The sequence below is a fragment of the Mesorhizobium sp. L-8-10 genome (assembly GCF_016756635.1).
Taxonomy (GTDB): domain Bacteria; phylum Pseudomonadota; class Alphaproteobacteria; order Rhizobiales; family Rhizobiaceae.
This window is the reverse complement of sequence record NZ_AP023263.1, coordinates 7,837,296-7,894,966: the sequence shown is the minus strand read 5'-3', so window position 1 is coordinate 7,894,966 and position 57,671 is coordinate 7,837,296. Positions and strand designations below refer to the sequence as shown.

Sequence of the window (57,671 nt, the reverse complement as noted above, 5' to 3'; positions counted from 1 at the left end):
GAAATCAGGCGAGAAGACGAATTGCGCCGCCGCCTCGACCTGACCGCAGGCATGGATCATGCGGATGGCGACGTCGGCCTCATCAGCCGAAAAACGCGAGAGATCGGCTTCGGCCCGGATGATGGCGAAGGACCGCTCGTAGATCGCCGTGCCGTCCTTGATATAGTCATATGCGGACATCATGCTTCCCGATTGTGGTGGCGCAGCAGCCGACCGGCGGTCAGGGCCGGGTAGCGGCTCCTTTGCCGTTTTTCTTCTCGTTCCGATAGAGCCTTGCCGCGCGTCCGAATGCGGCGGCTGCGTCGCCAATGGCGACGCTTGCGATAGGCTGGCCTTCCCGGCCGTCGCCGTGATGGATTTCGCAAGCGTCGGAGGTGCCGATCAGGGTGAAAGCGGCACGCGCCGGCTTGGCGCATTGCTTGGCGCAGCCCGAGACGTGGACGACGCCGTCGAGGCCGGACGGCAGCAGCGCGGCGATCTCAGCGGCAATGGCGCGCGCCCGCAGATGGCCTGACGCGCAGGCCGGCGCGCCTGCACAGGCGACGACGCTGCGCCTTGGGTCGGCGGCGTCGGTCAGGAAGCCGAGCGCGGCCGCTGCCTCTCGCAGCGTCTCGGCCGCTTCCGCAGTAGGGCACAGCGCAAGGAGGCTCCGCCCTTGCGCCATGAGGATTTCGTCGGCACCGGCACGCATTGCGGCATCGGCAAAAGAGACGATCTGCGCAGCGGTCGCCTGACCGAAAGGCAAGCCGATGCCGAGCGCCGTGCGCCCGTCTGAAAGGGAGAGGGTGGTGATTGGGGAGGCAGGTCCGACGAAATGTGCTCCGCCTATGCGCGTCTCACCCCCCTCTGTCCTGCCGGACATCTCCCCCTCAAGGGGGGAGATTGGCTGGCCGCAGCCGCTCATCCTATCCTGCAGCGGTGGCGATTGCGCAGGACGACCGTGAAGGCCGATCTCCCCCCTTGAGGGGGAGATGTCCGGCAGGACAGAGGGGGGTGGGGGCGCAGCCTGCGACGATTGATTGTCGCTGCGTGTGGCTCGATCCGGTTGCGGCAAATACCGCAACGCAGCCTCCAACTCGCCGTCCGTCAGCTCTTTCGCACGCCCCGTCTTTCCTTTCGAAGCGATCGCTTCGAGGAGCGCCATCACCACCGAACCCGCCGCTTCAATCTCGACAAATCCCAACCCCCGCGCCGTCTCGCGCGTGCCGCCGATCGCCACATGCCAGACAACGGCACCGCCGCGCCGGCCCGCCTCCAGCCGCACATCCGCCAGCACCTCGTCAAGCGGCAGCCGCCCGCCGCCGTCCACGACCACCGAGACCTTCGGCCCGAGGCGGGCCGACAGGCCGCCGGCGGCGATTGCATGGCGAATGCGTTCGGCAAGCGGCGAGGGATCGGCGATCTCGTCCGGATCGAGCCCGGCAAGGGGTCCCGTTTCCAAGGGCACGCCCGTGCGCACATTCATGTCGAGCCCGTCGATCGCCTCGGCCAGCCGCGGTGCCGTGAACTGAGTCAGACCGCGTATCTGAAGGCTGCCGCGCGCCGTCACCTCGATCTGCCCGTTGCCGAAGCGCGCTGCCGCTTCAGCGATCGCGGCCAGCGTCGACGGCGCTATGCCGCCCGATACGGGGTTCAGCCGCGCAAGCAGCCCGTCTCCCGTCTCCATCGGTTCGGCGAGCGTCGGGCAGGCGCCCCTCACAAGGTGCCGCGCGTTCTCTTGGACGCGCAAGACACGCTCTGTCGCTTTGGTGGGCGCCGCGCTCATGCCGCGATTTCCTGCGCGCGGGCCTCTTCGATCAACGCTGCGAGGTCGTCGTCGATGGAATTGCGCAGCGGATGCCAGAGGCCGCGCCGCCGCGCCGCCGCGAAACGTTCGGCGATAGCACGGGCCGCCGCCGGGTTCTCCCGCAGCAGGAAGGTCCGCACCTTCTCGTCGCCGAGATAGGCGTCGTGCACGGCTTCGATCAGTGCGCCCGGAATGGCTGCGGTCGTCTCGGCAAAGCCGATCAGCCGGTCGACCGTCTCGGCGAATTCGGAGGCGCCGCGCGGTCCGTGCCGAAGCTGGCCGTCGATGAAGCGCGGGTTGATCGCACGGGCGCGCACCACGCGCGTTACCGCCTCGGCGACCGAGCGTGCCCGCGGCCGGACCGGGTCGGTCGTGTCCAGCGTGATGACGTCGGCATTGCTGCCGAGTGCCGCCAGTGCGGCGGCAAAGCCGCCGATGAAGGCGACGTCTGCCGAGCCTTCCAATATGTCGCGGCCGGGGTCGTCACCGGTGTGGATCAGCAGCTCTGCTTCCGCGACCCGGGCGGCAAAGGCGCCCGGCAAGGCGCGGCCTTGGCCCTCGGCACCGCCGAAGGCATGCGAGGTCGCTTCGAGATAGGCACGGCCGATCTCATCGCGCGTCTGCCATCGCCCGGAGGCGAGGAGCTCCTCGACGCCGGCGCCGTAGCTGCCCGGCGAGGAGCCGAAGATGCGGGCGGGCGCGGATCGCGCCTTGCGGGCTGCCTCGGCGAGTGGATTGTCGCCGGCCGCTTCGTCGCGTGCGGCGACGGCGAGGGTCGCCGCATCCATCAGGGCGATCTGCGTCGGAAACATGTCGCGGAAGAGCCCCGATATCCGCCAGGTGACGTCGACGCGCGGACGGCCGAGCACCGCCGGCGGCAGCACCTCGATGGCGGTGATACGGCCCGTCGCGGGGTCCCATTGCGGGCGGCAGCCCATCAGCGCCAGCCCCTGCGCGATCTCCTCGCCGCCGGTGCGCAGGCTGGCGCTGCCCCAGAGATCGATGACCAGCGCGCGCGGCCAGTCGCCATGATCCTGCAGGTGTCGCCGCAGCACCTCTTCAGCCGCGGCCTTTCCGAGGTCATAGGCTGTCGGCGTCGGCATGGTGCGCGGATCGCTGGCGAAGAGGTTGCGTCCTGTCGGCAGCACGTCGGTCCGCCCGCGCGCCGGCGCGCCGGATGGGCCCGCCGAGATATGGCGGCCGTCGAGGGCGGCGACGAGAGCCAGCCGCTCGGCCTCGGCACTTTCCCGTCGTTGCGGGTCCGCCTCGTTTTCCGGGGACCTGCCATAGACATGCAGGCCTTCCTTGATCGAAAGGTCCTTGAGATCGCACAGCCAGGCATCGATGCGCATCAGCGCGGCGTCCGGATCGTCGGCGTCGTTGACTCCGGCTTCGCGGGCGAGGCCGGACTGCGTTGCCGTCTCGACGATGAGCTTTGCCAACCGGTCGCGGCGGCGGCGGTCGAGCCCGTCGGCTTGCGCATATTCGTCGACGAGGCGTTCCAATCTCTGCTGGTTTTCGTCGAGCCCGGCACCGACGAGCGGCGGCGGCAGGTGGCCGATCGTGACCGCCGCGATGCGGCGCTTGGCTTGGGCCGCCTCGCCCGGATTGCTGACGATGAATGGGTAGATCACCGGCAGCGGGCCGGTGACGATTTCGGGAAAGCAGTCGCGTGACAGCGCCACGGTCTTGCCCGGCAGCCATTCCAGCGTGCCATGGGCACCGACATGGACGAGTGCGTGACAGCCGAGGTTCTCCCGCAGCCAGAAGCCGAAGGCCAGAAGCGCGTGGGTCGGCGGCAAGGACGGGTCGTGATAGTCTGCCCGGCGATCCTCCGATCGTCCGCGGTCCGGCGCCAGCGCGACGGTGACGTTGCCGAACCGCGCGGCGCGGAAGGTGAAGTGAGCTGGGGAGTACCCCTCATCCGACCTCGCTTCGCGAGGCCACCTTCTCCCACAAGGGGAGAAGGAAGGAGCCTGGCTTGGCCGGCTCTGCAAATCACCAGCGTTGAAGATTGGCTGAGACCTCGCGGCGGGTCTTCCCTTCTCCCCTTGTGGGAGAAGGTGGCCGCGCGAAGCGCGGTCGGATGAGGGGTGCCGACCGGACTCAGTTTTTTCCGACAAAAGGCCAATTTCGTCTATCCGCCCCCAGGCCTCCTCGATCTTGCCCCGCGCCTGCTCGGACAGGCCGCCAAACCGCCGCCGATAGTCCGAAATCGAAATCCCTTCGCCTTCTCGCTCGAGCAACTTCAGCAGATCGCGCGGCGTCTCCGGAATGTTCTCGACCTCATAACCCTCGGCCCTGAGGTCGTGCAGCATGGCGAGCACGCTCTGGGGCACGTCGAGGCCTACCGCATAGCCGGTCCGGCCTCCCGCCGCCGGATAATCCGGGATGAGGATCGCGATCCGCCTCTCGCCCCGCGGCGTCTCGCGCAGGCGCACGAGGTTCGCCACACGCTCGGCGAACTGTTCGATACGATCGGCTTCGGGCCGGTTCACCTGGCCCTGGAAGGCGAGCGCGTCGTCGGAGGCGGTGTCGGCCTTGAAGGCTATGGCGCCGGCCAGGATACGTCCGTCAAGCTCCGGCAACACCACATGCATGGCGAGGTCGGCCGGCGCCAATCCGCGCTGGCCGCTCTCCCAGGCGTCGCGCCGTGTCGTCGCGACCACCGCCTGCAGGACCGGCAAGCCGATCCGGTCGAACAGCGTCTCGCCGCCCTCTGTGCCGCTGGCGAAGGCCGTGGTCGTTATGATCAAGGATGGCTGGACGTCCCGCACTGCCTTCTCGACGAAGGCGATCACCGCGGGGTCCTTCAGGCTCGACACGAAGATCGGCAGCGGAAAGATGCCGCGCGAAACCAGTGCCGCGCAGAGCGCGTCGACCGGCGCGACATCGGCGGCGAGCAGCATGGAGCGGTAGAACAGGATGGGCGCGACTGGCGCCCCCTGCGGCCTCGCAGCATTCAACATTTCGAGCGACACCACGCCGCGCTGCGGATCGTAGAAGCCCACCTTGGCAAGCGGCTCCGCCGGCTCTGATTCGACGTCGCTGCCGGCGTGGCGGGCGAGGCGGCGCAGAAGGCCGCGCATGTTCTGCGGCCCGCCTTCGCGGAAATAGGCGAGGAGTCCGTCGAGTTCGGCCGTCGGCAAAGTGGACAGCCCCGCCAGCGTCTCATCCGTTTCGCGGCATTCGCCGGGCAGGAGCACGAGCCGGATGCCATGCTCGCGCGCCACGGCGGCGAGCCGGTCGCAGCCATATCGCCACCAGTCATAGCCGCCGAGCAGCCGCACCAGGATCACCTTGGCGTGGCGTGCGACGCCGTCGATCCAAAGATCCACCGACATCGGGTGCCTGAGATCGCGCAGCCGGGCAAGCCGCATGGAGGGCAGGGCGGTCTCTTCCGCCTTCCATGCGGTCGCGAGGGCCGCGAGGTCGCTGTCGGTGAAGGACAATGCGACCATCTCCGCCGGCGTCTGCCTGAGATCGACGGGCTCGATCAGGTCATCGAGCGATGCGGTGGTGGTCGCGAGGATATGCATCAGGGATGGGCCTGTGTTCCCCTCCCCCTTGAGGGAAGGGTGGCCGCGCAGCGGCCGGGTGGGGTCAGTCCGGCAGCGCGCGAGGTCAATCTTTGCTGTTGTGAAAGCACGACGTCGCGCACGGCCGCAACAACCCCCTCTGGCTGCTGCGCAGCCATCTCCCCCTCAAGGGGGGAGAGAGGCTCGCGAAGCGGAGGTTTCATCAAAAGCTCGTCCTCACCCCGCAAGAATACCCTCGATCGCCGGGCGGTCGAGCCCTTTCAGCCCGATCACCACCAGCCGGCTCCGGCGTTCCTCGGACGGCGCCCAGGGGCGGTCGTAATAATGCGAGACGCGCGGGCCGACGGCCTGCACCAGGAGCCGCATCGGCTTGCCGGCGACGTCGACGAAACCCTTCACTCGCAACACGTTTTCCGCCTCGGAGACCGCGGTAACGCGCCTGGCGAGTGCTTCCGGGTCGGCGATGACAGGCAGGTCGACGATGAAGCTGTCGAAGTCGTCATGGTCGTGATCGAGTTCGTCGTCGTGATGCGTCCTGCGATTCTCGATGTCGTCCTCCACCGCGAGGCCGAGGCCAAGCAGGATCGAGGGATCGACCTTGCCGTTCGTCGACGGCACGATCTTCACCGCCCGCGACAGATGCCCTTCGACCAGGGCGCTGGCGCGCGCGGCGGCGTCGCGGTCGAGCAGGTCGCTCTTCGACAGGATCACGAGGTCGGCGCAGGCGACCTGGTCCTCGAACACCTCTTCGACGGGATCGTCATGGTCGAGCGTACTGTCGGCCTGCCGCTGCTCTTGCAGCGCATCCATGTCGGCGGCCACGCGGCCTTCCGCGAGCGCCGGCCCGTCGACGACGGCCACCACGCCGTCGACTGTCACGCGCCCCTTGATGGCCGGCCACTGGAAGGCCTGGACGAGCGGCTTCGGCAGCGCCAGCCCTGACGTCTCGATGAGGATGTGGTCGACCTTCGGCGAGCGCGAGAGGATCTGGTCGAGCGCCGGCACGAAATCGTCGGCCACGGTGCAGCAGATGCAGCCATTGGCGAGTTCGACGACGTTCTCCTCCTGGCAGCTCTCGATCCCGCAACCCTTGAGGATCTCGCCGTCGATGCCGACGTCGCCGAATTCGTTGACGATGATGGCGAGCCGCTTGCCGTTGGCGTTTTCGAGCATATGGCGGATAAGCGTCGTCTTGCCGGCGCCGAGGAAGCCGGTGACGACAGTGCAGGGGACCCGATCGGCGGAAGCGGTCATGTCTTGTCCTTGAACAATGCGAGAGGCGGTATACGGGCGACGAGCCCGCGCTTGAGGGAATCGGGCCGGCCGCGCCAGGGCAGCAGCCCGTCGGTGGAGGTGTGGAAGAGCTGCGCGCCCGCGACCAGGTCGCCGGCCGCCTCCGGCCTCAGGTCGCCGAACACATAGCTCCAGGCGCCCGGCTTGGTCAGGGCGGCGCTCAGCCGCCGCTTGCAGTTGCCGAGGCACTCGACCTCTTCGACACGGACGTCGGAAGCGGAGTTCTGCGCTCGCGTCGCACTTGCGAGCACCTCGCCCGGCCGGGGTCGCGCGTCGGTACCGGTCGCGTCGCGGCACGAACTGCAGACGATGATGGTGACGATGTCCTGAGGCGCCGCCGAGGCCGATGCCTCGACGCACGGATCACCGGCGGCAATCGCTTCGTCGAATTCCAAACCGTGCTCCTTGCCCGGGACACCCGCCAGGCTTGCAGGATTGATCCTTGACGGCAGGTCTCCTGGCTCGCGGCTCGGCGCTCCGTTCCGCCTTCCCGGGGTCGCGCCCCAGTGGCATCGGGCAAGGAGCTCGCCGCTCACAGTTGCGGGGACAGCTGCGGATTCCGGACCAACGGCCCGTCGCCGCATTCCCTCTTAGCTCCTCTCATTGCTCAGAGGAGACCGTCGAGCGCATTTAGGCTGCGTCGCATCCGGCTGTCAACGCGTCGGAAATAAGGTTTGCCGGGCCTCCGTTTTGGGTTATGAGTCCAGTGTCGACGGTTCCCGCAAGGGAACAAGAGGGAATGCGGTACGGAATTTTTCCAAGGCCGCGGCTGCCCCCGCAACTGTATGCGGCAAGCTCTTGCCCGATGCCACTGGGATTCGTCCCGGGAAGGCGGACCGGAGCGCAGAGCCGCAAGCCAGGAGACCTGCCGGCGACGCGCATTTGGTTCGATGCCCTCGGGTGGAGGGCGAAAGGATTTTGGAATGAACACGGCTTCCACGACACTTGGCGCCTCCGCTTCCACGCAGTCGCGCCTCATGCAGCTGGCGCTGGCCGGCCTTCTTGGCATCTTCGTCATCGGCTTTCTCGGCTTTTCTCCCATGGAGGCCGTCCACAATGCCGCGCACGACTATCGCCATTCGATGGCGTTTCCCTGCCACTAAAGGCGTCCCGTCATGACCGTTTTGCGCAACGTCGTGTTCATCGCGGCGTTGGCCGGGCTCGTTGCGGGCGTCGTGCTCGCGGCGTTGCAGGCCTACGCCACCGTGCCGCTGATCCTGAAGGCGGAGACTTTCGAGAATGCCGAGCCCGCGCATGATCATGGCGCGGCGGCTCCGGCCGATGCCGGCGCGGCCGCCCAGGCGCCGGCTGAGGCCGCCCCGCATGTGCATGAACATGGCGAGGACGCCTGGGCGCCGGCCGACGGCTTCGAGCGCTTTGCCTATACCACCGTCGCCAACGTCGTGAGCGGCATCGGCTTCGCTCTGATCCTTTTGGCGGCTTCCGAACTCGCCGGCGGTATCGCGGGTTGGCGCCAGGGGCTCATCTGGGGCTTCGCCGGCTTTGCCGTCTTCACGCTCGCGCCAGGTCTCGGGCTGCCTCCGGAGTTGCCCGCCATGCCGGCCGCCGACCTGTTCGATCGTCAGGTCTGGTGGATCGGAACGGTCGCCGCGACGGCAGCCGGGCTGGCCATGATCGCGTTCCGGCGCTCTGCGGTCCTCGCGCTGGTCGGCGTCGCCCTGATCGTGGCGCCGCACGTCATCGGTGCGCCGCAGCCGACAAGCCACGAAACGCCTGTTCCGACCGACCTGCACCACGAATTCGTCGTGGCGACCACCATCACCAATCTCCTGTTCTGGCTGGTGCTGGGTGCAGTGGCGGGCGCGGTCCGGTCGCGCTTCATGGGCGGCGAGGCCGGGCTGCGCGGCAGCTTTGCCTGAGTTGCGCGGCAGCCTGACCTTTGTCCTGGGCGGCGCGCGCTCCGGCAAGAGCACGCATGCCGAGGCTCTCCTCTCGGCGCTGCCGTCGCCCTGGATCTATATCGCAACCGCCCAGCCTTTCGACGACGAGATGGTGGAGCGCATCGCGCTCCACCGGCAACGACGCGATGATCGCTGGTCGACGGTCGACGCGCCGCTCGATCTGGTCGGCGCCATCGCGGCGGTGCCCGACGGACGGCCGGTGCTGATCGACTGCCTGACCTTGTGGCTGAGCAATCATCTGCTGGCCGGCCACGATGTTGACGCCGAATCCCGCAGGCTCGCCGACATGCTCTCCGCGCCGCGTGGTCCCTGGTTCGCCGTGTCGAACGAGGTCGGGCTCGGGATCGTCCCGGACAATCCGCTCGGCCGCCGGTTCCGGGATGCCCAGGGCCGGCTCAACCAGATGGTCGCATCGGGGGCCGACAGCGTGTTGTTCATGGTGGCCGGCCTGCCCATGCGGGTGAAATGAGATGAAGACGATCGACGAGAAGAGCGCAGAGCGCCATCGCGCGAAAATGGTCAAGCGCAAGGCTGTCCAGGATGCCGAGGTCGCCGGCAAGACGATCGAGAAGGGGCTGCTGATCGTCAATACCGGTCCGGGCAAGGGCAAGTCGACCGCCGCCTTCGGCCTGGCCCTGCGCATGCTGGGCTATGGCCGCCGCGTCGGCGTGGTCCAGTTCGTCAAGGGTGCCTGGCATACGGGCGAGAAGGACGCCTTCGCCGCTTTCGGCGACCGCGTCGTCTGGTACACGATGGGCGAGGGTTTCACCTGGGAGACGCAGGACCTGAAGCGCGACGTGGCGGCAGCCGAGCGCGCCTGGCAGAAGGCGCTTGAGCTCATCGCCGATCCCTCGATCAGCCTGGTGATCCTCGACGAGTTGAACATCGCGCTTCGCTACGACTATCTGGACCTCGCGGCGGTTGTCGCGGCGCTCAAAGGGAGGCGGGAGGGCCTCCATGTCATCGTCACCGGCAGGAACGCCAAGCCGGAACTGGTCGAAGCCGCCGACCTCGTCACGGAGATGGGCCAAGTGAAGCACCATTTCGCTGCCGGAGTGAAGGCCCAGCAGGGTATCGAGTTCTGAAGCGGGAGAGTCCGCGACCATCGGCATGTTTCCTTCGCCGAATGCCCCCTCTGGCCTGCCGGCCATCTCCCGCCTCAAGGGCTAGGATATGCGCACGCTACGGAAGTACCCCTCATCCGACCGCGCTCCGCGCGGCCACCTTCTCCCACAGGGGGAGAAGGCCGGAGCCTGGCTTGGTCGGCTCAGCAAATCGCCGACATCGACGACTGGCGGAAGCGCGGCAGCAGCGCGTTCCCTTCTCCCCTTGTGGGAGAAGGTGGCCTCGCGAAGCGAGGTCGGATGAGCAACCATGATTCAGGCGCTGGCATTTTGAGGGTTCCACGGCGTTCCTCTGGCGAGGACAGCGTTGGCCATGTGGACCAGCTTTCTGGCGCAAGCGACGATCGCCTGTTTGTAGGTCTTGCCCGCGTCGACCAGGCGTTTCCTGAAGGCCACGAGGATCGGGTTCCAGTGGTTGGCGGCCGAGAAGGCCGCCATGTAGACGGCCTTGCGCAGCCGCCGGCGTCCACCCGCGATGCGGCGCTGTCCGGCATGGGTTCCACTGTCGTGGTCGAAGGGGGCCACGCCGACGAGCGCCGCCGCCTCGGCTCGGCTCAAGCGGCCGAGTTCAGGCATGCGCACGACGAAGACCAGGGCGGTGATCTCGCCCAGGCCGGGGATGCTCAGCAGCAGGGCGAACCGCTTGGCCAGATCGGCATGGGCCTTCACCTTTGCAATGAGCTTGGCGAGCTCCTTGGACTTGCGCTTGCTCAACCGCCGGATCTCGGCCTCGAGGTAGCGCCGATGCGCCGGATCGCTGAAGCGGTCACGCCGGGTCTCGTGCCGGGCAATGTCGTCGGTGAGGGCGTCGATCAGCGTCATGTGCTCCTGAAAGGCCGCCAGCCGCGGATCGGCCGCCGCGCCGCCGCTGCCCAGCGCCGCCGTGGCGGCGAGGATCAGATGGGCATCGATCGCATCATTCTTGGCACGGCGACCGCGAAAGATGCGATAGCCGTGGACCTGACGCGGATCGAAGACCTTGACCGCGAAGCCCACCACTTCGAGCGCCGCTCTGACGGCGGCTTCGTAGTTGCCGCTCGCCTCCATGCCGACCCGTTCGACCCCGGCCGCCGTCAGCCGCGCCGCCAGCCGGCGGTGGCCGGCGGCGTCGTTGGTCTCCACAAAACGCTGCCCGTCGAAAACGGCAACGTCGAGCTTGGCCTTGGAGACATCCACACCGGCGCATTTCATGCTAGTATCGTTCATCTTCGTCGACCCAACCTTGCGTTAATGCGAACCAGGGTGTTCAAGCAACCATCCGGGTCCGATGAAGAAAGTCGACTGCGATCACGCTCATCCTCAGCCAGCAACGGCTCAGGGGTTTCCGATCCGACAATCGACCGGCTCTGCAGGGGTGGCCACCCCTGCAGAGCCAACTCCTCATCCATAGCAGGATTTCCTCATACAAGGGGTACTTCGGACGCTGCGACCCGCCTACGCCACTGTGTACCAAATCACCGCGACCGCGCCCATCAGCCCGATCAGCAATCCATCCGCCCACCAGTAGAGCTGCAGCGCGCGCCTGATATCAGCCGATGTCGCCTCGCAGCGCCCGCCCGCGCCCATGGTGGCGTCGTCGACCAGCACGCCGCCATAGTGCCGCGGGCCGGCAAGCGCGAGACCGAGCGCGCCGGCCATCGCCGCCTCCGGCCAGCCGGCATTCGGCGAGCGGTGCTTTCCGGCATCCTCGCGGACGGCGCGCCATGCGGCCTCCGGCGACGCGCCGGGCACGAACCGGGCGGCGGCCACGATGAGCAGCGCCGACAGGCGCGACGCCGGCAGGTTGATCAGGTCGTCGAAGCGCGCCGAGGCCCAGCCGAAGGCGTCGTGACGAGGCGAGCGGTGGCCGATCATGCTGTCCGCCGTATTGACCGCCTTGTAGACGGCGGCACCCGGCAGACCGCCGACGGCCAGCCAGAAGGCCGGAGCGACGATGCCGTCGGAGAAATTCTCGGACAGGCTCTCGATTGCCGCGCGCGCCACGCCGGCCTCGTCAAGGCGTTCGGGGTCGCGGCCGACGATGCGCGCCACGGCCCGCCGTCCGCCGGCGATCCCCTCCAGTTCGAGCGCCCGCGCCACCGCGGTCACATGCTCGCCGAGGCTGCGCTGGGCGATCAGGCTGCTCGCCAGCAGCGCCACGATCACCAAGCCGACGAGCGGCATAGCCAGCAGCAGCGCCTCGACGACCCATGCGACCGCGCCGGTCGAGACGATGATGGCGACAAGAGCCGCCACGCCCGCGGCACGGCGCGTCGGAGCCGGGTCATCCGCGCGGTTGAGCGACCTGTCCAGCAGCGAGATGAGGCTCCCGATCCACATCACCGGATGGCCGATCGCCTTGAGCACACGGTCGGGATAGCCGGTGGCGCGCTCGATCATCAGCGACAGGAATGCGATAAGGACTGACATGGCGCGTTCGGAACTCTTTGCCGCTTCGGTGGTCGATCACGGCGGAAGTCTTGTCCGCGCCCGCGCATTGTTTCCGCAAGCGCGCGAGCCTTGGATCGACCTCTCGACGGGGATCAACCCGCACTCCTATCCATTTTTCGACGTGCCCGCCACCGCCTTCACGCGGCTTCCAGAGGCATCACGTGCTGCGGAACTCGCGGCGGTCGCGGCGCGGGCCTACGGTGTGCCGGCGGGCGCGAACGTCGTCCCCGCTCCGGGGACCCAGATACTGCTGCCCCGCGTGGCCGCGCTGGTTCCGGCCGGCCGCGCGCGCGTCCTGTCGCCCACCTACGCCGAGCATTGCCGGGCTGCAGCACTCGCCGGCCATGATGTGAGCGAAGTGACGGATTTCGACGATCTCTTCGAAGCCGACCTCGCCGTCCTGGTCAACCCAAACAATCCCGACGGACGCGTCGTCGATCGCGCCCGCCTGCTGGCGCTTGCCGAGGCGATGCGACGCAAAGGCGGACTGCTGGTGGTCGACGAGGCCTTCATGGATGTCGGGCCGACTGCGGAAAGCGTGGCCGGCGATGTCGAGCAGGGCGGTCCCGTCGTGCTGCGTTCCTTCGGCAAGTTTTTCGGACTGGCGGGGCTGCGGCTCGGCTTCGCCGTCGCCGCCGAAGCCGTGGCCCGGCAGCTCGCAGCAGCACTGGGGCCCTGGGCAGTGGCCGGCCCGGCGCTCGAATACGGGATCGCCGCACTGGCCGATACGGACTGGCAGAACGACATGCGCGCGCGTCTTGAACGCGAGGCGACCGCGCTGGACGGCGTCTTGGCACGTCATGGCCTGCCGGTCTCGGGCGGTACGAGCCTCTTCCGTTTCCTGCGCACGACGGCTGCTGCAGAGATCTTCGATCTTTTCGGCAGGCACGGGATTCTCATCCGCAACTTCGCCGAACGCCCTCATGAATTGCGCATAGGCCTGCCTGGGAGTGTGCAGGAGACGAACCGGATAGAGCAGGCATTGCGCACTTGGAGTGGTATAGAACCTCACTCTTGACCGTCGCGCCGCACTATCATCTTGATATCGGCACCTTCTCCAGTGCGTCCTTCGAGGCTCGCCCTCGCCAGGGACGCACTTTCTACGGCGACGCCCTGCGGGCTCGCACCTCAGGATAAGGGCCGTGGGTGCCGGTATCTTCGCGGAGGTTCGGTACTTCTCGACCGCCCGGCCTCGGCGCCACCGGTCCTCATCCTGAGGCGTGAGCCCGCAGAAGGCTGGATTGTCGGCGCCCCACCTTCGCGGGCGAGCCTCGAAGGACGCACTTTTCACGGCAACCGCTTGCGGGCTTGTACGTCAGGATAAGGGCCGTGGGTGCCGGTATCTTCGCGGAGGTTCGGTACTTCTCGACCGCCCGGCCTCGGCGCCACCGGTCCTCGTCCTGAGGCGTGAGCCCGCAGAAGGCTGGATTGTCGGCGCCCCACCTTCGCGGGCGAGCCTCGAAGGACGCACTTTTCACGGCGACCGCTTGCAGGCTCGCACTTCAGGATAAGTGCCGTGGGTGCCGGTATCTTCGCCTGGCCTCGGCGCCACCGGTCCTCATCCTGAGGCGTGAGCCCGCAGAAGGCTGGATTGTCGGCGCCCCACCTTCGCGGGCGAGCCTCGAAGGACGCACCCGACAACGTGGCGACAGGCGGACTAGGGTGGCACCGACCGCCGAAGGCTACCGCAACTACTCGCCCAGAACGGTGTCGATGATGAGCGCGTCGGCGCGTTTCGCATCGAAGCGGGCTTCCGCGATGCGCCGGCTGGCCTGCCCCATGGGAGGGATCAGATCCGGCCTCTCGACGAAGCGCAGCATGGCTGCCGCCAGCGCCTCGGTGTCCCGTGCGGGAACGAGGAAGCCGTTCTCACCGTCCTGCACCGTCTCGCGGCAGCCGGGCACGTCGGTGGTGATGACGGGTCTGGCCATCGCCATCGCCTCCTGTGTGCTGCGGGGCACGCCTTCACGATAGGAAGGCAGCACATAGACGCTGGCCTGAGCGAGCCAGGGCTCGACCGGGACATGGCCAGGCCATTCGAGGATGCCTTGCTGGACCCAGGCCTCGGCCTCGGCGCGGGGGATGACGCCGGGGTTGGAATCGAGCCCGCCGAGCAGGATGAAACGCGTGCGTGGATGTCTCGCCTTCACCATGCGCGCGGCGCCCGCATATTCGACCACCCCTTTCTCCCGCAGCAGCCTGGCCGTCATGACGAAAGTCACGGGATCGAGCACCGGCGGCGCCGGCAGCCAGCGGTCGAGATCGACGCCGATGGCGCCGAGCTTGACCGCCTTGTCCGCTTCCACCAGGCCGGCGCGCTTGAATTCGGCGATGTCGTCGTCGTTGAGGAAAAGGACCTTGCGGGCGCGGGCGAGCGCGAACCGATAGAGCCTCTTGACCAGGCCCCGCAGGGCGCGGCGGGCGAGGCCTTGCTGCTCGTCCGCGCCGATGAAGACATAACCGAGGCCCTCGATCATGGCGAAGCGCCGAGGCACACCGGCGAGCCAGGCGGCGATCGTCCCGAAGGTCACGGGCTTGATGAAATAGCCGAGCGAGACATCGACACGCAGCCGGCGCAACAGCAGCGCGAGGCGCAAGGTATCGAGGAGGTCGCGCACGGGATTGAGGCCGGTGCGTGAGCCAGGATAGTCGATCGGCTTCGCGCCGAGCGCAGCGACCGCCGAGCGGGTCGTGTCGTCATAGTCCGGCGCGAGCGCGAAGACCTCGATGCCCCGCGCCACGAGCGACGAGATCAGCGTCCCCCGGAAATTGGCGAGGGAGAAGGCCTGGCTCGATATGAGGGCGAGCCGCTGCGGCGGCGTCGGAGGCGTTGACATTCAGGACGTCTCGCAGGGCCTGGAGCGCATTTCAAATCCGGTAGAAGCGGGCCGCCGTTCCACCGAATATGGCGGCGCGTCCGGCTTCGGAGAGGCCGGACGTCAGCTCATGCGCTGCGCTCCACCACGCTTCATAGCCGGCGGTGAGATCGAGCACCGGCCAGTCGCTGCCGAACATCAGGCGCTCGGCGCCGAACACCTTGACCAGATGGTCGGCATAGGGCTTCAGCATCGCTACCGACCATTCCGCTCCGGCTTCCGTGATCAGACCGGAGAGTTTGCACGACACGTTGGGGCGTCTGGCGAGCGCGGCAATGTCGCTCGCCCAGGGCTCGATGATGCCGTCTGCGATGAAGGGTTTGGCGCCGTGGTCGACGACGATGGCGAGATCGGGCAGGCGATCGGCGAGTGCCGCGGCGACCGGCAAATGGCGCGGCTGCAGGAGCGCGTCGAAGGATAGTCCGAGCGCCGGCATCCGCTCCAGCGCGGCGATACAGGCGGGAGCAAGAATGTCGAACGTGTCTTCGATATCCTGCAGCATGGGCCTGATGCCGCGGAATTTCGGATGCCGGGCGAGGCGCTCCAGCGTGGCGACCGCGTCTGCCGCATGCAGGTCGACCCAGCCGACCACCGCGGCGATCGTGTTGTCCTCGTCGGCGAGGCCGAGCATGAATTCAGTCTCCGCCACCGTCGGAGCCGCCTGCACGACGACGGTGCGCGTCACGCCGGCGGCATCGAGGTGCGGCTTCATGTCGGCGGGAAAATAGTCGCGGCGGATCGGCTCGACCTGCGGTCCCATCCAGCCATAGTCGCCGCGTGCGATCTGCCAGTAATGCTGGTGCGCATCGATCAGTGTCGTCGGCATGTCTTTCCTCCCCTCGGTCGCGTCAGAGTTCCTGCACGACCGTGTGTTCTCGATATTTGTCGAATTCGCCATCCGGGATTTCCGCGGAAAAGAGGTCGATGTTGCGCGAAAGGCTCGCCGGCTTTGCCGTGCCGATCAGCACGGTGGCGACGGCCGGCTCATGCAGTGGAAACTGAAGGGCGGCGGCAGCAAGCGGATAGCCGCCTGTCCGCGCGATCTCCTCCATCGCGCCCACGCGCGACAGGATGTCCCCCGACGCCGGTCCATAGTCGAAATTCGCGCCGGGCACCGGGCCCGTGGCGAGGATGCCTGAGTTGAACACGCCGCCGATCACCAGCGAGGTGTTGCGGCTTCTGCACAGCGGCAGCAGTTCGGCTTCGGCGGAGCGGTCGAGCAACGAATAGCGGCCGGCAAGCAGGATGCAGTCGAGCGGCGCGCGGGACAGGACGTCCAGGCAGATCCGCACCTCGTTGACGCCGAGCCCGTAGGCCAAGATGGCGCCGGACGATTTGAGTTCCTCCAACGCCCTGAGCCCGGTGTCCATGAAGTGCCGCAGATGCACGCGTGCGGCCTCGGCGCCGTGGGTGTAGGTACCGATGTCGTGGACATAGAGTATGTCGATATGGTTCAGCCCGAGCCGGGCATGACTGAACTCGAACGACCGCATGATGCCGTCATAGGAATAATCATAGTCGACGGCGAAGGGCAGGGGGTCGACATAGCCATGGTCCGGCACCTGGCCGTCGGGCACCGGCCGCAGCAGCCGGCCGACCTTGGTCGAGAGCACATAGGAGCCGTGCGGCTTGTCGCGCAGGAAGTCGCCCGTCCGGCGCTCCGACAGGCCGAAGCCGTAGAAGGGCGCGGTGTCGAAATAGCGCAGCCCGGCATCCCATGCGCGCTCCAGCGTTTCCATCGCCGCCTCGCGCGGGCAGGCGCGGTAGAGGCCGCCGATCGCCGTTCCGCCGAAGCCGATCTCGGTGACCTCGAGTGCCGTATCGCCGACGCGGCGCGTCCTCATGTGCTTCCTCCTCCGGAGCGTGGCGTGTCCTTCAGGCTGCGGCAGCCCGCCGGTGTTTTCCTGAACCATTCGTGCGGTCTCGGCAAGGTGCTCCTGCCACGGCCTGCCGGATGATGCCGACCCGGCCGTTCTGCCGGATGTCGGACGGGCGCATTCGATCGAAACGCGACATGAGCAAATGTCAACACACGAAGCAATTGCTCTTTCCGGAGAACCTTGCGAGAATGGGATTGGGCACCGGCTCGCGTGCGCGGCGCTGCATCTGGCGGTCGTTGCGCGGTGCTGCCGGACCGTGCTTTACAACGACACGGAGGCGTTTGGGGTGAGGCAGTCGGGCATGAACACCAGGCAGGAGGCGGGCAGGCCGCGGCTCGACGATGCGGCCCGGGCCGGCTGGCTCTATTATGTCGCCGGCAACACCCAGGACCAGATCGCCGCCAAGCTGGGGGTCTCGCGCCAGAGCGCGCAGCGTCTCGTCTCGCTCGCCGTATCGGAGGGGCTGGTCAAGGTTCGCCTCGACCACCCGATCGCCAATTGCCTCGACCTTGCGGCCAGGCTGACATCGCGTTTTGCGCTCGATCTCGCCGAAGTGGTGCCGAGCGACCCTGAGTCGGAATCGATGACGCTGGGCATCGCCGAAGCCACCGCGGCGGAGATCGAGCGTCGTCTGCGCGCGGCCGAGCCTCTTGTTCTGGCGCTAGGCACCGGGCGCACGCTGAAAGCGGCGGTCGAGCAGCTTTCGCCGATCGACTGCTCCCAGCACAAGGTGGTGTCGCTCACCGGCAATATCTCGCCGGACGGGTCGGCCGCCTATTACAACGTCATCTTTTCCATGGCGGACAAGACCAAGGCGCGCAGCTTCCCGATGCCGCTTCCCGTCATCGTCACCTCCGCGGCCGAGCGGGAAATGCTGCACGCCCAGGCGATGATCCGGCCGACGATGGAACTTGCAGCGCGGGCTGATATCACTTTCGTGGGCATAGGCGATCTCGGCCCGCGCGCGCCCCTCTATGAGGACGGATTCATATCCGAAGCCGAGTTGAAGGCGCTGCAGAAGGCCGGCGCGGTCGGCGAAATCGTCGGCTGGGCTTTCGACCGCGAGGGCCGGCTGATCGACGGCCTCACCAACGATCGCGTGGCGTCCGCGCCGCTCCCCTCGCGCGAGCGCTCGCTGGTCATCGCCGCAGCGATGGGCGAGCGCAAGCTTCCGGGCATTCTGGCGGCGCTGACCCGCCGCCTCGTCAACGGGCTGATCACCGACGAACGCACCGCGACGGCGCTGCTCGCGGCGGGTTAAAGACATCATTGCCCTTTCACATTCGGGCCGTTGCCGTCGAGAAAGCCCATGTCGCGCTTGAGGTGATCCGGCAGCGAGCGCGGATCGAGCAGCGCGCGGCGGGGGCGGAGGAATCTCGCGGCGAGCCGCCCGAGCCAGCCTGTTTCATGATGCGCGCAAGCTCTTGCCCTGCTGATCCTGGTCGGCATGACGGGTTCTCCGTCTGTCATTCGATTGTTGCGATGGGCGGAATCTGGGTCGAAAAACCCTTGTTTTCCAATCGAATCTATGACCCAGTGCATAAGGAGATTTTATGCATGGCTCTTCCGTTGCCGCCCCTCGCCGCGATTCGCGCCTTTGAGGCCGCCGCTCGGCACGGCAGCTTCACCAAGGCCGCCGATGAGCTCGGCATGACCCAGGCGGCGATCAGCTATCAGATCAAGCTCCTGGAGGATCGCGTCGGCGCGCCGCTGTTCCTGCGCCGGCCGCGACAGGTGATGCTGACGGAGACGGGGCGGCGGCTCGCGCCTGCCGTGAGCGAGGCCTTCGAGCTCTTGAGCGCCGCCTACCAGGCGGCCAGGCACGGCGCACAGGGCACCCTCGTCATCAATGCCGTGCAGACCTTCGCGGCGCAGTGGCTGGCCCAGCATATCGGGGCTTTCCAGATGGCGCATCCCGCACTGGCGGTGCGCCTCGAGGTTTCCAGCGGCATGGTCGACTTCAGCCGGGACGATGTCGACGTCGTCATCCGCGCCGGCGGCGGCAAATGGCCGGGCCTCGCGGCGCATCTTCTTCTGCGCGCCGTCTTCACGCCGATGTTGAGCCCGGCGCTTGCCGAGACGATCGGCGGCGTCAGGGAGCCTGCCGATCTGAGGCGGCTGCCGATCATCGATCCCGGCGATCCCTGGTGGCCGAAATGGCTCGACGCTGCCGGCTTGCCGAGCGACTGGCTTTCGCAGAAGCCGCGGACCCAACTCGGCGCCCAGGCCTTCGAGGCCGCCGCCGCCATGGCCGGGCGAGGCGTCGCCATGCTGACGCCCGCCTTCTATCGCGCCGAAGTCGAGAGCGGCCGGCTCGTGCAGCCTTTCGACCTGGTTGGCGACGACGGCCATGGCTATTGGCTCGCTTATCCCGAGGCGAGGCGCAACGCCCCCAAGATCCGCGCCTTCCGCGACTGGATCCTCGCTGCGGTTCCCGCGTCGCTCGACGTCTGATCGTCTCCATGCCTGTCCGCAATGCACCGTCGCGGTCGCGTGGTGCTGCGCTGCAGCAACGAATCCGCCTTGACTTAAATCATCAGGAATGAGTAATTGCCCATGAACAAAGCAATTGCTCAGTCAGGGAGGACGTCGCATGAAACTCTGTTCCCTCATTCTCGGCCTGTGCTCCGCCAGCGCACTCGCCTTCGCCGCGCATGCGGAAACCTTGACCATCGCAACGGTCAACAATGGCGACATGATCCGGATGCAGAAGCTGACGGACGATTTCGCTTCCAAGAACCCGGATATCGAGCTGCAGTGGGTAACGCTGGAGGAGAACGTGCTGCGCGAGCGCGTCACCACCGACATCGCGACCAAGGGCGGCCAGTACGACGTGATGACCATCGGCACCTACGAGGTTCCGATCTGGGCCAAGCAGCAATGGCTGCTGCCGCTCGAAAATCTCGGCGCCGACTACGACGTCAAGGACATCATTCCCGCGATCGCCGGCGGCTTGTCGGCCGACGGGAAGCTCTATGCCGCGCCCTTCTACGGCGAGAGCTCCTTCATCATGTACCGCACCGACCTGTTCGAGAAGGCCGGGCTGGAGATGCCCGAGGCGCCGACCTGGGAGTTCATCGGGGAAGCCGCCCGCAAGATCACCGACCGCTCGGCTGATATCAACGGCATCTGCCTGCGCGGCAAGGCGGGCTGGGGCGAGAACATGGCCTTCCTCACCGCCATGTCGAATTCCTTCGGCGCCCGCTGGTTCGACGAGACCTGGCAGCCGCAGTTCGACCAGCCGGAATGGAAGAACACGCTCGATTTCTATGTGAAGCTGATGAACGACGCCGGCCCGCAAGGGGCATCCTCCAACGGTTTCAACGAAAATCTGGCGCTGTTCCAGCAGGGCAAATGCGGCATGTGGATCGACGCCACCGTGGCGGCATCCTTCGTGTCCAATCCGAAGGATTCGACGGTCGCTGACAAGGTCGGTTACGCGCTGGCGCCCGACAACGGGCTCGGCAAGCGCGGCAACTGGCTCTGGGCCTGGTCGCTCGCCATTCCCGCGGGAACGCAGAAGGCCGCGGCGGCCGAGAAGTTCGTCGCCTGGGCGACCAGCAAGGACTATCTGGCACTGGTCGCCTCCAAGGAAGGCTGGGCCAATGTTCCGCCTGGAACCCGCGTGTCGCTCTACGAGAACCCGGAATATCAGAAGGCAGCGCCATTCGCGAAGATGACGCTGGATTCCATCAACTCCGCCGATCCGACCAAGCCGACCGTGAAGCCGGTGCCCTATGTCGGCGTGCAGTTCGTCGCCATTCCGGAGTTCCAAGGGCTCGGCACAACGGTGGGGCAGCTGTTTTCGGCCGCACTTGCCGGTCAGATGACGGTCGACGACGCGCTGGCCCAGGCCCAGTCGGCTTCCGTTCGCGAGATGACGCGCGCCGGCTACATCAAATAGCCATCCTCCCGGCAACTGGCTGCCCGGTTCTCCCGGTCCGGGCAGCCCCTTTTCAAGGCCCTGTCTTCGAGGCCTGTGATCCGAGGACGTGACGCGAAGGGCTGAGTCGCTCCATGGCAACCCGACAGACACGCACGCTTGCCCGGCTGATGATGGCGCCGTCGGTCATCCTGCTCCTGATCTGGATGATCGTGCCGCTGGCGATGACGCTGTGGTTCTCCTTCCTGAACTACAACCTGCTCAATCCCGCCAATGTCAGCTTCGCAGGCTTCTTCAACTACCAGTACTTCTATACCGACCCTGCCTTCTTCCAGTCGATCTGGAACACGCTGGTCATCGTCGTCGGCGTGCTCCTGATCACGGTGATCGGCGGCATCGCGCTCGCGCTGCTGCTCGACCAGCCGATCCTCGGGCAGGGCATCGTGCGCATCCTGGTCATCTCGCCCTTCTTCGTCATGCCGCCCGTGGCGGCCCTGGTGTGGAAGAACATGATCATGCATCCGGGCTACGGTGTCTTCGCCGACATCGCCAAGTCCCTCGGCCTGCAGCCCGTCGACTGGTTCGCGCAGTACCCTCTGTTCTCCATCATCATGATCGTCGCATGGCAATGGCTGCCCTTCGCGACACTCATCCTGCTGACGTCACTGCAGTCGCTCGACAGCGAGCAGAAGGAGGCGGCCGAGATGGACGGCGCCGGCTTCGTCAGCCGTTTCTGGTATCTGACCCTGCCGCATATGGCGCGCGCCATCACCGTGGTGATCCTGATCCAGACCATCTTCCTGCTGGCCGTCTATGCCGAGATCCTGGTCACCACCAATGGCGGGCCGGGCTATGCGACCACGAACCTGCCGTTCCTGATCTATCGCACCGCGCTGCTCGGCTACGACGTGGGTGGGGCCTCGGCGGGCGGCGTGATCGCCGTGGTGCTGGCCAACATCGTCGCCATCTTCCTGATGCGCGCCGTCGGCAGAAACCTCGATCGATAGGAGGAGAGGCAACATGGCCCGCCGTGTCTCGACCAGAAGCAAAGCCGGTTTCACTGTGGCCGCCTGGGTGATCGCGCTGATCATCTTCTTTCCGATCCTCTACACGATCCTGACCTCCTTCAAGACGGAACCGGAGGCGATCGCAGGCTTCAGCCTGTTCCCCTCCGGGACCTTCGAAAATTACGTCGAGGTGCAGTCGCAGCGCGACTATTTCCGGCCCTTCATGAACTCCGTCTTCATCGCCGTGGGTTCGACGCTGCTGGCCCTGCTGGTCGCCATTCCGGCCGCCTGGTCCATGGCCTTCTCGCCGACCAAGAGGACCAAGGACATCCTGATGTGGATGCTCTCCACCAAGATGATGCCGGCCGTCGCGGTGCTTGTCCCCATCTACCTGATCTTCCGCGACTGGGGGCTGCTCGACACAAGGTTCGGGCTCACGGTCATGCTGATGCTGATCAATCTGCCGATCGTGGTGTGGATGCTCTACACCTATTTCCGCGAGATTCCGGGCGAGATCCTGGAGGCGGCGCGCATGGACGGCGCCTCGCTCCTGAACGAGATCGTCTATGTGCTGACGCCGATGGCCGTGCCGGGCATCGCCTCGACGATGCTGCTCAACATCATCCTCGCCTGGAACGAGGCATTCTGGACCATTCGCCTCACGACGACGAACGCCGCGCCGCTGACGGCATTCATCGCCTCGTTCTCCAGCCCGCAGGGCCTGTTCTGGGCGAAGCTGTCGGCGGCTTCGACGCTCGCCATCGCACCGATCCTGATCATGGGCTGGTTCTCGCAACGCCAGCTCGTACGCGGCCTGACTTTTGGCGCGGTCAAGTAGAGGCGGCGGGGAGGAAACCATGGGAAACATCAAGCTCGAAAGCGTGTCCAAGGCCTTTGGCGCCACGATCATCATCCCCAAGATCGATCTCGACATCGCCGACGGCGAGTTCGTGGTCTTCGTCGGCCCGTCGGGCTGCGGCAAGTCCACGCTGCTGCGGCTCATCGCGGGCCTCGAGGACACGACCGAGGGCAGGATCCTCATCGACGGCGCCGACGTCACCAACGCCGCGCCGGCCCGCCGCGGCCTCGCCATGGTGTTCCAGTCCTACGCGCTCTATCCGCATATGAGCGTCTACAACAACATCGCATTCCCCCTGAAGATGGCGGGCGAAGACAAGACCGCGATCGACAAGAAGGTCAGGGACGCGGCGCGGGTCCTCAACCTTGCCGACTATCTCGACCGCCGGCCCGGCCAGCTATCCGGCGGCCAGCGCCAGCGCGTCGCGATCGGCCGCGCCATCGTGCGCCAGCCCAAGGCCTTCCTCTTCGACGAGCCGCTGTCGAACCTCGATGCCGCCCTGCGCGGCACCATGCGGCTGGAGATCAGCGAGCTGCACCAGCAACTCGGGACGACCATGATCTATGTCACGCACGACCAGGTCGAGGCGATGACCATGGCCGACAAGATTGTGGTGCTCAACGCCGGCAATATCGAGCAGGTCGGCTCTCCGCTCGAGCTCTACCGCAGCCCGAAGAACCTCTTCGTCGCCGGCTTCATCGGTTCGCCGAAGATGAATTTCCTCAAAGGGCAGCCTGCGGCATCGCATGGCGCCGAAACCATCGGCATCCGGCCTGAGCATCTCGCGATCTCCACCAGCGCCGGCGAGTGGAAAGGCAAGGTCGGCGTGGCCGAGCATCTCGGCGCCGACACCTTCGTCCATGTCCATACCGACGGGCTCGGGACCCTCAATGTGAGGGCGCCAGGCGAAATCGGCATCGAGCATGGCCAGGACGTCTGGCTGACGCCCGATCCGGCGAAGATCCACCGCTTCGGAGCCGACGGGAGGGCCATGTGAGGCGCCTCGAAGGCAAATCGGCGCTGATATCAGGGGCGGCGCGCGGCATCGGTCGCGCTTTCGCGCAAGCCTATGTGCGTGAAGGCGCAACCGTTGCGATATCGGATATCGATCCGGAGGCGGCCGAGAGGACCGCGAAGGAGATCGGTACGGGCGCCTACGCCGTGCAACTCGACGTCACCGATCTCGGCTCGATCGATCGCGCCGTGAAGACCGCGGAGGAAAGGACAGGCGGGCTCGACATCCTCGTCAACAATGCCGCGCTCTTCGATCTCGCGCCGATCGTCGAGATATCCAGGGAAAGCTACGACCGGTTGTTCGCCGTCAATGTCGCCGGCACGCTGTTCATGCTGCAGGCCGCGGCCCGCTCCATGATCGCGCGGGGCAAGGGCGGCAGGATCATCAACATGGCGAGCCAGGCCGGACGCCGCGGCGAAGCGCTGGTCGCGGTCTATTGCGCCACCAAGGCGGCCGTCATCAGTCTCACCCAGTCGGCGGGGCTCGACCTCATCAAGCACGGCATCAACGTCAATGCGATCGCGCCCGGCGTCGTCGACGGCGAGCACTGGGACCATGTCGATTCCCTGTTCGCCAGATATGAGAACCGCGCGCCGGGCGAGAAGAAGAAGCTCGTGGGGGCAGCCGTCCCCTACGGGCGGATGGGCACGGCGCAGGATCTTGTCGGCATGGCGATTTTCCTGGCGAGCGCCGAAGCCGACTACATCGTCGCCCAGACCTACAATGTCGACGGCGGCAACTGGATGAGCTGAGGCATTGGCGACGATCGGTCTTCGCCCCGCTTGCGGGGAAGATGCCGGCAGGCAGATGAGCCGCGCCGTTTGGCGCGGGTCATAGAGGATGAAAGTGTGGATCCGTTGTCTGACTGAAACAAAACGGATTTCAGCGCCACTTTCGTGGCAAGGCGGAGAAGAAGCCGTGATATCGAGGCCTGATTTTTCGACCATCGCGAAATGCCCCTCATCCGGCTGCCCGTCCTCCGCAGCAGCTGCGGAGGGTGGACCGCCAGCTTCTCCCCGCAAGCGGGGAGAAGACGAAAGCCCGGGCTTGGCGGCGCTGTCAATCGCCTCGGTCGGTGATTGCGGAGGCGTACCCCTCATCCGACCGCGCTTCGCGCGGCCACCTTCTCCCACAAGGGGAGAAGGCGGGCGCCTGGCTTCGGCGGCACTGCCAATCACAAAGGTTGACGATTGGCCGAGGCGTTGTTGCAAGGTCTTGCCTTCTCCCCTTGTGGGAGAAGGTGGCCTCGCCCGTGAGGGCGAGGTCGGATGAGGGGCACGCCTCCGCAACCCACTCCCACCGTCGTCTCGCCGCAACGCCCGCCAAAGGCATCCGGGCCAATAGGACAAGGGACGTGACCAGATGGCCATCAAACTCTCATCCGCAGCCCTGAACCGGCTGTCCCCGAAGGTCGCCGTCCCGCGCTACGATCGTGCCGGGCTTACGGCCGGAATCCTGCATTTTGGCGTCGGCAATTTCCATCGCTCGCACCAGGCCGTCTATCTCGACGACCTCTTCAATGCCGGCATCGACCATGACTGGGCGATCGTCGGCGCCGGCGTGTTCGACGCCGAGAAGCCGGGGCGAGAGAAACTGGCCGAGCAGGACTGGCTGACCACCGTGGTCGAGCAGGACGGCGATCGGGTCGAGGCGCGCGTCACCGGGGCGATGGTCGACTATCTGATCCCGGGCGACACGGACACGATCATCGCGCGGCTGGCCGATCCCGCCATCCGTATCGCCTCGCTGACGATCACCGAAGGCGGTTACTTCATCGACCCGGCATCCGGGAGGTTCAACCCGTCACACCCCGATATCGTGCGCGATGCCGGAGATCCCGACCGGCCGAAGACGGTGTTCGGCCTGATCCTTGCCGGGCTGAAACGCCGGCGCGCCGAAGGTGTTGCGCCCTTCACCGTGATGTCCTGCGACAACATTCCCCATAACGGCCGCGTCACCTCGGATGCGGTATGCGGGCTGGCAGCCCTTGTCGATCCGGTCCTGGCGCGCTGGGTCGGCGATCACGTCTCGTTCCCGAACGGGATGGTCGATCGCATCACGCCTGCGACGAGCGCTCGCGAATGGGCGCAACTCGCATCCGACTTCGGCGTCGAGGACAACTGGCCCGTGTTTTGCGAGCCCTTCAGGCAATGGGTGCTGGAGGATCGGTTCGGCACAGGCCGCCCCGCGCTGGAAAGGGTCGGGGTGCAGTTCGTCGACGACGTCTCGCCTTTCGAACTGATGAAGATCCGCATCCTCAATGGCGGCCACGCGACGATCGCTTATCCGGCCGGCCTGATGGACATTGTCTTCGTCCATGAGGCGATGCAGGAGCCGCTGGTCAGGGGCTTCCTGGAGAAGCTGGAGCGTGACGAGATCATCCCGACGGTGCCGCCTGTTCCCGGTGTCGTGCTGGACGACTACTACCGGCTCATCGAACACCGCTTTGCAAATCCGAAGATCGGCGATACCGTTCGGCGGCTTTGCCTCGACGGGTCCAACCGTCAGCCGAAATTCATCATCCCCACGATAGCGGACAGGCTCCGCGCCGGAAAAAGCGTCGAGGGACTGGCGCTGGAGTCGGCGCTCTGGTGCCGCTACTGCTTTGGCTCCTCCGACAGCGGCGCCGAGATCGCCCCCAACGATCCCAACTGGACGCGTCTCCAGGATCGGGCGATGGCCGCGAAGGCCGACCCGGCGGCATGGCTCGCAATGGACGACATCTACGGCGAGGTCGGCAAGTCGCCGGTCTTCGCCTCGGCCTTTGCAAAACACCTCCGTGCTCTGTGGGCGCGGGGAACCCGCGAGACCCTGTTCGGCTATCTTGCCGGAACATCGTGAGGTGAGGGGACGGAGGCTGGACTTGGTGAACGGCTTCCGATACCCCGCTCCGGTGCCGCCGGCGGCACGGCACAACAGTTGAGCGCTATCCCGTGTCCGATCCCGAACTGATCATCTTCGACTGCGACGGGGTGCTCGTCGACAGCGAACCCATCTCAATCGGCGTTCTCCTCGAATATGTCGCTGGCCTGGGCGTGGCGATCGGCGAGGAGGCCGCCTACGACAAGTTCCTCGGCAAGAGCATGGCCACGATCACCGGGCTGCTACGGACGGAGTTCGGTCTCGGCATCACCGACGCCGATCTCGACCGGATCCGGGCGGCCGTCTATGCCCGCTTCGAGCGCGAGCTGCAGCCGATCCCGGGCATTCGCGATGCGCTTCTGGAGCTGGACGGCGCGCGCTGCGTCGCGTCGTCGAGCCAGCTGGAACGCATCCGGCTGTCGCTGGGCGTCACGGGACTGCTGGAATTGTTCGAGCCGCACATCTACAGTTCGACCATGGTGACGAAGGGCAAGCCGGCGCCGGATCTGTTCCTCCATGCCGCGAAGGAGATGGGCGTGGCCCCTTCGGGCTGCGTTGTCATCGAAGACAGTGCGGCCGGCGTCGAGGCAGCCAAGCGCGCGGGCATGCAGGTGCTTGCCTTCGCGGGCGGGTCGCATGCGGCGACGCCGGGCCTGCGGGCCGCCATCGCCGCGCTCCAGCCCGATGCGGTATTCCACGACATGAGCCTCTTGCCGGACATTCTGGCCGGCCGGCGGATGCGGCCGTCTTGAGCGAAGCCTTGCTCTGCGCGGTCGATGTCGGCACCGGCAGCGCCCGCGCGGGCATCTTCGACAGGAGCGGGCGGCTGCATGGCCGCGCTGAACGGCCCATTGCCATGAACCGGCCCGAGCCGGGCCATGCCGAGCATGATTCCGAGGACATCTGGTCGGCTGTCTGCGCCGCGGTCCGCGCTGCGCGGGACGATGCCGATGCGGCAGCCTCCGACATCGCCGGTATCGGGTTCGACGCCACCTGCTCGCTGGTCGTGCGGGGGCGACAAGGCGAGCAACTCGGGGTCTCGACGAGCGAAGAGGCGCGCTGGGACACGATCGCCTGGCTCGACCATCGCGCGATCGCCGAAGCCGAAGAATGCACGGCCAGCCGCCACCATGTGCTCGACTTTTCCGGCGGCGTCATGTCGCCAGAGATGCAGGCGCCGAAGCTCATGTGGCTGAAGCGCCATTTCCCCGGAACATGGGCGAATGCCGCCCGGTTCTTCGATCTTGCCGATTTCCTGACCCTCCGTGCCTCGGGCTCCGAGGCCCGTTCGCTCTGCACGCTCACCTGCAAATGGACCTATCTCGCCCATGAGCAGGACGGCTGGCGACAGGACTTCTTCGAGGAGATGGGGATTCCCGATCTTTTCGAACGCGGTGGCCTGCCCCGCCGGGCCACGCCGGCAGGCGCAGATCTCGGCCCATTGACCGAGGAAGCAGCGGCGGGGCTCGGCCTAACCAGGGCCTGCCGTGTTGCGGCCGGCATCGTCGATGCCTATGCCGGCGCGCTCGGCGTGCTGGGTGGTTTTGCCGGCGATGCCGCGGCCATGGAGCGGCATATGGCGCTGATCGCCGGCACTTCGAGTTGCGTCATGACCATGTCGCGCGGGCCGCGTCGCTTCCCCGGCTGCTGGGGTCCCTATTTCGGCGCGGCCCTGCCGGGCTTCTGGCTCACCGAAGGTGGCCAGTCGGCGACAGGCGCGCTGCTCGACCATCTCATCCGCTGGCGTGGCGGCGAACCCGATGCCGCCGCCCACGCCCGCATCGTGGAGCGGGTCATGGCGCTACGGGCGCGGGAGGGACTGGACCTCGCCGGCCGGCTTCATGTGCTGCCCGACTTTCACGGCAACCGCTCGCCCTTCGGCGATCCCAGCGCGCTTGGCGTGGTCAGCGGCCTGACGCTCGATACCTCCTTCGACAGCCTGTGCCGTCTCTACTGGCGCACGGCCGTCGCCATCGCGCTCGGCGTGCGCCACATCCTCGACGCGCTTCGCGACAACGGACACACGCCAGAGATTTTGCATGTCGGCGGCGGCCATTCGAGGAACCCGCTGCTGATGGAGCTCTATGCCGACGTCACCGGATGCAGGGTGGTCGAGCCGTCGGCGCAAGATGCTGTGTTGCTCGGCACCGCCATGCTGGCGGCGAGTGCCGCCGGCCTCTATCCCGATCTGGCTTCCGCTTGCTCCGCGATGCACCAAGGCGGAACCGAACGCCGGCCCGATCCCACCGCGCGCATCCGCTTCGACCGCGACTACCGCGTCTTCCTCGAAATGCACCGCCAGCGCCGGGTGCTGGACGAGATGACGACGCAGGGTGGCTGACCTGCATCGTAGGCGCTGGGCAACCCCTCATCCGACCTCGCCCTTTCGGGCGAGGCCACCTTCTCCCACAAGGGGAGAAGGCCGGAGCCAGGCTTTGCCAGCACTGCCAATCACCAACGTCGGCGATTGGCGGAAGCGTTGCAGCTGCGTCCCTTCTCCCCTTGTGGGAGAAGGTGGCCTCGCGAAGCGAGGTCGGATGAGCAACCATGATTCAGGCGCTGGCATTTTGAGGGTTCCACGGCGTTCCTCTGGCGAGGACAGCGTTGGCCATGTGGACCAGCTTTCTGGCGCAAGCGACGATCGCCTGTTTGTAGGTCTTGCCCGCGTCGACCAGGCGTTTCCTGAAGGCCACGAGGATCGGGTTCCAGTGGTTGGCGGCCGAGAAGGCCGCCATGTAGACGGCCTTGCGCAGCCGCCGGCGTCCACCCGCGATGCGGCGCTGTCCGGCATGGGTTCCACTGTCGTGGTCGAAGGGGGCCACGCCGACGAGCGCCGCCGCCTCGGCTCGGCTCAAGCGGCCGAGTTCAGGCATGCGCACGACGAAGACCAGGGCGGTGATCTCGCCCAGGCCGGGGATGCTCAGCAGCAGGGCGAACCGCTTGGCCAGATCGGCATGGGCCTTCACCTTTGCAATGAGCTTGGCGAGCTCCTTGGACTTGCGCTTGCTCAACCGCCGGATCTCGGCCTCGAGGTAGCGCCGATGCGCCGGATCGCTGAAGCGGTCACGCCGGGTCTCGTGCCGGGCAATGTCGTCGGTGAGGGCGTCGATCAGCGTCATGTGCTCCTGAAAGGCCGCCAGCCGCGGATCGGCCGCCGCGCCGCCGCTGCCCAGCGCCGCCGTGGCGGCGAGGATCAGATGGGCATCGATCGCATCATTCTTGGCACGGCGACCGCGAAAGATGCGATAGCCGTGGACCTGACGCGGATCGAAGACCTTGACCGCGAAGCCCACCACTTCGAGCGCCGCTCTGACGGCGGCTTCGTAGTTGCCGCTCGCCTCCATGCCGACCCGTTCGACCCCGGCCGCCGTCAGCCGCGCCGCCAGCCGGCGGTGGCCGGCGGCGTCGTTGGTCTCCACAAAACGCTGCCCGTCGAAAACGGCAACGTCGAGCTTGGCCTTGGAGACATCCACACCGGCGCATTTCATGCTAGTATCGTTCATCTTCGTCGACCCAACCTTGCGTTAATGCGAACCAGGGTGTTCAAGCAACCATCCGGGTCCGATGAAGAAAGTCGACTGCGATCACGCTCATCCTCAGCCAGCAACGGCTCAGGGGTTTCCGATCCGACAATCGACCGGCTCTGCAGGGGTGGCCACCCCTGCAGAGCCAACTCCTCATCCATAGCAGGATTTCCTCATACAAGGGGTACTTGCTGAAGCATAGCAAGACTATCGCTCACCTCACTTCCCCTGCAGCCGCGCCTGCATGATGCCGTAATAGTCCGCCAAGGCCGGCAGCCGCTGCGCCAGCCCGTCGAGCCGAGCCACCGCCTCCGCCGGGCGCCCGGCATAAAGATCGTCCAGGAATGACCGATGTTCGGCGCGGGCCGTGTCATCGGCCTCGGGCACGACCGTCGATACGGTCGCGGCTTCCGTCTTGCCCTTCACCAGCACGCGGTCCAGCTCGATCACGGAGAAATCGCCGGCCGCCCCTCGCGCCGTTCCCTCGCCGAGCAGGATGGGCACGCCGTAGGACTTGGTCTGGCCCTCCAGCCGCGCGGCGAGGTTCACGGGATCGCCGAGCACAGAATAGTTGAAGCGGATGTCGGAACCCATGTTGCCCACCACGCAGTCGCCGGTGTTCAGCCCCACGCCGATCGCCAGATGGATCGGCGTCATGCCGGCGGCTTCGGCCTCCGCGGCCAGTTCGGCATTGAGCCGGTCGACGGCCTTCAGCATGCCGAGCGCGGCGCCGACCGCGTGGGCCGCATGGTCGGCGTCGTCGAGTGGCGCATTCCAGAACGCCATGATGGCGTCGCCGATATATTTGTCGATCGTCCCGCCGGCTTCGAGTATTGCGGCCGAAAGCGGATTGAGCAGCCGGTTGATCAGCGCGGTGAGCCGTTGCGGATCGTCCTTCATGGACTCCGCTATGGTCGTGAAGCCGCGTATGTCGGAGAACAGGACGGTGATCGTCCGCTTCTGCCCGCCGAGCTGGAGCTGTGAGGGGTCGCTCGCCAGCCGTTCGACCATCACTGGCGACAGATATTGCGAGAAGGCGCGGGTGATTGTCCGGCGCATGCGCCGCTCGGCGGCGTAGTCGCGCGCGCCTTGCCCCGCTGCCACCGCGACGAAGGCGAGCGCCGGCGTCACCGGCGGCACGAAGACGCGGCCGAAACGCAGGAGCAGGAAACTTCCTGCTGCGCAAACGACGATCGCGCCGGCCACGGCCGCTATGGTGTGCCAGCCCGTGCCGCGCCAGACGGTGATGCCGGCAAGGGCCGCCGCGAGCGCCGCGACCGACAGCAGGGTCTCCGGCGAGATCGTGCGGATGAAGAGGCCGGCGCGCAGATTGTCCAATACCGTGGCATGGATCTCGGCCCCGGACATCAACCGCCCCGTCCGCAGCGTCTGCGAGGTCGGAAAGGCATCGGCCCCGCCGGCCTCCGTCGTCGGCGCCGACTGCATCGACAGGCCGACGATCACGGTCTTGCCCTCGAAATAGCCGTCCGGCAGGAACTCGGCCGGGGCAAGCGCCTGATAGTAGGAAACGGTAGGATAGCTGCGCGCGGGGCCGAAGGTCTGCAGCAGCGCGCCATGCGGCAGCGGCGTCGCCTCTTCTCTCCTCATTTCGAGAAGCACGGCTCCGAAGCTGTCGGGAAAACGCGGCACGGCCCGCAGCGTCCCGTCGGGGTCGAGCACGATCGAGGCGAGGCCCGATCTCGCGCCCCTGTCGGTGAACGCGGCCAGGGGCTCCACGCGCAGCGTCTGCGCGGCCTGCGCCGTCTCGATGCTGGTGAGGTCGCCGGCGAGCACCACATCGGGGCCGAGTGACGCGGCGAGGGCCGCATCGGCACCGGACCTGGGCGACGGTTCGGCGAAGATGACGTCGACCCCGATCACCTTGGCGCCGGCCTCGCGCAGCGCCGAGACCAGCCTGCCATGCAGGTCGCGCGGCCAGGGCCATTGCAGCCCGAACTCGGCGAAGGAAGGCTCGTCGATCGCGACGACGACCGGCCCGTCGGCGGGGCGCGGCGGCGGCGAAAGCGTGGAGAGATAGTCGAAGGCGCGAGCCTCCACCAACCGCCACGGGACGGTGAGCGACAGCGGCAAAAGCACGAAGAGGGTCGCAAAGGCGATCAGCACGATGCCGCGGCGGCGATCGTTCGGGTCGGAGACGGCGTTCTTCGGCGCGCCGGACGAGGTCCAGCGAGGCGACATCAGAAGCGGACCTTCAATGATCCGACGAGGGTTCGGCCCCAGCCTGGAACGCCCGTCGTTCCATCAATCGCCACGTCGAATTTCTGGTCCAGGATGTTGTAAGCCGCCAATTGGAGTTCGAGACGCTTGTCGAATGGTTCCCAGGTCAGGAATGCGTCCGTTGTCCAGTAGCCTTCAAGCCTGTCACCCACGGCATTGCCGGAACGCGATCCCACATAGGTCGCGGCGGCCGTGGCCTTCACATTCCATGGATTGACATAAGTCAGCCCGAACCTCGCCGTCGTCTCCGGTACGAATGGCAATGGCCCTCCAAATCCTAGGCTGATTGGATCCTGATTCTTCGAATCCGCATAAGCGAAAGTCGCGAATGCACCGAAGCCATGACCGAGCCAAGCATTTGCGGTAGCGCTCACGCGGTCGATACGGCCCTTGGTGAGATCGATGGAGCCGAATTGCGCCGGCTGATCGATTGATAGGCCATGAAGTTCCTGGTGCTGGTACTCGACGGTTGTGAAGAAGCGGCTGGTCCACTCGGCGTCCCACCGCGCAATGGTGCTGTCACTATAGCCACCAAGGCCCAGTGGAGCTTGATTGGACTGCAGTCCGAGGACCCCGATGGGTGCGAGCGTTGTCGAGCCCACAAGCATCGTCTCGCGGAGGAAGCCGGCGCGTAGCCAATGTCCGTCGGCGGGAGACCAACTGATCCCCAGTCGGGGCTCGAGCCTGTTGATTTCGATGGAGCCGCCGCTGATGAATATGCCGGAGAGCCCTCCGTCGATTTGCAGACCAGGAGAGAGCCCATACAAAACGTCGAGATACGTGCGGCCAACTCCGGCGGTTCCTGCCGCTTTCTCATCCAGAAGCTGGATCGGCGGTATGATAGGGAAATCGGGAAACGAAAGAAACGTGCTGCGAGAATAGTCCAGATCTATGATACCTCCCTCCGCTCCGTAGCGGATCACTGCATCGCCGACCCCAAGCATATGATTTGCGGCGATCAGGTAGGCACTTTGGTTGTTTGACTCGTTGTCTAGGATTCGCACATTTGCTGCGGTCCCGGTATCAGGGTCGATTTGCGGGAACGCGCGTATCTTATCTTGTTTCCTGTCGAGGTTGCTTGCAAATACGGCAACGCTTGCCACGTTGCGGTAGCCGAAAGTATGGCTCCAGGCTGCCGCCCCGGTCGAAAGTCGAGAGTCGGATTCGTCGGCAAATTCCACGAGCACTCCGGGTGGTATAATTCCCGGAGCTAGATTTCCCTCATATCGCTGATCACTCGATGTCACATTGAAATACGTAACAATTCGATCGTTTGGTGTCGGGCTGGCAGTCACGAATCCGGACCCGCTTAGGAGCTTGTAATTCGTATCGAGAGATGAACCGATCAGGATCGGCTCCGATGGGTTGTTTAACGGTCTTTGCTCCGAATCTTCTTGGGCGCTGAACTGCAGGAACGTGGTCCACGGCACTGGTGTGGCTGAATACGAACGCAACTCCGCTTCAGTGTTCCACCCCCAATTGCCGCCGCTGTTCGTAAAGCCGCCACCGAGCGCGCTTTCGAAGAAGGGTTTGCGATAGAGATAGATACCTCGCTCAGGTGCCGAGAGCATCTGGGGGTCGAGCATCAGGCCCTGAAAGAATGATGAGAAGCCCGGCAGGCCAGGTACAGGTTCAGCCTGTATCGAGCCAAAGTCCGGCTGATTCGCAAATGGGTCTGCGCTGCCCGCAAGCGCTTGGTCGACATAGCCGCTTGCCGTAAAGGGGTCGAAGACGATGTCGCCGTAATAGCGACCCCAGGCATCGAGGCCTTGCAGGCGGAAAGCATCGTTGACTGTCGAACCGGCATCTTTGTTGGCGCTGAGCGGTGCATACGCGCCACCCCGTGCCCGCGACCGTCTCAACGTCTCCTGGGCGCTCAGGATCGCTCGGTCGGAATCGTAGTCGTCTATCGCAACTACGGTAGCCATGTTCGATATGACCGGATCATTCGGGTCGAGTCGGTCGGCATTCTCCAAAGCCTGCTCTCCGGCCTCCTGATCGCCCTTCTCGAAATAGCCACCGGCAAGAAGCAAAAGCGCCTGCGCATAAGCCGGATTGGCCGTTGAGCCTGCGAGCAGGTCCTGCATGGCCTTGTCCATCTCGCCGGTCTGCAGATAGTAGCGGCCGCGCGCGACGAGGCCGATGTCGAAGGAGGGGTCGACCGCGATCGCCTTGTCGATCAGCGCCTTGGCTTCCTCTACCCGATCCTGGTCGAGATAGATGAAGGCTAGATTGGCGTAGGCTACCGGGTCGTTGGGCTCGAGCTCAATGGCGCGCTTCAGCGCCGCCTCCGACTCGCGTTCAGCGTCGCGTTCGCTTTGCAGATTCCCGAGCGCGTTCCAAATGGTCACCGAGCCGGGCGCAATCGCAGTGGCGCGTTCGAGGTCGGCGAGCGCACCGTCCAGATCGCTCTTGATGCCGGCCTTGTAAGTGGCGCGCGCCTCCAATGCCGTGGGTTCGTCCGGATCGAGCGTCAGCGCCCGCTCGACAGCTGCTTCCACCTGCTCGCGATCGTCGAGCAGAATGGCGATCTGTGCCCGGTAAGCTGGCAATGTCGGGTCGTCGGGATATTGCGCCTCGGCGCGCCGCAGCACTTCCGTCGCACTCTTCAGGTCCTTGAGGAAGCCGGCGGCCCATGCTTCGGCCAGGGCTGCCTGAGGCCCGCCGCCGCGAATGACGGGCGGCTGCTCGACATGGTCCGGACTAGCAAGTGCGCGCGCGAAGTAACCTCCGTAGAGTGCGACGGCGCGGCGTCTCGCGTCGAGTCTGGTGGCGGCCTGTTCGAACAGCCGCGCCGCCTCGGCATATTGCTGATCTGCGCCCGCCATGAGGGCGTCGATCAGATCGAGGCGTGCCTTCTGTCCCGCCGTCAGCCGAAAGGTGCGCGCCTGCGCGGCGGCGGCCTGTGCGGCCTGCCTGCCGTCATAGGTGAGCGATACCTCGGCGAGAACCAGCCAGTCCTCCGCGCTGCGTGCGCTTTCCGGCTTGGCCGATATCCGATCACGCTCGGCCCGCATATCAGTAGAAGAGAGCGGCGATGCGGGTATCGAGGCGAAGGACTGGCGCAGGGTCAGATAATAGAGCATCTGCTCGCGGTCCTTCGGCGCGACGATGACCACCTTGGTGGGCGCCTGGCCGATGCGCGCAACCGCCGCCTCGCCCTGGGCGATGCGAACCGAGCCCAACTCGTTGGAGAGTTCGACCACGCCTTCCAGCACGATCAGCGAGGTCTTGTCGCCTTCGACCGTCATGGTCCAGTCGGTGCCGCGGATCGCCGCGGCGGCGGCCGGCGTCTCGACCGTCAGGCCGGCGCCGCCACGCTGCGCGCGCGCCCAGATCGTGCCCGACTGCAGCATGAACTCGCTGTCCGAGGCGTCGCCGACTTTCTTCACGACCAGCGTCGTGTTGCGGCCCATGCGCAGTTGGGTGTCGTCTGCGAACAATATTGCAAGGTGGCCATAGGCGTTGGTGCGCAATTCGTCGCCGGCGAGCAGGTTCTGCCTGATGTCGACGCCGCGCCAACCGGCGAGATCGATGAACTGGACCTCTTCGCCCGACTTGCGGGCTATGACCGACCCTGCGGCCGGCTGCGATCGCGGGAAGATCTCGGCATGCGCCGATACCATACACCCCAGCACCGCAAGTGCTGCCACCCCCGCCCGAAACTTGCGCATGTCTTTTTCTTTTTCTTGTGCCGCCTCTCGGGTCGAGGATATGTGTGCAAATCGATTGGAGTGTCAAGTTTTCATTGGCGACGGCTCGACGCTTCGGCAACAAAGCGCTCAAAATTTGGGCAACGGACATTTCATCATGGATATCGAACAAGTCGAATCGACTCTACCTGAAGTAGCCGAAGCGGAGGCTGCTGAAGAATCGTCCGAGCCAAAACTCTATCTTGACCACCTTAAGAAGATAAACGACGTATTCTACGACCAGATCCGGATCGCCGACCAGAAGGCGGCTTACATATTCACCTTCATGATTGCCTTCCTCGTTTCCTCGGCCGAAGGCAGGGGGGTTTTTACGCTCAACCGCTACTTGAACGGCGATCCGCTGGTCATCGTCTTCTCCGCGGCGCTGGCGATCTCGGCCGTCGTCTCTATGGTTTCGGCGATCCTGGTCGTGCTGCCGCGCCACCGCACCACGTCGACCTCGCTCTATTGGGGCGGCTGGCCGGCGAATCGCGAGGCGTTCCTCGCCGCACACAATGGCGGCGACAAGCCCGACTATCTGTTCCGCGAATATCTGGGCAATGTCGACAACCTCTCGGCCATCAACCGCTCGAAATACGGTCACGTCGGTCGGGCCTTCCGCGGGCTCATCGTCACGGTGGTGTCCTATGTGCTGCTGCTGGCTTCCGGCGCGGCGTCCGGCGGCGGCTTCTGATCATTCGGCCGGGGAAGAGAGGGACGCCGCATTGCCGGTGCGGCGGATTTCGCCTAACCTTGACCAGACGATAAAAAGCTTCGCCAAGAAGACATCGGACAAGCCAGAGGGTCGAACAATCATGAGACTGCAATCAGGACAACGTCCTTTTCTTCCGTCGCGCCGCGCCGTGCTGAAAGCCGCGGGCGCCGGTACCGCCCTTGCCGCATTCGGCGGCCTGCCGGGCCGACTGCTGGCCGCCGATCCCATCAAGGTCGCGGCGATCTACACCGTGCCGGTCGAACAGCAATGGGTGAGCCGCATCCACAAGGCCGCGAATGCAGCCAAGGATCGCGGCGACATCGAATATGTCTATTCGGAGAACACGTCCAACAACGACTATGAGCGCGTGATGCGCGAATATTGCGAGGCCGGCCACAAGCTGATCGTCGGCGAGGTCTTCGGCGTGGAGGACGCCGCGCGCTCCGTCGCCAAGGACTATCCCGATATCGCCTTCCTGGAAGGATCGAGCTTCAAGCCGGACGCGGCCCTGCCCAACTTCGCCGTCTTCGACAACTACATCCAGGACGCTTCCTACCTGTCGGGCATCATCGCCGGCGCCATGACGAAGTCGAAGAACATCGGCATGGTCGGCGGCTATCCCATTCCCGAAGTGAACCGGCTGATGAACGCCTTCATGGCGGGTGTGAAGGAGAGCGCCCCCGACGCGAAGTTCCAGGTGTCCTTCATCGGCTCCTGGTTCGATCCGCCCAAGGCCAAGGAGACGGCCTTTGCCCAGATCGACGGCGGCGCCGACCTGCTCTATGCCGAGCGTTTCGGCGTTTCGGATGCGGCGAAGGAGAAGGGCGTGCTGGCCATCGGCAATGTCATCGATACCCAGGCCGACTATCCCGAAACGGTCGTCGCTTCTGCGCTGTGGCATTTCGAGCCGACCCTCGACAAGGCCATCGCCGAGGTCAAGGCCGGCACTTTCAAGGCCGACGATTACGGCGTCTATTCCTTCATGAAGAACGGCGGCTGCTCGCTCGCGCCGCTCGGCACCTTCGAGGGCAAGGTGCCCGATGCGGTGAAGGCCAAGGTGGCCGAGAAGGAGAAGGCCATCAAGGACGGCTCCTTCACCGTGGAGATCAATGACGGCGAGCCGAAGTCGGGCTGAGCACCTCTTCCCTTCTCCCCGTCAACGGGAAGAAGGTGGCCCGAAGGGCCGGATGAGGGGTGGCATCGAGCTCCGACGCTGCTTCTCATCTGCCTGCCGGCATCGTATCCCCGTCTGTGGGAACTGACGGATGTGATGTTGGGCAGACCCTCGAATATTCGACCCGCCCAGGAACTTGATGGAAACTCCCGGCTCACAAGCAGGCACCGACCCGGCTCCCGTCCTGCGTCTCTCCGGCGTAACCAAGCGTTTCGGCACGCTCGTCGCCAACGACGCGATCTCCTTCGACCTGAAACAGGGCGAGGTGGTCGCCCTGCTGGGCGAGAACGGCGCCGGCAAGACGACGCTGATGAACATCCTGTTCGGGCACTACGTGGCCGACGAAGGCGCGGTCGAGGCCTTCGGCAGGAGCCTTCCGCCGGGCGATCCCAAGGCGGCCCTGTCGGCCGGCATCGGCATGGTGCATCAGCATTTCACCCTGGCCGACAACATGACCGTGATGGAGAACATCGCGCTCGGCACCGAGGCGTTGTGGCGCCCCCGGCTGGACCGTGGCGCCGCCCGTAGGCGCATCCGCCAGCTCTCCGCCGATTTCGGCCTGGCGGTCGATCCCGACGCGACGGTCGCGACGCTGTCGGTCGGGGAGCGCCAGCGTGTCGAGATACTCAAGGCGCTCTATCGCGATGCGCGCATACTGATCCTCGACGAGCCGACGGCTGTGCTGACGCCGGGTGAGACCGAGGCTCTGTTCGGTACGCTGAAGCTGCTCGTCGCCAGGGGCCTGTCCATCATCTTCATCTCGCACAAGCTGCATGAGGTGATGGCCGTGAGCGACCGCGTTCTGGTGCTGCGCGCAGGCAGGCTCGCGGGAGAGCGCGCCACGGCTGCCACCAGCCGCTCGGAACTGGCCGCTCTGATGGTCGGGCAGGAGGTCGTCTCGCCTCCGGTGACCCCGGTGCGCCGCGGCGCGGCGCTGCTTTCGCTTCACCAGGTCTCGACCGCCTCTGCGGGTACGGGCGCCCGTCTCGACGGCGTGTCGATGACGCTTCTGGGCGGCGAGATCATGGGCCTCGCCGGGGTCTCGGGCAACGGCCAGTCGGCGCTCGCCGGGCTGATCGCCGGAACCCTGCGGCCCTCGGCGGGCCGGATCGCCGTCAACGGCGCCGAGCCGCGCGACTGGTCGCCGCGGGCCGCGCTCGACAGCGGCGTCGCGCGCATACCGGAGGATCGCCACGCGGTGGGCACGATCGCCGATATGAGCGTCGCCGAGAACGTGATCTCGGAGCGCTATCGCTCGGTGCGTTTCAGCCGCCGCGGCCTCCTCGACTGGGGTGCAGCGCGCGATTTTGCCGCCGGCCTCATCCGCGACTACGACGTCAAATGCCCGTCGCCGGAAACGCGCATCAGGCTCCTGTCCGGCGGCAACATGCAAAAACTCATCCTCGGCCGGGCGCTCGATCCGGAACCATCGATCATCCTCGCAAACCAGCCGACGCGCGGCCTCGATGTCGGCGCCGTCGCCTATGTGCACCGAAGGCTGCTGGAGGCGCGGGAGCGCGGCGCGGCGATCCTGCTGATCTCGGAAGACCTGGAGGAGATCCTGGCGCTGTCCGACCGCATCGCGGTCATCTCCAAGGGCCGGCTGTCGACGCCGTCGGCGCGAGGTGAACGCTCGATCCGGGAACTGGGGGAACTGATGGCGGGACATTCGGAGGCGGCGGCGTGAGACGTTCTCCTGGGATCGCCAGCACCTTGCGGCGTACCCCTCATCCGACCTCGCTTCGCGAGGCCACCTTCTCCCACAAGGGGAGAAGGGCGGGGCCCAGTTTTGCCGGAATTGCAAATCACCGGCGTTTGCGATTGACCGATACGCTGCTGCAGGCGTTCCCTTCTCCCCTTGTGGGAGAAGGTGGCCGCGCTTCGCGCGGTCGGATGAGGGGTACGCCGAGACCAGCCGGAGCGAACCATGCGCCTTGAGCCGAAACCCGCGCCGTCGCTCGCCGTCCTCCTGCTGTTCCCGCTCGGCGCGATCGTGGCGACGCTGGTCTTCACGTCGCTTCTGGTGCTCGCCGCCGGCGCATCGCCGTTTTCGGTCCTCTATCTCGTCGCCAGGGGAGCGGTGGGCTCGCAATTCGCCGCGCTGGAGACGCTCACCCGGGCGACGCCGCTGATCTTCACCGGGCTCGCGGTCGCGGTCGCCTTCCGCGCGAAGCTCTGGAACATCGGCGCCGAAGCGCAGCTCTATGTCGGCGCGGTGGTCACGGTCGTGCTCGGCACCGGCGCTCTGCCGTTGCCGTCTGTACTGCTCCTGCCCGTCATCGCCGTTTCGGCCATGGCGGCCGGCGCGCTGCTGCTGCTCGGGCCGGCATTGCTCAAGACCCGCTTCGGCGTCGACGAAGTGGTGACGACGCTGCTTCTCAACTTCATCGTGCTGCTCTTCGTTTCCATGCTGCTGGAAGGCCCGCTGAAGGATCCGACCGGGCTCGGCTGGCCGCAATCCTCGAAGGTGATCGCCGATGCGCAACTGCCCCGGATCATCCGGGGCAAGCGCCTGCATTACGGCTTCGTGCTGGCGCTCATCGCTTCCGTGGCGATCTGGGTGGTCATGAAGAAGACGGTGCTGGGCTACGAGATGCGTGCCGTCGGCCACAATCCGGAAGCGGCGCGTTTTGCCGGCATACCGGTCAATCCGGTGCTGATGAAGACCGCGATGCTGTCCGGAGGGCTCGCCGCCCTTGCCGGCTTCTCCGAAGTTGCAGGCCTCAAGGGCAACCTCACGCTCGACCTGTCGCCGGGCTACGGCTATTCCGGCATCGTCGTGGCCATGCTTGCCATGCTCAACCCGCTCGGCGTCGTCCTGTCGGCAATCTTCGTCGCCGGCATCTTCGTCGGCGCCGACGCGATGAGCCGCTCGGCCGGGGTGCCGAGCTACATCGCCGACGTCATGACCGCGACCGCGCTGCTCACCATGGTGACGGCGATCCTGCTGACGCGGTTCAGGATAAAATGGAGGTGAGGATGTCGGCGTCGAGAGCACCCCTCATCCGGCCGGCGTCGGGCGCCATCCTGGATGAAAGTGCCACGTATCTTCGTACCCCTCTCTGTCCTGCCGGACATCTCCCCCACAAGGGGGGAGACTGGCCGGCCGCTTGGGTTTCGCCAATCGTCAACGTCGCAGGACGAATGCCGTCATCGATGACAGCCACTCTCCCCCCTTGTGGGGGAGATGTCCGGCAGGACGGAGAGGGGTATCTGGCAAAGCCTTATCCGACTGAAATCAAAAGGCTTTCCGTTCTACTTTCATGGCAGGGGTTGCCAGGCGCTTCGCTGTCAGAGGACGCCGCCTGATGGAAGCCCTCGAAATCCTCTTCACCGCCTCCTTCTGGGTCGCCGCGATCCGCATCGCCTCGCCGCTGATCTTCGCCACCATGGGCGAGCTGATCTGCGAGCGTGCCGGCGTGCTCAATCTCGGGATCGAGGGCATCATGACCGTCGGCGCCTTCGCCGGCTGGTTCACAGTCTATTCCGGGGGCGATCTCTGGACGGGCGTCGTCGTCGCCGCTCTCGCCGGCGCGATGTTCGGTCTGCTTCACGCCGTGCTCACCGTGCCGCTCGGCCTGTCGCAGCATGTGGTGGGGATCGGCGTGACCCTGCTCGCCACGAGCCTCACCTACTTCACCTACAGGCTGGCGCTTCCCGAGGTCACCTCGCCGCCGAAGATCGAGCCTTTCCAGCCCTGGCCTATCCCCGGACTTTCCGCCATCCCGGTGCTCGGCGAAGCGCTGTTCTCGCAGACGCCGCTCACCTATCTCGCCTTCCTGAGCGTCGGCGTCGTCGCCTGGGCGCTCTATCGCACGCCGCTCGGCCTCGCTCTGCGCGCGGCCGGGGAAAACCCCTCGGCCGTGGAGGCGCAGGGCATCAGCGTCAGCGGCATCCGCATGCGTGCGGTGGTGGCCGGCTCCGCGATGATGGCGGTCGGCGGCGCCTTCCTCACCATGTCGGCCTTCAATTCCTTCTTCTTCGAGATGATCAACGGCCGCGGCTGGATTTGCATCGCGCTGGTCGTATTCGGCTCGTGGCGGCCGGGCAAAGCGCTGCTCGGCGCGATCCTGTTCGCCGCCTTCGATGCCTATCAGATCAGGCTGCAGCAGCTCTCCGGCGGCGTCGTGCCTTACCAGATCTTCCTGATGATGCCCTATGCCCTGTCGATCCTGGCCTTGATCCTGGTGGCGCGCCGCGCGACCTATCCCAAGGCCCTGATGATCCCGTACCAGAAAGGCGAGCGATGAGTTTCGACATTATCGTCAAGGGTGGCACGCTGCCCGACGGCAGGACCGCCGATATCGGCATCCGCGGGGACCGGATCGCCGCGATCGAGGAGAACATAGCCGCGGAGGCGGGCAGGGTGGTCGATGCGAGCGGCGACCTTGTCTCGCCGCCTTTCGTCGATCCGCATTTCCACATGGATGCCACGCTTTCCTACGGCATTCCGCGCATCAACGCCTCGGGCACGCTGCTGGAGGGCATCGCGCTGTGGGGCGAACTCAAGCCGCAGCTCACCCACGAAGCCGTGCGCGAGCGCGCGCTCGCCTATTGCGACTGGGCGGTGTCGATGGGACTGCTCGCCATCCGCACGCATGTCGACGTCTGCGACGACCGGCTGCTCGCGGTCGAGGCCCTGCTGGAGGTGAAAAAGACAGTCGCGCCCTATATCGACCTCCAGCTCGTCGCCTTCCCCCAGGACGGGCTCTACCGTTTCGCGACGGCGCGGCAGAACACCGTCCGCGCGCTCGACATGGGCGTCGACGTCGTCGGCGGCATACCGCATTTCGAGCGCACGATGGAGGACGGCCGGCGCTCCGTCACCGAGCTCTGCGAGATCGCGGCCGCGCGCGGCCTCATGGTCGATATGCATTGCGACGAGACGGACGACCCGCATTCGCGCCATATCGAGCAGCTGGCCTATGAGACGCAGCGGCTCGGGCTGCAGGGCAGGGTGGCCGGGTCGCATCTCACCTCCATGCATTCCATGGACAATTATTACGTCTCGAAGCTCCTGCCGCTCATCGCCGAGGCCGAGGTCTCGGCGATCCCCAATCCGCTGATCAACATCATGCTGCAGGGCCGCCACGACACCTACCCGAAGCGGCGCGGGCTCACGCGCGTTCCCGAGATGCTGCGCCATGGCATCCGCGTCGGCTGGGGCCAGGATTGCGTCCTCGACCCCTGGTATTCGCTCGGCGCCGCCGACATGCTCGACGTGGCCTTCATGGGGCTTCATGTCGCGCAGATGTCGAGCCCGGCCGACATGCGGCGCTGCTTCGACATGGTCACCAACGTCAATGCCGCGATCATGGGGCTCGACGACTACGGGCTGGCCGCCGGCAGGAAGGCGAGCCTGGTGGTGCTCGATGCCGGCGACCCCATCGAGGCCTTGCGGCTGCGCGCGGAGCGGCTTTGCGTCATCGCCGGAGGCAAGGTCGTCGCGGAACGCACGAAGCAGAAGACGCGGCTTTCCCTGGCAGGGCGGCCGTCCGACGTGACGCGGCGCCATGTCGTGCCGTACTGATTGAGCGTTGTGCCAGGCGGGGGAGCGCGGCTCCACAAGAAGCGGAGCGACTCGATGATCGTCAGGATCGCCGAACTGGAAATAGACCCGGATCGCATCGACGCCTACACCGCATTGCTGGCGGAAGAAATCGAGGCCTCGGTTCGGCTCGAGCCCGGGGTGATGTTCCTTTTCGCGGTGTCGGTGAAGGAGAGCCGAAATGCGGTGCGCGTGATCGAAGGCTACGCCGACCAGGCTGCCTATCAGGCTCATTTGGCCACAGCGCACTTTCTCAAATACAAGACGCAAACGGCAGACATGGTGACATCGCTTCGGCTGATCGAAACCGACCCCATTGCAATCGAAGCCAAGAATCCGATCTCAGGCTGAGACATTGCCTGCATTGCCTGTCCTCGCCTTGCTCGCGCCGCAAGGCAAGCTTTGATAGAATTCTGGCTTTGATGGAATTCTCGGGGCTGGCGAATTTGCCAGGCGTCCCTGCGATGCGCGGGAACCTCATCCTGAGGAGCGAGTTTCGACGCAGGGACTATCCGGCATTGCAGCAAACTATACAATGCATGTCATGTTTGCCGTGAGGAGATTCGGGAGATGTGGCGCAGGATCCTTGTCCTTTCAGCGATCGCGGGGTTCTCCAGCGGTTGCATGACCGCGGAGGAGCGTCGCGCGGCGGACGAGGCGAAATGCCGTTCCTATGGCTTCACGAAACGCAATGACGCCTTTGCCGAATGCATGCAGAGGATCGACCTCAACCGCAGCGCGGACCAGCGCGCCGCCATGTATGATCAATGGCCGTGGGGGCGCCCGGTGGTGATCTACGGAGCGCCGCCCATTGCAGTGAAGAAACTCCCGAAGAAACAGTAGGCGGCAGTTGCAAGATTGGCGCCAGCCTTTGATCGTCGGTGCTGCCCTGCCATGAAAGCAGCGCCGAAAACCGTTTTGCTTCAGTCGGATGAGGGGCGAGCCGCAAACCGTCGAAAATGATGTTGTTATCGCCCCAGTACCAATGCCCAGTAGCGCTTGTGCGTGTCCTTGGCCTCCCGCGCATAAGCGAGGCCGAAGCGCGAGAAGCGTGGGTCGAGCATGTTCCGCCGATGGCCGCTGGAGTTCATCCAGCGCGTGAACAGCTCGGCCGGCTCCATGCCGCCATGGGCGATGTTCTCGGCTGCCGCGCCGTCGATGCCGTTGTCCTTCATGCGTGAGGCAAAATCCTTGCCCCAGCCGGTCGTGTGCTCCATCCGGCCGCTCCTGGCCATGTAGCCGGCCTGCTGCAGCGCGGCGCGTTCGAGCGTGGGGTCGGAATGCAGCGGCGGCAGGCCGTGTTCGGAGCGGATCGAGGTCAGATAGGTCGCACCGGATTTCGCATCTCCGGCCGTCTCGCCGATATCGAGCACGCTCTGGCATGCCGTCAGCGACAGCACCAGGGAGGCGCTGCCTGTCTTGATCAGCCAGCGCCGATCGGCGTCCTTCAGCCTTTTGACCTGCATCGCGATTCCAGGCTTTCCATCGTTTGAGGCGCGAATTCACAGACCAATCATCGCCTTTTTGGGAGGGGCGCAAGGATCGCGGGCAAGGGCGACTGTCCGCGGCGCGACCTATCCCCGCCGGACCGCGTCGACATGCCGGGCGAAATCCGCCGTCTCCATCAGGGCCTTGCAGCGGGCGAAGCGGCGGTCGGCATAGCTGCGGAAGTCGTCGGCCGGGTTGCCGTTGGCGAGCTGGATCAGGCCCCACAGCGTCCACAGAAGATCGCACATCGCCTTGTAGACGGCGATGCGGCCGCGTTCGGCCGGGCGCGGCTCGCCGCCGAAATAGGCTTCGATCATCTGCTCGTCCTGAACCGCGTCGAATCCTCCTTCCACCGAAAGATCGCCGAGATCCCACATCGGATCGTTCATCCCCGCATATTCCCAGTCGACCACCCACATGCGGTCGCCCGTATCGAGGAAGTTCTCGCAAAGCGGGTCGCAGTGGCAGGCGGCGAGCGGAAGCGGATGCGCGGCAAGCGCGGCCCGCAAGGTATCGGCCTCGCGCACGACGTCGTGGTAGCCCTGAGGCAGCGAGACCTCCTTGGTGGAAAGAACCTTCAGATAGTCGTCGATCATCGAAAAGAGTTCGAAGCGGAAATGGAAGACCGCGTCCGAGCCGTGCAGCTTCCGGAAGATCCTGCCGGCGCGCGCCGGGGCGCCCCGGATCGTCTTGAAGCCTTCCGGCGACAGCGTCTCAGCCCCGGCCACGAAACGGGTGACCATGATGCCGCTTTTCTCGTCGAAGAACACGACCTCCGGGCTGACGCCGGCGCGTGCGGCCTCGCGCGCCGCCTGCGCCTCGTTGGCACGGTTGATATATTCCTCGGTGCCCTTGCCGGGAATGCGCAGGCAGTGGTCGCCGACGCGGAAGACGAGGTTGGTCAGCCCGCCGAGCCGCTCGACCGGGCCGTCATAGTCCGACAGGAGCGGCAGGGACCGCAGCGTCTCGCGCGCGAGTGCGAGGCCATGGTCGTCGGTCATGCCTTCAGCCTCTTCATCTCGGGGTCGTAGAGCGTGCGCGGCCCGCGCCGCGCCGCATAGGCCTTGCCGAAGGCCTCGATCTCGAAATCGGTCGCGCCAGCCAGCTCGACCGGCAGATAACCGAAGGCGATGGTCTTGCCGAGCGTGTAGCCATAGCCGGTGGACGAGGTCCAGCCGACCACCTTGCCGCTGGACAGGATCGCCTCGCCGCCATGGAACGGTGCGAAGCCTTCGACGGTGAAGGAGCAGAGCTTCCGCTTCACGCCCCCGGCCTTGATCCTGGCGAGCGCATCGCGGCCGATGAAGTCGCCCTTGCCGAGCGCGACCGCGAAGCCGAGGCCTGCTTCATAGGGGTTGTAGTCGGGCGTGATGTCGCCAGACCAGTAGAGATAGCCCTTTTCCATGCGGCAGGCGTCGATCGCGCGGTAGCCGGCGTCCGCGATGCCGAAAGCTTCGCCCGCCGCCCGCAGCGTTTCATAGAGATGGGCGGCATAGGGCTGCGGAATGTAGAGCTCGTAGCCGAGCTCGCCGACATAGCCGATGCGCACGGCGAGCACGTTCGCGTGACCCAGCTCGATGAAGCGGGCGGCGAGGAACGGATGGGCGGCGTTGGACATGTCGTCGTCGGTCACCGACTGGAGGATCTGCCGCGCCGCCGGCCCGCACAGATTGATCGTCGCGAACTGGTCGGTCACGTCCCGCAAGGCGAGATCCGCCGGAAGATGCCGCCCGACCCAATGGCTGTCGCGCACCCCGAAACCCGATCCGGTGATCAGATAGAGCAGGTCGTCGCGCAGGTGCAGGATCGTGACGTCGGCCTCGATGCCGCCCTTCTCGTTGCAGAGCTGGGTGTAGACGGCCTTCTCAGGCGGTCCGGAAAGGTCGTTGGCGGCGATGCGTTGCAGCGCGGCCAGCGCGCCCTTGCCAGAAATCTCGAATTTGGAGAAGGACGTCTGGTCGATCAGCGCCGCGCGCTCGCGGATGGCCTTCACCTCTCGTCCGACCGCGTCGAACCAGTTCGGCTTGCCTTCGAAGGACGGGTCATCTCTCGTCTCGCCGCTGGACGCGAACCAGTTCGGGCGCTCCCAGCCGAATTTCGATCCGAACTGCGCGCCCCTGGCCCCGAGTGCCTCATGCAGCGGCGAGCGTCGGAGGCCGCGCGCGGCATGTGCTTCCTCGCCCGGCCAGTGGATCTTGTAATAGGCGCCATAGGCCTCCACGGCGCGTTCCTCGAGATAGCGTCCCTGGGCCTGCACCGCGCCGAGGCGGCGAACGTCGAAGGGCCAGAGATCCATCCCGGCATCGCCATGCAGGATCATATTGGAGAGCGCGAGGCCGACCCCGCCCGAAGCGGCGATGCCGGCGGTGAAGCCGCAGGCGACGAAGAAGTTGTCGAGCTCCGGCGCCAGCCCCAGGATCGGCTCCCCGTCGAAGGATATCGGGATCGGTCCGTTGATGACGGTCTGGATGCCGATCTCGTTCAGCACGGGCAGGCGGTCGGCGGCGGGCAGGGCGAAGAGCGCCAGCCGCTCCATGTCGGGCGCGAACAGCTCGCGGCCGAAATCGAGTGGCGGCTCGCCGCGCCAGCAGCCCCGGGTGCCGTCTTCCCAGCCGCCGATGGCAAAGCTTCCGGTATCGGGCTTCAGATAGAAATTGTTGTCGGGATCGCGCAGCGTGGTGAGGTCGGGATCGAGCGTCAGCTTCTTCTCGGTCAGGAAATACTGGTGCTCCACGACCCCGGCCGCGAGCGGCACGCCGGCCATCCTGCCGACGCGCTTCGCCCAGAGACCTGCGCAGTTGACGAGGATGTCGCAGCCGATGGTGCCGGCATTGGTGACGACGCCGACGGCACGCCGGTCTTCCACCACGATCTCCTCGACGGTGACGCCCTCCTCGATCCTGGCGCCGTTCATGCGCGCGCCCCTGGCATAGGCCATGGTCAGGGAATAGGGGTCGATATAGCCGTCGCCGGGGATATAGGCCGCTCCCTGGATGCCGTCCTTGACGATGAAGGGAAACCGCTCGGCCGCCTCCTGCGCCGACAACGAATGGCATTCGACGCCGAAGCTTCTTGCCTGGGTCATGGAGCGGCGGATCTCGCTCCAGCGTGCGGCGCTGCCGGCAAGCCGCAGCGAGCCGACCTTCTTCCAGGCGATATGCTGCCCGGTCTCCTGCTCCAGCCGGTCGAAGACGGCGACGGAATTCTGCATCAGCCGGGTCAGGTTGCGCTTGCCCCGAAGCTGTCCGACAAGTCCCGCGGCGTGCCAGGTGCAGCCGTGGGTCAGCTGCGCCTTCTCCACCAGCAATACGTCCTTCGCGCCGTCGCGGGCGAGATGGTAGGCGACCGAGGTGCCGATGGCTCCGCCGCCGATGATGAGGATGTGGACATGGCGGTCCGCGTGGAAGGTCATGGGCGTTTGTCCTCCATGCCTTGCTCCGGCGGGCAAGCCGGAGGGGAACGCAACGAGCCGGTCATTCATTCGTCTCCATCGAAATCACGACTTCACCTTCGCTCCGGCCGGGTCGTAGAGCGGTTCCATGTGGACGGTCGCCGCCGTGCGCTCCATGGCCACCACCAGCTCGAAGTCGCCCGTGGCCAGGAAATCGTCGGATACGTAGTCGGCGTTGCGCACATAGCCGTAGCCGATGTTCCTGCCGACGGTGTAGCCATAGCCGCCGCTGGTGAGGTAGCCGACGGGCTCGCCGTTGCGCAGGATGGTCTCGCGGCCGACCAGCACGATGTCGGGCGCGTCGACCGTGAAGGCGGCAAGCCGTTTCTTCAGCGGTGCGCCGTTGATCGCCTCCAGCGCCCGCCTGCCGATGAAATCGGTGTTCTTCCGCAGCTTGACCGCCCAGCCGAGGCCTGCCTCCTGAGGCGTATCGTTGGGCGTGATGTCGGAACCCCAGGCGCGGTAGCCTTTTTCCAGCCGCAGCGATTCCAGTGCGCGGTAGCCGACCGGCCGGATGCCGTGCGGCCTGCCTGATGCCATCAGTGCGTCGAAGACGTCGCCCGTCGCGGCGATCGGCACATGCAGTTCCCAGCCGAGCTCGCCGACATAGGTGACGCGCAGCGCCCTGACCCTGTGGCCCGCTATGGCGATCTCCCGCACATGGCCGAAAGGAAAGGCCGCGTTCGAGACGTCGGCATCCGTCACCGCCTGAAGCACATGGCGCGCGCTCGGGCCCATCAGCGACAGCGTACCGAAATCCTCGGTCACGTCGACGAGTGCCGCGTTGAGCGACGGCGCGATGTGGTCGCGGATCCAGGCGAGGTCATGGGTGCGGAAGCCGGTGCCGGTGACGATGTAGAACCGCTCCTCCGCCAGGCGCGCCACGGTCAGGTCGGCCTCGATGCCGCCGCGGGTGTTGAGAAGCTGCGTGTAGGTCAGCCGCCCCACCGGCTTGCCGGTGTCGTTGGCGCAGATCCAGTCGAGCGCCTTCTGCGCGTCCGGGCCGGAAAGCTCGTATTTGGCGAAGGACGACTGGTCGAAGATGCCGACCTTCTCGCGCACATGCCGGTGCTCCTCGCCGACCGCATCGAACCAGTTCTGGCGGCCCATCGCATAGACGTCCCGGGCTTCCGTGCCCGGCGGCGCGAACCAGTTCGGCCGCTCCCAGCCGAGCTTCGAGCCGAACACCGCGTTGTGGCCTTTCAGCTTCTCATAGAGCGGCGAGACGATCGCCGGCCGGCCCGAGACATATTCCTCATGCGGGAAGGCGATGGTGTAATGCTTGCCATAGGCCTCGAGCGTGCGGTCCGCCACCCATTGCCGGTCGCGATGGAGGTTCGAGAAGCGTCTCAAGTCGACCACCCAGAGATCGAGCGGCGCCTCGCCGTCGACGACCCATTGGGCGAGCACCCAGCCGGCGCCGCCGCCGGATGCGATGCCGAAGGCGTTGAAGCCGGCGCCGACGAACATGTTGGAGCATTCCGGCGCCGATCCGAGGATGAAGTTGCCGTCGGGCGTGAAGCTCTCGGGCCCGTTGATCATCTGCTTGACGCCGGCCCGTGCGAGCGCGGGAATGCGCTCGATCGCCTGGGTCATATGCTGTTCGAAATGGTCGAAGTCGTCGTCGAACAGGCGGAACTCCCAGTCGTCGGGCACGTCGCCGGTCGTCCAGGCCTGCGGGTCGGGCTCGTAGCCGCCCATGACGAGGCCGCCGACCTCCTCCTTGAAATAGGTCCGGCGATCGGGATCGCGGATCGTCGGCGCGTCGGTCGCCAGCCCGTCGATCCTCTCGGTGATGATGTATTGATGCTTGACCGGCTGCAGCGGCACGTTGATCCCGGCCATGGCGCCGACCTGGCGCGCCCATTGGCCGGCGCAATTCACCACCTTCTCGCAGGCGATGTCGCCCCTGGTCGTCTTCACCGCGGCGATGCGGCCGTCCTTCATGGCGAAGCCGGTGACGCGCACGCCTTCGAACAGCCTGGCGCCGTGCATGCGTGCGCCCTTGGCGAGCGACTGGGTGATGTCGGAGGGGCTCGCCTGGCCGTCGGTCGGCAGCCAGGACGCGCCCACCAGGTCGCCGACCTCCATCAGCGGCCACATCCGCTTCACTTCGGCCGGCGACAGAAGTTCCATGTCTATGCCGAAGCTCCGTGCCGTCGTCGCCAGCCGGCGGAACTCCGTCCAGCGGTCCTGGTTCGTCGCCAGCCTGAGGCACCCGGTCATCTTCCAGCCGGTGGCGAGGCCCGTCTCCGCGTCGAGGCGCTTGTAGAGATCGACCGAATATTTCAGCACCCGGGTGATCGAGGCGGAGGACCGCAACTGGCCCACCAGCCCCGCGGCGTGCCAGGTCGAGCCCGACGTCAGCCGCCCCTGCTCGAGAAGGACGACGTCGGCCTTGTGGTCGCGCGCCAGGTGATAGGCGGTGGAGCAGCCGATGATGCCGCCGCCGATGACGACGATCTGGGCATGGCTTGGCAGGGTCATGATGGGGTCTTTCCGTAGGTCGTGCGGTAGCGGTCGAGCGCTGCGTCCAGCCTGGCGAGATTCTCGCCCGTATAGACGACGTAGTCGGCGCCCGGCGCATTGAGGTGGAGCTCCGACACCATGCTCCACATCGCCTCGCGCAGCAGCGAGGCGCATTGCATGGCGGCATGCGAGCGCAGCATCGGCAGGTCGGGCTCCCGGCCGAAATAGGCGGTGAGCAGGCTGAGCGACTGCTCCTGCGTCATTCCGGCGTTGGAGGCGGTCCCGGCAAGGTCGAACATGGCGGTCGAGAAGCCGGCATATTCGAAGTCGATCAGCCACAGCCGCTGCCCGTCGTCGAGGAAGTTGGCCGGCAGGAGGTCGTTGTGGCCGAAGACGATGGGCAGCGGCGCCTGCGCGCGCTCGAGTTCCTCCGCAAGCGCCAGATAGGACGGCAATTCCGGCACCTTGCGGCTGCCGCCGCGCTCGAGCGTTCGCGCATAGTCGCGGATGACATGGAAGACCCAGAACATGAAACCCGGGCCGGAGACGTGCCTGGGCATTTCCTCATGGAACTGCCGCATCAGCCGGGCGATGCGCTCGGGATTGGCGCGAACGTCCTCTGGGCCGTAGGTCCTCGCCCCGATATAGGCCGACACCATGATGCCGGGCTCCGAATATTGCAGTTCGGGTGCGAAGCCGGCCTGATGCGCGGCCCGCGCTGTCATCACTTCGCGGTCGCGGAAGACGTGGTGGAACGGATAGTCCTTGCCGAAGCGCACCACATGCTTGCCGGCGCCGTCGGTTACCAGATAGCTCTCGTTGCTGATGCCGCCATGCATGGGTTCGATGGAGACGCTGCCTTGCCAGATCGGCAGCGCACGGATCCTGTCTTCATTGGCGGTCATCGCAGCCCTCTCATGTCAGGCCGAGCCGCGCTCTGGCGCGGGCACTTGCCGCCGAAATCAGCCGGTCCGCGATGATGGCGATGAACGCCACCGCCAGTCCCGCCACGATGCCGCGCCCTGTATCGGCCTTGGTTAGCGCGATATAGACCTCCTGCCCCAGGTCGCGCGTGCCGACCAGGGCGGTGATGACCAGCATCGACAGGGCGAACATGATCGTCTGGTTGATGCCGAGCAGGATCTCGGGCAGCGCCAGCCTGAGCTTGATCTTGGTCAGCAGTTGCAAGCGCGTGCAGCCCATCGCCCGGCCGGCTTCGATCAGGTGCGGATCGACCTTTTGCAGGCCGAGCACGGTATAGCGGATGGCCGGCGCGACGGCGAAAGCGACGACGGCGATCATGGCGGTGAAGTCGCCGACGCGGAACAGCATCACCGCGGGCATGAGATAGACGAAGGAAGGCAGCGTCTGCAGCGTGTCGATCACCACCTGCAGCCAGCGCCACAGCCTGTCGCGTTCGGCCGCGAGAATACCGACGGGGATGCCGAGCAGGGCCGCGACGATCACCGAGATGCCGCAGAGATAGACGGTCACCATCGCCTTCTCCCATTGGCCCGTGGCCGCGATCAGGAAGGCGAGGGCGCCGACCAGCGCGGCGAGCCGGATGCCGCCGAGCCGATAGCCGGCGAAGGCGAGCAGCCCGGCGACCCCGAACCAGGGCAGGCCGGAGAGCAGCCGCTTGAACGGTACGAGGATATTGAGCAGCACCGCGTTCTTGGCGGCCTCCAGCACATCGAAGAAGTTGACGTTGATCCATGCGACGAACTGCGACCAGAACGGGGCGGTCGAGACCTGCAGGCTTTCCGGATAGGTCTGCACCGCGGGCAGGACGAGGCCGGCCAGGCCCGTGATCAGGACCAGGGCGACCGCCGCGAGCGTGTAGGGATGGCGCTCGGCGAGGCCCGTTCCGGGCGGCGGCGCGGCCGGCGCGGCGGCGCGATCGGCGAAGGCCTGGCTCAGGCGATCGAGTGCGACGGCGAGCGCCACGATCGCAAGGCCTGCTTCCAGCCCGGCGCCGATGTCGAGCCGGCGCAGCGCGGCCAGCACGTCGAAGCCGAGGCCGCCGGCCCCGATCATCGAGGCGATGATGACCATGTTGAGCGAAAGCATGATCACCTGGTTGACGCCGACCATCAGGCTGTCCTTGGCCGTGGGCACCAGCAGGCGCCATGTCATCTGGCGGCGCGTGCACCCGGTCATCTTGCCCAGGTCGAGGATCTCCGGCGGCACGGAACGCAGGGACAGGACGGTGATCCGGGTCATCGGCGGCATGGCGTAGATCAGCGTCGCCACGATCGCCGCGGTCGGGCCGAAGCCGAACAGGAACAGGATCGGCACCAGATAGGCGAAGACCGGGATCGTCTGCATCAGGTCGAGCAGCGGCTTCAGCGCGGCCTCGAAACGCGGCCAGCGATAGGCGGCGATGCCGAGCAGCAGCCCGCCGGCGACCCCGAGCGGCACCGCGACGATGATCGAGGCGAGCGTCACCATGGCGCTGTCCCACTGTCCGAAGACGGCGAGGAAGCCGAAGCACGCACCGACCAGGAGCGCGAGCCGGGTCCCGCCTGCGTGGAGGCCGGTCAGGATCATGATCGCGATCACGGCGATCCAGGAGAGCGGCGGCAGGAGTTGCGCCGCCCCCGAGCCCTGGCCGGAGAGGAAGCCGGTCGACAGCAGGCTGAGGGCCAGCCGGTAAGGCACGTCGATGACGGCAGCGATGAAGCGGGTAAGCTCGGTGAAGGTGAAGAGGCCGAAGCTCGCCTCGTTGAGCAGCCATTTCATCGCGTCGCTGATCCAGCGGGCCGCCGGAATGATGAAGGTCTTCGGATAGTCGAACGCCCAGCCCGCGAAATCCTCGCCGAACTGCCAGAGCAGGACGAAGGCGAGGATCGCGGCGGCCCAGGCCAGCGGAAACCCCGTGACGCCCGCGGGGCGTTGGCCTTGGCGGAGGGTCGCGGCCGCGTCGAGCGAAGGAGCGCGCGTCGCCATCGTCAGCCTCGCATCATCACGTCGACGACGTCGTCGCGGTCGAGCCTGCCGACGGTCCTGCCTGACGTGTCGACAACCCGCAGATGCGTCATCCCGGCGGCGAAGAGCGGCGCCGCCTCGGCGATCGTTGCCCGTTCGGCGATCGCCGGCTCGGACGGCGCGCCGCCGTCAGGCTTCATGAGCGAAGCCGCCCTGACCACCTTGGCTTTCGGCACGTTGCGCGTGAACTCGGCGACATAGGGCGTTGCGGGGCTGAGCACGATGTCCTCGGGCGTGCCGGCCTGGACCACCGCCCCGTCGCGCATGACGGCGATGCGGTCGGCCACCCTGATCGCCTCGTCGAAATCGTGGGTGATGAAGACGATGGTCTTCTTGAGCTGCGACTGCAGGCGGACGAACTCGTCCTGCATCTCGCGGCGGATCAGCGGATCGAGCGCCGAGAAGGGCTCGTCGAGGAACCACAATTCGGGTTCGACTGCGAGCGAGCGGGCAATGCCGACACGCTGCTGCTGTCCGCCGGAAAGCTCGCGCGGAAAGGCCGTTTCCTTGCCGGAGAGGCCGACCAGCTCGATCATCCTGGCCGCGCGGGCTTCGCGCTCCGGGCGGCCGATACCCTGCACCTCGAGCGGAAACGCCACATTGGCGAGCACCGACAGATGCGGCAGCAGGGCGAAGTTCTGGAACACCATGCCCATCTGGTGGCGGCGGATCTCGATCATCCGCGTCTCGCTGGCCGCCAGCAGGTTCTCGCCGTTGAACAGGATCTCGCCTGCCGTCGGTTCGACCAGGCGCGAAAGGCAGCGCACGAGCGTCGACTTGCCGGATCCCGACAGGCCCATGATCACGAAGATCTCGCCGCTGCGGACTTCGAGCTCCACCGCGCGAACGGCGCCGACCAGCCCGGCCGCGCCGAGCTGGTCGGGAGAAGGGTTCCCGTTCCCGGCCAGGAACTCGGCCGCACCTGCGCCGAACACCTTCCAGACATTGCGGCATACCAGCTTGGGAGCAGCGGTCATGGATGCTGCTCCCCAAGGGGCGCTCGCCCCGAGCCGCACATTCCCGCGGGCCCGGGACGTCCAGAAGGTCGAAGGGACACGGCTGCGAAGTCTCTGATCGGCCGCAGCCTATTTCTTGATCCACTCCGACCAGCGCGCCTCGTTGGCGCCGATCCATTCGGCCACCACATCCTCGACCTTCTTACCGTCGAGATCCACCTTGGTGATCATCTGGCCCATCTCGTCATTGTCGATCATGAAGGCCTTGATCGCATTGTAGGCGCCCGGCCACTTGTCCTTCACGCCGGCCCAGCCGACCTTCCAGATATCGCCATGCGGCTTGCCGCAGTCATAGAGCGCATCGGGGTTCGAGCCCCATTTCGGGTCGGCGTAGCACTCCTTCGTGAATTCGGGGAATTCGACCCATTGGCCCTTGTACTTCACAGGGGCCCAATGCGGCGCGTAGACCCAGAGCAGGATCGGCGCCTGCCGCTGATAGGCGCTCTCCAGCTCCGCAAAGAGCGCGGCATCCGTGCCGGCATGGATCACTTCGACGGGCAGGCCGAGCGCCTCCACGCGTTCGTCGTCGAACCCGCCCCAGGTGACCGGCCCGCCGAGATAGCGCCCCTTCGGCGCGGTCTCGGCCGTCGAGAAGGCTTCGGCGCAGGTCTCGTCCTTCAGCGCTTCCCAGTTCGGCAGGCCCGGGCACTTTTCCTTCATATAGTCGGGGAACCACCATTCCTCCTTGGCCTTCATTCCGGTCGGTCCGAAATTCTCGACTTTGCCGGTGGCCGTCGCCGCGTCCATGGCCTCGCGGCCGGTGGTCTCCCACATCTCCATCGCGACATGCAGGTCGCCCGCTTCGAGGCCCGCAAACTGCGCCAGATAGTCGGCCTGCACATACTCCACGTTGTAGCCGGCCTTCTTGAGCACCTCGCCCATGATGTTGGTGGTGATGAGCTGCCCCGTCCAGTCGTGCAGCGTCAGCTTGATCGGATCCGTCGATTCCTGCGCCCAGGCGGGCGAATGCGAGAAAGCCGTGCAAAGGGCGACCGCCCCGAGCGCGGCGCCGGCCATGCGATTGCGCGAAAGCATCTTGATCCTCCTGCTCGCCCACTGGAGATTCCAGCTTTTCCATGGTGCATGCTTGGCCTGGTCGCTCTTGCGGCGACTTTCCCCGCAGGCCCGTCACGGCTTGCAATGTCACGCAGGGTCAACGCGCTTGTCAACGCGCATCCGAGGCTTTTTGTGATTTTTTGACTGGATGCCGTTCTTCTGCCATTCAAGAAGCGAAAGAACCGGTCAATGGCCATCGCGTCGGGCTGGCGGGAATCGCAACCGATCTTCGCCGGGCCCGCACCGGGGCGGGCGAATTCAAATGGACGGAGCGCGCGACCGTTCGGACGGGCAGGGCTCCAGGGGCGAAGGCACATGAACCACTCGAAGCGTCACGCCGAAATCCTGCGTCTGCTCCAGGAGGAGGGCACGGTCACCATCGCCAGCCTGGCCGACCGGCTCGGCGTTTCGCTGGAAACGGTGCGCCGCGACGTCAAGCCGCTCTCCAGGGATGGCGCGATCGTCAAGATGCATGGCGCGGTCGGCCTGCCCGCTCTTGCCGGAGAGGCGCCGTTCGAACGCCGCATGCGCGAGCATGCCGGCGCCAAGCGTGCGATCGCGCGACAGGTCGCGGCGACGATCCGCGACGGCGAGTCCGTTATGCTGGATACCGGCACGACGACCAGCTACCTGGCGCGCGAACTGACGGGCCACCGCCGGCTCACCGTGGTGACGAATTCCTCCGATATCGCGCGCACCCTGGCGACGGTGAACGGCAACAAGGTCTATATGGCCGGGGGCGAGCTGCGCAGCGACAGCGGCGCGGCCTTCGGTGTCTCGGCGATCGATTTTGTCGGGCGGTTCAGCGTGACGCATGCGGTGATCTCGGCCGGTGCGGTCGACGCAGTACACGGCATCATGGACTACGAGCTCGAAGAGGCGGAGTTCGCGCGCAAGGTTCTGTCGCGCGGCCAGCGCACGCTGGTCGTCACCGACCACAGCAAGTTCGGCAAGCACGGCCTCGTTCAGGTCTGCGACTTTTCGGGCGTCGGCGAACTGGTCACCGACCGGGCGCCGCCGGCCGATATCGCCGCCGCGCTCGAGGCGGCCGGCGTCCGCGTCGTGGCGGTGGGAGGCTGAGCCGGGATCAGGCGGTCCGTTCCGGCCTGAAGATCATGCGGAAGCAGGCGCCCTTCGGCTGTACATCGTTCAGCTCGACGCGGCCGCCATGCATCTGCATGATTTCCGCTACCAGGTTGAGGCCGAGGCCCGCGCCCTGGTCGCGTTGGCGCAGCCGGTAGAAGGGCTGGAAGATCTTCTCGCGTTCGGCCTGCGGCACGCCTTCGCCTTCGTCGGAGACCGCGATGACGGCGGGCGCCGCCACGCTGATCGTGATCTTGCCGCCGTTGCCGCCATGCTCGATCGCGTTCTGGACGAGATTGGTTACCGCCCTTTCGATCGACATGCGGTCGCCCGTCGTAACGATCCGCCCGGGAGCGGCGTCGAAGGACATGTCGTACCCGGCGCCGAAGGCCATCGGCGCGAGGTCGGCGACCACGCCATGCGCCGCTGCCACGAGATCGACCGGCTGGAACGGTTCCGACCGTCGGTCCAGCCGCTGGATGTCGAGGAGCTGGTCGGTCAGTGTGGAAAGCCGCGCCGCATCCTGCTGCAGCCGGGAGCGCTCCGATGTCGGCGGCAGCGACGCGATGCGCGTGTTGAGGATCGCGACCGGCGTGCGCAACTCATGCGCGGCGTCGGTGAGGAAGCGTCTGTGCCGTTCATAGCCGGCGTCGAGCCGGTCGAGCGCGCCGTTGACCGCCTTGACCAGCGGTTCGATCTCGGTCGGGATGCCCGCCGTCGGCAGCCTGACCCCGCGTTTCTCGATGTCGATGT

At 66.2% G+C, this 57,671-nt stretch carries 47 protein-coding genes and 2 riboswitches (2 of these 49 cut by a window edge); of the genes, 24 read left to right on the top strand and 23 right to left on the bottom strand.

Annotation, left to right across the window (positions count from 1 at the left end):
• The 5 genes from JN280_RS36640 to JN280_RS36620 form a co-directional block, all read right to left on the bottom strand.
• A protein-coding gene (locus JN280_RS36640; protein ID WP_202309070.1) for a precorrin-8X methylmutase crosses the window boundary here: on the bottom strand, positions 1–180 show its 5' portion. It extends 453 nt beyond the left edge of the window; the window shows 180 of its 633 coding nt (coding positions 1–180); it begins with the start codon at positions 178–180; the stop codon falls past the left edge of the window.
• A 40-nt stretch (positions 181–220) separates the two neighbouring features.
• The gene (gene cobG / locus JN280_RS36635; protein WP_202309069.1) at positions 221–1,765 is read right to left on the bottom strand and encodes a precorrin-3B synthase; all 1,545 of its coding nucleotides are present in this window, start codon (positions 1,763–1,765) and stop codon (positions 221–223) included.
• On the bottom strand, positions 1,762–5,325 hold the full coding sequence (locus tag JN280_RS36630) for a cobaltochelatase subunit CobN (protein ID WP_202309068.1): 3,564 nt from the start codon (positions 5,323–5,325) through the stop codon (positions 1,762–1,764). Before JN280_RS36630 ends, cobG begins: the two co-directional genes overlap by 4 nt.
• Before the next feature lie 216 nt (positions 5,326–5,541).
• Positions 5,542–6,579, bottom strand: a complete 1,038-nt coding sequence (gene cobW / locus JN280_RS36625) for a cobalamin biosynthesis protein CobW (protein ID WP_202309067.1) — start codon at positions 6,577–6,579, stop codon at positions 5,542–5,544.
• Positions 6,576–6,995 (bottom strand): DUF1636 family protein, encoded by a 420-nt coding sequence (locus JN280_RS36620; RefSeq protein WP_202315269.1) that lies wholly within the window; start codon positions 6,993–6,995, stop codon positions 6,576–6,578. Before JN280_RS36620 ends, cobW begins: the two co-directional genes overlap by 4 nt.
• Positions 6,996–7,048: 53 nt before the next feature.
• Positions 7,049–7,255, bottom strand: a riboswitch (cobalamin riboswitch).
• Positions 7,256–7,314: 59 nt separating this feature from the next.
• Positions 7,315–7,505, top strand: a riboswitch (cobalamin riboswitch).
• A gap of 36 nt (positions 7,506–7,541) precedes the next feature.
• Between JN280_RS36620 and JN280_RS36615 the strand changes: the two genes are divergently transcribed.
• Genes JN280_RS36615 through cobO form a run of 4 tightly spaced genes read left to right on the top strand, consistent with a single transcriptional unit; the run spans position 7,542 to position 9,625 of the window.
• Positions 7,542–7,721 (top strand): CbtB domain-containing protein, encoded by a 180-nt coding sequence (locus JN280_RS36615; RefSeq protein WP_202309066.1) that lies wholly within the window; start codon positions 7,542–7,544, stop codon positions 7,719–7,721.
• Positions 7,722–7,733: 12 nt separating this feature from the next.
• Positions 7,734–8,498, top strand: coding sequence for a CbtA family protein (locus tag JN280_RS36610; RefSeq protein WP_202309065.1), 765 nt, complete (start codon positions 7,734–7,736; stop codon positions 8,496–8,498).
• Positions 8,491–9,009: a bifunctional adenosylcobinamide kinase/adenosylcobinamide-phosphate guanylyltransferase gene (gene cobU, locus JN280_RS36605; RefSeq protein ID WP_202309064.1), complete on the top strand. Its 519-nt coding sequence runs from the start codon at positions 8,491–8,493 to the stop codon at positions 9,007–9,009. Before JN280_RS36610 ends, cobU begins: the two co-directional genes overlap by 8 nt.
• A 1-nt stretch (position 9,010) precedes the next feature.
• Positions 9,011–9,625, top strand: coding sequence for a cob(I)yrinic acid a,c-diamide adenosyltransferase (gene cobO, locus JN280_RS36600; RefSeq protein WP_202309063.1), 615 nt, complete (start codon positions 9,011–9,013; stop codon positions 9,623–9,625).
• Between the two features lie 294 nt (positions 9,626–9,919).
• Here the strand turns inward: cobO and JN280_RS36595 are convergent, their stop codons facing one another.
• The gene (locus JN280_RS36595; RefSeq protein WP_202304435.1) at positions 9,920–10,870 is read right to left on the bottom strand and encodes an IS110 family transposase; all 951 of its coding nucleotides are present in this window, start codon (positions 10,868–10,870) and stop codon (positions 9,920–9,922) included.
• A gap of 228 nt (positions 10,871–11,098) precedes the next feature.
• Complete coding sequence (cbiB, locus tag JN280_RS36590) at positions 11,099–12,073, bottom strand: adenosylcobinamide-phosphate synthase CbiB (protein ID WP_202309062.1); 975 nt, start codon at positions 12,071–12,073, stop codon at positions 11,099–11,101.
• Here cbiB and cobD point away from each other — a divergent pair.
• Positions 12,072–13,112 carry a threonine-phosphate decarboxylase CobD gene (gene cobD, locus JN280_RS36585; protein WP_202309061.1) on the top strand — a complete coding sequence of 347 codons (1,041 nt, stop codon included), beginning with the start codon at positions 12,072–12,074 and terminating at the stop codon, positions 13,110–13,112. The two genes, cbiB and cobD, sit on opposite strands and share 2 nt — an antisense overlap.
• A 673-nt stretch (positions 13,113–13,785) precedes the next feature.
• Here the strand turns inward: cobD and JN280_RS36580 are convergent.
• Genes JN280_RS36580 through JN280_RS36570 form a run of 3 tightly spaced genes read right to left on the bottom strand, consistent with a single transcriptional unit; the run spans position 13,786 to position 16,814 of the window.
• Entirely contained in the window at positions 13,786–14,931 is a 1,146-nt protein-coding gene (locus JN280_RS36580; RefSeq protein ID WP_202309060.1) for a glycosyltransferase family 4 protein, read from the bottom strand.
• Positions 14,932–14,962: 31 nt separating this feature from the next.
• Positions 14,963–15,796 (bottom strand): amidohydrolase family protein, encoded by an 834-nt coding sequence (locus JN280_RS36575; protein ID WP_202309059.1) that lies wholly within the window; start codon positions 15,794–15,796, stop codon positions 14,963–14,965.
• Between the two features lie 22 nt (positions 15,797–15,818).
• Positions 15,819–16,814: an aldo/keto reductase gene (locus tag JN280_RS36570; protein ID WP_202309058.1), complete on the bottom strand. Its 996-nt coding sequence runs from the start codon at positions 16,812–16,814 to the stop codon at positions 15,819–15,821.
• A gap of 337 nt (positions 16,815–17,151) precedes the next feature.
• On the opposite strand from JN280_RS36570, the gene JN280_RS36565 reads away from it, so the two are divergent.
• Positions 17,152–18,111 (top strand): sugar-binding transcriptional regulator, encoded by a 960-nt coding sequence (locus JN280_RS36565; protein ID WP_202309057.1) that lies wholly within the window; start codon positions 17,152–17,154, stop codon positions 18,109–18,111.
• 5 nt (positions 18,112–18,116) lie between these two features.
• Here JN280_RS36565 and JN280_RS36560 read toward each other — a convergent pair whose 3' ends face one another.
• A complete protein-coding gene (locus JN280_RS36560) occupies positions 18,117–18,299 on the bottom strand; it encodes a hypothetical protein (protein WP_202309056.1) in 183 nt (60 codons plus the stop codon).
• A 108-nt stretch (positions 18,300–18,407) separates the two neighbouring features.
• On the opposite strand from JN280_RS36560, the gene JN280_RS36555 reads away from it, so the two are divergent.
• The 9 genes from JN280_RS36555 (at position 18,408) to JN280_RS36515 (ending at position 28,817) form a co-directional block, all read left to right on the top strand.
• The gene (locus JN280_RS36555) at positions 18,408–19,304 is read left to right on the top strand and encodes a LysR substrate-binding domain-containing protein (protein WP_202309055.1); all 897 of its coding nucleotides are present in this window, start codon (positions 18,408–18,410) and stop codon (positions 19,302–19,304) included.
• 139 nt (positions 19,305–19,443) lie between these two features.
• Positions 19,444–20,754 carry an ABC transporter substrate-binding protein gene (locus JN280_RS36550; protein WP_202309054.1) on the top strand — a complete coding sequence of 437 codons (1,311 nt, stop codon included), beginning with the start codon at positions 19,444–19,446 and terminating at the stop codon, positions 20,752–20,754.
• A 113-nt stretch (positions 20,755–20,867) separates the two neighbouring features.
• Positions 20,868–21,740 carry a carbohydrate ABC transporter permease gene (locus tag JN280_RS36545; protein ID WP_202309053.1) on the top strand — a complete coding sequence of 291 codons (873 nt, stop codon included), beginning with the start codon at positions 20,868–20,870 and terminating at the stop codon, positions 21,738–21,740.
• Between the two features lie 13 nt (positions 21,741–21,753).
• A complete protein-coding gene (locus tag JN280_RS36540) occupies positions 21,754–22,578 on the top strand; it encodes a carbohydrate ABC transporter permease (protein ID WP_202309052.1) in 825 nt (274 codons plus the stop codon).
• A 19-nt stretch (positions 22,579–22,597) separates the two neighbouring features.
• Positions 22,598–23,596, top strand: a complete 999-nt coding sequence (locus JN280_RS36535; RefSeq protein WP_202309051.1) for an ABC transporter ATP-binding protein — start codon at positions 22,598–22,600, stop codon at positions 23,594–23,596.
• Positions 23,593–24,366, top strand: a complete 774-nt coding sequence (locus JN280_RS36530) for an L-iditol 2-dehydrogenase (protein WP_202309050.1) — start codon at positions 23,593–23,595, stop codon at positions 24,364–24,366. Before JN280_RS36535 ends, JN280_RS36530 begins: the two co-directional genes overlap by 4 nt.
• A 610-nt stretch (positions 24,367–24,976) precedes the next feature.
• Positions 24,977–26,455 carry a mannitol dehydrogenase family protein gene (locus JN280_RS36525; RefSeq protein ID WP_202309049.1) on the top strand — a complete coding sequence of 493 codons (1,479 nt, stop codon included), beginning with the start codon at positions 24,977–24,979 and terminating at the stop codon, positions 26,453–26,455.
• Positions 26,456–26,547: 92 nt separating this feature from the next.
• A complete protein-coding gene (locus JN280_RS36520; RefSeq protein ID WP_202309048.1) occupies positions 26,548–27,228 on the top strand; it encodes an HAD family hydrolase in 681 nt (226 codons plus the stop codon).
• Positions 27,225–28,817 carry an FGGY-family carbohydrate kinase gene (locus JN280_RS36515; protein ID WP_202309047.1) on the top strand — a complete coding sequence of 531 codons (1,593 nt, stop codon included), beginning with the start codon at positions 27,225–27,227 and terminating at the stop codon, positions 28,815–28,817. Before JN280_RS36520 ends, JN280_RS36515 begins: the two co-directional genes overlap by 4 nt.
• Before the next feature lie 211 nt (positions 28,818–29,028).
• On the opposite strand, the gene JN280_RS36510 is transcribed toward JN280_RS36515, so the two are convergent.
• From JN280_RS36510 to JN280_RS36500, 3 genes are all read right to left on the bottom strand, one after another.
• Positions 29,029–29,979: an IS110 family transposase gene (locus JN280_RS36510; protein ID WP_202304435.1), complete on the bottom strand. Its 951-nt coding sequence runs from the start codon at positions 29,977–29,979 to the stop codon at positions 29,029–29,031.
• A 240-nt stretch (positions 29,980–30,219) separates the two neighbouring features.
• Entirely contained in the window at positions 30,220–32,199 is a 1,980-nt protein-coding gene (locus tag JN280_RS36505; protein WP_202309046.1) for a CHASE2 domain-containing protein, read from the bottom strand.
• Positions 32,199–35,912, bottom strand: coding sequence for a FecR domain-containing protein (locus tag JN280_RS36500; protein WP_202309045.1), 3,714 nt, complete (start codon positions 35,910–35,912; stop codon positions 32,199–32,201). Before JN280_RS36500 ends, JN280_RS36505 begins: the two co-directional genes overlap by 1 nt.
• On the opposite strand from JN280_RS36500, the gene JN280_RS36495 reads away from it, so the two are divergent.
• The 8 genes from JN280_RS36495 to JN280_RS36460 all read left to right on the top strand — a co-directional run bounded on the left by JN280_RS36495 (position 35,911) and on the right by JN280_RS36460 (position 44,210).
• Positions 35,911–36,624, top strand: a complete 714-nt coding sequence (locus tag JN280_RS36495; RefSeq protein WP_342216146.1) for a Pycsar system effector family protein — start codon at positions 35,911–35,913, stop codon at positions 36,622–36,624. The genes JN280_RS36500 and JN280_RS36495 overlap by 2 nt on opposite strands.
• Before the next feature lie 121 nt (positions 36,625–36,745).
• Complete coding sequence (locus JN280_RS36490; protein ID WP_202309044.1) at positions 36,746–37,780, top strand: BMP family protein; 1,035 nt, start codon at positions 36,746–36,748, stop codon at positions 37,778–37,780.
• 178 nt (positions 37,781–37,958) lie between these two features.
• Positions 37,959–39,506, top strand: a complete 1,548-nt coding sequence (locus JN280_RS36485; protein ID WP_202309043.1) for an ABC transporter ATP-binding protein — start codon at positions 37,959–37,961, stop codon at positions 39,504–39,506.
• Positions 39,507–39,746: 240 nt separating this feature from the next.
• On the top strand, positions 39,747–40,796 hold the full coding sequence (locus tag JN280_RS36480) for an ABC transporter permease (RefSeq protein ID WP_202309042.1): 1,050 nt from the start codon (positions 39,747–39,749) through the stop codon (positions 40,794–40,796).
• A 331-nt stretch (positions 40,797–41,127) separates the two neighbouring features.
• On the top strand, positions 41,128–42,069 hold the full coding sequence (locus tag JN280_RS36475) for an ABC transporter permease (RefSeq protein WP_202309041.1): 942 nt from the start codon (positions 41,128–41,130) through the stop codon (positions 42,067–42,069).
• A complete protein-coding gene (locus JN280_RS36470; protein ID WP_202309040.1) occupies positions 42,066–43,349 on the top strand; it encodes an amidohydrolase family protein in 1,284 nt (427 codons plus the stop codon). Before JN280_RS36475 ends, JN280_RS36470 begins: the two co-directional genes overlap by 4 nt.
• A 54-nt stretch (positions 43,350–43,403) precedes the next feature.
• The gene (locus JN280_RS36465; protein ID WP_202309039.1) at positions 43,404–43,718 is read left to right on the top strand and encodes a putative quinol monooxygenase; all 315 of its coding nucleotides are present in this window, start codon (positions 43,404–43,406) and stop codon (positions 43,716–43,718) included.
• Between the two features lie 219 nt (positions 43,719–43,937).
• The gene (locus tag JN280_RS36460; RefSeq protein ID WP_202309038.1) at positions 43,938–44,210 is read left to right on the top strand and encodes a hypothetical protein; all 273 of its coding nucleotides are present in this window, start codon (positions 43,938–43,940) and stop codon (positions 44,208–44,210) included.
• A gap of 125 nt (positions 44,211–44,335) precedes the next feature.
• On the opposite strand, the gene JN280_RS36455 is transcribed toward JN280_RS36460, so the two are convergent.
• From JN280_RS36455 to JN280_RS36420, 8 genes are all read right to left on the bottom strand, one after another.
• Positions 44,336–44,833 carry a CAP domain-containing protein gene (locus tag JN280_RS36455; RefSeq protein ID WP_202309037.1) on the bottom strand — a complete coding sequence of 166 codons (498 nt, stop codon included), beginning with the start codon at positions 44,831–44,833 and terminating at the stop codon, positions 44,336–44,338.
• Between the two features lie 108 nt (positions 44,834–44,941).
• The gene (locus JN280_RS36450; RefSeq protein ID WP_202309036.1) at positions 44,942–45,856 is read right to left on the bottom strand and encodes a phosphotransferase family protein; all 915 of its coding nucleotides are present in this window, start codon (positions 45,854–45,856) and stop codon (positions 44,942–44,944) included.
• Positions 45,853–48,267: a GcvT family protein gene (locus JN280_RS36445; protein ID WP_202309035.1), complete on the bottom strand. Its 2,415-nt coding sequence runs from the start codon at positions 48,265–48,267 to the stop codon at positions 45,853–45,855. The genes JN280_RS36450 and JN280_RS36445 overlap by 4 nt, the downstream gene beginning before the upstream one ends.
• Positions 48,268–48,351: 84 nt before the next feature.
• A complete protein-coding gene (locus tag JN280_RS36440) occupies positions 48,352–50,793 on the bottom strand; it encodes a GcvT family protein (protein ID WP_202309034.1) in 2,442 nt (813 codons plus the stop codon).
• A complete protein-coding gene (locus tag JN280_RS36435; RefSeq protein ID WP_202309033.1) occupies positions 50,790–51,680 on the bottom strand; it encodes a phosphotransferase in 891 nt (296 codons plus the stop codon). The genes JN280_RS36440 and JN280_RS36435 overlap by 4 nt, the downstream gene beginning before the upstream one ends.
• A gap of 10 nt (positions 51,681–51,690) precedes the next feature.
• Entirely contained in the window at positions 51,691–53,724 is a 2,034-nt protein-coding gene (locus JN280_RS36430) for an ABC transporter permease (protein WP_202309032.1), read from the bottom strand.
• A gap of 2 nt (positions 53,725–53,726) precedes the next feature.
• On the bottom strand, positions 53,727–54,740 hold the full coding sequence (locus JN280_RS36425; RefSeq protein WP_202309031.1) for a quaternary amine ABC transporter ATP-binding protein: 1,014 nt from the start codon (positions 54,738–54,740) through the stop codon (positions 53,727–53,729).
• Positions 54,741–54,848: 108 nt separating this feature from the next.
• Positions 54,849–55,814 (bottom strand): ABC transporter substrate-binding protein, encoded by a 966-nt coding sequence (locus JN280_RS36420; protein ID WP_202309030.1) that lies wholly within the window; start codon positions 55,812–55,814, stop codon positions 54,849–54,851.
• 336 nt (positions 55,815–56,150) lie between these two features.
• Between JN280_RS36420 and JN280_RS36415 the strand changes: the two genes are divergently transcribed.
• Entirely contained in the window at positions 56,151–56,915 is a 765-nt protein-coding gene (locus tag JN280_RS36415; RefSeq protein ID WP_202309029.1) for a DeoR/GlpR family DNA-binding transcription regulator, read from the top strand.
• Positions 56,916–56,922: 7 nt separating this feature from the next.
• Here the strand turns inward: JN280_RS36415 and JN280_RS36410 are convergent, their stop codons facing one another.
• Positions 56,923–57,671, bottom strand: partial view of a sensor histidine kinase gene (locus tag JN280_RS36410; RefSeq protein WP_202309028.1) — the 3' portion only. 625 nt of this gene lie beyond the right edge of the window; the window shows 749 of its 1,374 coding nt (coding positions 626–1,374); the start codon falls outside the window, past its right edge — the gene reads right to left on this strand; its stop codon occupies positions 56,923–56,925.

Bases quoted from the DNA above. Each gene is read 5' to 3' on its own strand.
- JN280_RS36615 (WP_202309066.1), top strand. From the start codon at position 7,542: ATGAACACGGCTTCCACGACACTTGGCGCCTCCGCTTCCACGCAGTCG.
- cobW (WP_202309067.1), bottom strand. From the start codon at position 6,579: ATGACCGCTTCCGCCGATCGGGTCCCCTGCACTGTCGTCACCGGCTTC.
- JN280_RS36595 (WP_202304435.1), bottom strand. From the start codon at position 10,870: ATGAACGATACTAGCATGAAATGCGCCGGTGTGGATGTCTCCAAGGCC.
- JN280_RS36560 (WP_202309056.1), bottom strand. From the start codon at position 18,299: ATGCCGACCAGGATCAGCAGGGCAAGAGCTTGCGCGCATCATGAAACA.
- JN280_RS36435 (WP_202309033.1), bottom strand. From the start codon at position 51,680: ATGACCGCCAATGAAGACAGGATCCGTGCGCTGCCGATCTGGCAAGGC.
- JN280_RS36460 (WP_202309038.1), top strand. From the start codon at position 43,938: ATGTGGCGCAGGATCCTTGTCCTTTCAGCGATCGCGGGGTTCTCCAGC.
- JN280_RS36505 (WP_202309046.1), bottom strand. From the start codon at position 32,199: ATGTCGCCTCGCTGGACCTCGTCCGGCGCGCCGAAGAACGCCGTCTCC.
- JN280_RS36455 (WP_202309037.1), bottom strand. From the start codon at position 44,833: ATGCAGGTCAAAAGGCTGAAGGACGCCGATCGGCGCTGGCTGATCAAG.
- JN280_RS36525 (WP_202309049.1), top strand. From the start codon at position 24,977: ATGGCCATCAAACTCTCATCCGCAGCCCTGAACCGGCTGTCCCCGAAG.
- JN280_RS36575 (WP_202309059.1), bottom strand. From the start codon at position 15,796: ATGCCGACGACACTGATCGATGCGCACCAGCATTACTGGCAGATCGCA.
- JN280_RS36440 (WP_202309034.1), bottom strand. From the start codon at position 50,793: ATGACCCTGCCAAGCCATGCCCAGATCGTCGTCATCGGCGGCGGCATC.
- JN280_RS36630 (WP_202309068.1), bottom strand. From the start codon at position 5,325: ATGCATATCCTCGCGACCACCACCGCATCGCTCGATGACCTGATCGAG.
- JN280_RS36550 (WP_202309054.1), top strand. From the start codon at position 19,444: ATGAAACTCTGTTCCCTCATTCTCGGCCTGTGCTCCGCCAGCGCACTC.
- JN280_RS36445 (WP_202309035.1), bottom strand. From the start codon at position 48,267: ATGACCTTCCACGCGGACCGCCATGTCCACATCCTCATCATCGGCGGC.
- cobD (WP_202309061.1), top strand. From the start codon at position 12,072: ATGGCGCGTTCGGAACTCTTTGCCGCTTCGGTGGTCGATCACGGCGGA.
- JN280_RS36430 (WP_202309032.1), bottom strand. From the start codon at position 53,724: ATGGCGACGCGCGCTCCTTCGCTCGACGCGGCCGCGACCCTCCGCCAA.
- JN280_RS36475 (WP_202309041.1), top strand. From the start codon at position 41,128: ATGGAAGCCCTCGAAATCCTCTTCACCGCCTCCTTCTGGGTCGCCGCG.
- JN280_RS36470 (WP_202309040.1), top strand. From the start codon at position 42,066: ATGAGTTTCGACATTATCGTCAAGGGTGGCACGCTGCCCGACGGCAGG.
- JN280_RS36465 (WP_202309039.1), top strand. From the start codon at position 43,404: ATGATCGTCAGGATCGCCGAACTGGAAATAGACCCGGATCGCATCGAC.
- cbiB (WP_202309062.1), bottom strand. From the start codon at position 12,073: ATGTCAGTCCTTATCGCATTCCTGTCGCTGATGATCGAGCGCGCCACC.
- JN280_RS36500 (WP_202309045.1), bottom strand. From the start codon at position 35,912: ATGCGCAAGTTTCGGGCGGGGGTGGCAGCACTTGCGGTGCTGGGGTGT.
- JN280_RS36540 (WP_202309052.1), top strand. From the start codon at position 21,754: ATGGCCCGCCGTGTCTCGACCAGAAGCAAAGCCGGTTTCACTGTGGCC.
- JN280_RS36570 (WP_202309058.1), bottom strand. From the start codon at position 16,814: ATGAGGACGCGCCGCGTCGGCGATACGGCACTCGAGGTCACCGAGATC.
- JN280_RS36485 (WP_202309043.1), top strand. From the start codon at position 37,959: ATGGAAACTCCCGGCTCACAAGCAGGCACCGACCCGGCTCCCGTCCTG.
- JN280_RS36610 (WP_202309065.1), top strand. From the start codon at position 7,734: ATGACCGTTTTGCGCAACGTCGTGTTCATCGCGGCGTTGGCCGGGCTC.
- JN280_RS36580 (WP_202309060.1), bottom strand. From the start codon at position 14,931: ATGTCAACGCCTCCGACGCCGCCGCAGCGGCTCGCCCTCATATCGAGC.
- JN280_RS36495 (WP_342216146.1), top strand. From the start codon at position 35,911: ATGTCTTTTTCTTTTTCTTGTGCCGCCTCTCGGGTCGAGGATATGTGT.
- cobO (WP_202309063.1), top strand. From the start codon at position 9,011: ATGAAGACGATCGACGAGAAGAGCGCAGAGCGCCATCGCGCGAAAATG.
- JN280_RS36450 (WP_202309036.1), bottom strand. From the start codon at position 45,856: ATGACCGACGACCATGGCCTCGCACTCGCGCGCGAGACGCTGCGGTCC.
- JN280_RS36555 (WP_202309055.1), top strand. From the start codon at position 18,408: ATGGCTCTTCCGTTGCCGCCCCTCGCCGCGATTCGCGCCTTTGAGGCC.
- JN280_RS36425 (WP_202309031.1), bottom strand. From the start codon at position 54,740: ATGACCGCTGCTCCCAAGCTGGTATGCCGCAATGTCTGGAAGGTGTTC.
- JN280_RS36565 (WP_202309057.1), top strand. From the start codon at position 17,152: ATGAACACCAGGCAGGAGGCGGGCAGGCCGCGGCTCGACGATGCGGCC.
- JN280_RS36415 (WP_202309029.1), top strand. From the start codon at position 56,151: ATGAACCACTCGAAGCGTCACGCCGAAATCCTGCGTCTGCTCCAGGAG.
- JN280_RS36490 (WP_202309044.1), top strand. From the start codon at position 36,746: ATGAGACTGCAATCAGGACAACGTCCTTTTCTTCCGTCGCGCCGCGCC.
- cobG (WP_202309069.1), bottom strand. From the start codon at position 1,765: ATGAGCGCGGCGCCCACCAAAGCGACAGAGCGTGTCTTGCGCGTCCAA.
- JN280_RS36510 (WP_202304435.1), bottom strand. From the start codon at position 29,979: ATGAACGATACTAGCATGAAATGCGCCGGTGTGGATGTCTCCAAGGCC.
- JN280_RS36535 (WP_202309051.1), top strand. From the start codon at position 22,598: ATGGGAAACATCAAGCTCGAAAGCGTGTCCAAGGCCTTTGGCGCCACG.
- JN280_RS36420 (WP_202309030.1), bottom strand. From the start codon at position 55,814: ATGCTTTCGCGCAATCGCATGGCCGGCGCCGCGCTCGGGGCGGTCGCC.
- JN280_RS36545 (WP_202309053.1), top strand. From the start codon at position 20,868: ATGGCAACCCGACAGACACGCACGCTTGCCCGGCTGATGATGGCGCCG.
- JN280_RS36480 (WP_202309042.1), top strand. From the start codon at position 39,747: ATGCGCCTTGAGCCGAAACCCGCGCCGTCGCTCGCCGTCCTCCTGCTG.